The sequence below is a fragment of the Arthrobacter terricola genome (assembly GCF_004354015.1).
GTDB lineage: Bacteria > Actinomycetota > Actinomycetes > Actinomycetales > Micrococcaceae > Arthrobacter > Arthrobacter terricola.
The window spans coordinates 57,672-114,463 of sequence record NZ_SMRU01000020.1 but is presented as its reverse complement, the minus strand read 5'-3'; the positions used below and the strand labels follow the sequence as shown (position 1 = coordinate 114,463).

Sequence of the window (56,792 nt, the reverse complement as noted above, 5' to 3'; positions counted from 1 at the left end):
CACCCCTCCGGGTTCGATGAGCTCATGCCCAAAACCATCGCCACCGCGACCGTGGACCGGCTTCTCCACCACGCCCACCTCTGCCAAACCAGCGGCGAGTCCGTCAGGCTCATGCAAGCCCAAAACGGAAAAGGAACCCGCCCCATGAACTAACCCAAAAACTGGTCAGGCGCCCTGAAACCCGGCACGCCCGGGGCGCCTGACCCTGTCCAAAAATACTTGCCGCGACTGGTCAATCACCTGCCGCCATCGGGCAAACCAACCTGCCGCCACCGGTCACTTCTAAGCTGCCGTTGACACCCCCACCCGATCCAGGGTCACAGGGCCGGAGTGGATCCACCCGTCCGGGAGGCAAAGGCAATGACGCGTTTGTCGAACAGAAGGACGATCGCAGCGAGGGCCGGCAACACCATGGCGAGGCCAGCCAGGGTCAGTCCGCCGGTGAGGGTCGGAAATCCAATCGTCAGGACGAACAACTGGGCAACCAAGGCAGCTGCACGCGTCCAGCGATAGCCTCGGAACAGGAAATGTCCTACGGCGAACAGCCATGCCGAGAAGAGTAGAAGGAGTCCAAGGGTGAACACCGCCCCCCAGAACGAGGACACCGGTGCTCCCGTTACCAGCTGATAACCATACAGACCTGCGGCAATCAGAAGCGCGAGGGCTTCCAGCACCACCACGAGGGAAATGACCACAATTCCCTTTGGCCGCGGGGTAGGCCCGGGCGCCGTGGAGTCATCGCGGCGGCTGTTTCCTTCACCATCGTCGCCGGAGGCGGAGGAGTCGTGGGCGGGGTTCAGAGGGGGTCTTGACACACTGGCACACTACCCGACATAGTCAAATACCTGTGAGTAGGGCGCCAGCCGGTGTGATGCATCGCTCACGGTTTCAAACGCTTGAACCCCTTGTTTACATGGCGTTAACATGACACGCTTGACTCAGACGACCAAGGGGGCCCAATGGGTCCCCTTTCCTTTGGAGCCTCTCGTGAATATTTTCACAAAAGGTTCAACGAGTACTCACGAATGGAGTGACTGATCAGCATGGATTGGCGTAACCGCGCAGCCTGCCTTGACAAGGACCCTGAGCTTTTCTTCCCAGTAGGCAACACCGGCCCAGCGCTTCTCCAGATCGAAGAAGCCAAGAGCGTCTGCCGTCGTTGTCCTGTGGTGGACACCTGCCTGCAATGGGCTCTCGAATCCGGTCAGGACGCCGGAGTCTGGGGCGGCATGAGCGAAGACGAACGCCGCGCACTCAAGCGTCGCGCCGCCCGTGCTCGCCGCGCTTCCTGACCTGAAGCACCGCAAGCCAATAAAGCGAAGAGGGATGGACGGGACCGACAGGTCCCGTCCATCCCTCTTTCGTTCAGCCTCGGCACGACCCGGGAGGAATTCCCCTGCCGTCAGTTGCGGACGAGGTTGAGCACAATCTTCACTGCAGTTCCGCCTCCATCGCGAGGCATCCACTGGATACTTCCACCCAGTTCGCTGGTCACCAGGGTCCGCACGATTTGCAGTCCAAGCCCTTCCACGTAGGACCCTTCCGGCAGGCCGACGCCGTCGTCAGCGATGGTTACCGTCAGTTGCTCATCGCCGCGCTCCCCCGTGGAACGGTCGGCCATCAACCAGACTGTTCCGGCACGTCCTTCGAGGCCGTGCTCAACCGCATTCGTGACGAGCTCGTTGATGACAAGGGCCAGCGGTGTTGCAAAGTCGCTTGGCAATTCACCAAAAAGCCCGGACCGTTCGGTACGGACCTGCTGGGAAGGGGAAGCGACTTCGGCGGAGAGACGGAATTGCCGGCCGATCAACTCATCGAAATCAACGCTCTGGGTAAGGCCCTGCGAAAGCGTCTCATGGACAAGGGCAATCGTCGCCACGCGCCGCATTGCCTGCTCAAGGCCCTGCTTCGCCTCATCACTTACCATGCGCCGCGACTGCATGCGCAGCAGCGCCGCCACGGTTTGCAGGTTGTTCTTTACGCGGTGGTGTATTTCACGGATGGTCGCGTCCTTGGTCACCAGCTCCAGCTCACGGCGCCTGAGCTCGGACACGTCGCGGCACAAGACAAGTGCGCCGAAACGGTTCTTTTCGTCCCTCAGCGGGATCGCCCGCAAGGACAAGCTCACCCCACGGGACTCGATCTCGCTACGCCACGGCATCCGGCCCGTGACCACCAGCGGCAATGTTTCATCCACCATGCGTCGGTCTTTGAGGAGACCCGCTGTGACTTCCGCAAGCGACCGCCCTTCCAAGGTCTCCACTTCGCCGAGACGACGGAACGCCGAGACACCGTTCGGGCTTGCGTACTGAACGATGCCGTCGGCGTCGAGCCGGATCAGGCCGTCGCCCACGCGCGGCGCTCCGCGGCGCGATCCCGTCGGAGAAGCAAAATCCGGCCACAATCCAAGCGTGCCCATGCGAAGCAAATCGTATGCGCACTGCCGGTAGGTCAACTCCAAGCGGGACGGCATCCGCGAACTGGACAAGTCCATGTGCGAGGTGACTACCGCGAGGGTCCTTCCATTCCTGACCATCGGCACAGCTTCGACCCGAAGGGCCATCTCGCTGCTCCAGTTTGTTTCACTGGAGCGCTCGATTGACCGGCTGGACCATGCCTTGTCCACGATCGGTCGCAAGTCCGAACGGATGCCTTCCCCAACGAAGTCCGCGTGGAAGACCGTATGACTTGTCGACGGCCTCACGTGGGCAAGGGCGATGTACCCGTATTCCGGATGCGGAAACCAAAGTGCCAGGTCCGCGAACGCAAGGTCGGCGACCATCTGCCAGTCGCCGACCAGGAGGTGCAGCCATTCGGCATCTCCCGGCCCGAAATCAGCGTGCTCCCTGATGGGGTCCGTAAAGATTGCCACTGCACCTCCAAATTGCGCACGGGGTGGTCCCCTAGCGTCGAACGATAGACCTCAAGAGCCTCAATGCTACCGACAGAGAAGCCATGTCGTCGGCTTCGAGCGCGTTCACCTCGTCAAACATGCTCTTCGCGCGTCCCAGTTGCTCGGCGTTAACGCCTTCCCACGTCCGCAAGCGGTCCTCGGCGTCGGGTCCGGCGTCAGTGGAGTCAAGCACCGACGTCGTCATGTCCGCGATCGTCGAGTAGAGGTCGTCGCGAAGCGCCGCACGGGCAAGTGCCTGCCACCGGTCATCGCGAGGCAGCGCCGTGATCCGCTCAAGGAGCGAGTCAACGTGGAAGCGATCGAACACCGTGTAGTAAACGTTGCTGACTTCTTCCACCCGGGTGTCGCGGCTTTGGGCGATCTTGGCGATGTCTAAAAGCACGAAGCTCTCGAAGAGTTCGGCCCAGCGGTGGGCAAGCGTGTCCGGCAGGCCCCATGCCCGGGCCTTCCCAAGCCAACCGGTCACACGCGCCTTGTCGCCGCCGCGCAAGTAGTCGAGCACCTTCGCCCGCATCGGATCCATCATCGGCTTGAATTCAGCGACGATGTCCGAGATCGGTTTGGACGCGTTGCCTTGGCCCAGGAGCCAACGAACGGCGCGGTCCAAGAGCCTGCGGATATCGAGGTGGACCGTGCTCCAATGCTCCGTGGGGAACGAAGCCGGAAGCGCGTTGAGCTCCTGCACCATGGCGTCGAGCTCATAGATCTCCCGCAGGGCGATAAACGCCTTCGCCACCGCAACCTCGGTCGCCGAGGTCTCTTCCATGGTCCGGAAAGCGAAAGTAATACCGCCCATGTTGATCATGTCGTTGGCTACGACGGTCGCGATGATTTCGCGGCGCAGGGGGTGGGTGTCCAATTCGGCGTCGAACCGCTCACGGAGCTGCTTCGGGAAGTAGGAGCGGATGGTCTTCCGGAACCATGGATCATCAGCGAGGTCGCTGTCCCGCAGCGCCGATCCCAATTCGATCTTGGCGTACGCGGCGAGGACGGAGAGCTCGGGAGAGGTCAACCCCTGGCCCTGTTGCAGCCGCTCGCGAAGAGTATCGGTGGTCGGCAGCGCTTCCAGGTCCCGCTTGAGGTCGGCGGACTTTTCCAGCCAGTCCATCAAGCGCTCGTAGCTTGGGCTCCACTCGGCCACACGCGTCCGGTCGTTGAGCAACAGGATGTTCTGGTCGATGTTGTCTTCCAGTACGAGGCGACCGACTTCGTCGGTCATGTCCGCGAGGAACGACGTCCGCTCCGAGGCGTCGAGCTTCCCGGCGGCAACCATGCGGTCAACGAAGATCTTGATGTTCACTTCATGGTCCGAGCAGTCCACACCAGCCGAGTTGTCGATCGCGTCGGTGTTAAGGATGACCCCTTGAAGGGCAGCTTCAATCCTGCCGCGCTGCGTGAGGCCGAGGTTGCCGCCCTCACCAACGACCTTGACGCGAAGTTCGCGTCCGTTCACCCGGATACCGTCGTTCGCTTTGTCGCCCACTTCCGCGTGCGACTCGGTGCTTGCCTTGATGTACGTCCCGATTCCGCCGTTGTACAGGAGGTCGGCCGGCGCCAGCAGAATGGCCCGCAACAGTTCCGGAGGGCTCATCTGGACCGTGCCCTCCGCAATTCCGAGCGCGCTGCGGATCTCGGGCGAGATAGGTATGACCTTGGACTGGCGCGGGAAGACGCCTCCGCCCGCGCTGATGAGCGAACGGTCGTAGTCGTCCCATGAGGAGCGGGGCAGGTCGAAGAGCCTCTGCCGCTCCTGGAACGAAGATGCGGCGTCCGGCGTCGGATCCAGGAAGATGTGCCGGTGGTCAAAGGCAGCCAGCAGACGGATGTGCTTGGACAGCAGCATTCCGTTGCCGAACACGTCTCCGGACATGTCGCCAACACCGACCACGGTGAATTCTTCGGTCTGGGTGTCGAGGTCCAGCTCGCTGAAGTGGCGCTTGACCGACTCCCAGGCGCCGCGGGCCGTGATGCCCATTGCTTTGTGGTCGTAACCCACGGAGCCGCCTGAAGCGAAGGCATCTCCCAGCCAGAAGCCGTACTCGGCGGCAAGGCTGTTGGCGGTGTCGGAGAACGTAGCGGTGCCCTTGTCCGCGGCCACGACGAGATAGGAATCGTCGTCATCCTGGCGAACAACGTTCGACGGCGGCACGATCTTTTCGCCGTCGGCAGTAGTGACGAGGTTGTCGGTGAGATCGAGCAATCCCCGGATGAAAGTCTTGTAGCTCTCGATGCCCTCGGCCATCCATGCGGCCCGGTCAATTGACGGATCCGGAAGCTGCTTGGCGAAGAAGCCGCCCTTCGCGCCGGTGGGAACAATAACGGCGTTCTTCACAGTCTGCGCCTTGACCAGGCCAAGGATCTCGGTGCGGAAGTCTTCGCGGCGGTCAGACCACCTGAGGCCGCCACGGGCTACCTTGCCGAAACGCAGGTGCACGCCTTCCACGCGGGGCGAGTACACCCAGATTTCGTACTTCGGCCTCGGGAACGGCAGGCCATCGATCTTGGTCGGGTCGAGCTTGAAGCTGACGTACGACTTGGCCTGGAAGTAGTTTGTCCGCAGGGTCGACTCGATCAGGTTGACGAAAGTCCGCAAGACGCGGTCGGCGTCGAGCGTTGCCACCTGGTCGATAGCCTCCGCCAAGGTGGCGCGGGCAGATCCCTGGCGCGAAGCCCGCGAAGCCTCCGGCGACGACGGATCGAAACGGGCGCCAAAGAGTTCAATCAGTCCCCGCGCGACCTCCGGGTTCGCGAGCAGGGTGTCCGCAATGAACTCGAAGGAATTGGTATTGCCCATCTGGCGCATGTACTTCGCATACGCACGGAGCATGACGACCTGGCGCCAGTGGATTCCTTCGCGAAGTACCAGCCGGTCGAAACTGTCAGATTCCACGGCGCCGGTCACGGCGGCACTGAAGGAGTCAGCGAGGAGCTGGCCGGTGGCAACCGGATCCACGCCGGCGGGATACTTCAGGCCGAGGTCATACAGGAAGAAGTCCCGGTGGTCGGCGGTCTCGATCTCGAAGGGCCGCTCATCAAGCACTTCGAGTCCAAGATTGTGGAAATAGGGCAGGATCTGGCTCAAGCTCTTTGGTTCCATCAGGTAGAGCTTGACGCGGGCATCTTCTTCGAGGAGTTCGCCGGCACCGCTGGGCAGGTACACGTGGACCCCCGGTTCGGCCTGGACTGCAGCGGCGTCCCGGTCAACGGTAGCCCCGTAGGTCTCGAAGCGCTCAATGTCCTGGAGGGCGTCTTCAACCTCGTAGTCCACGCGGTAGCTTGCGGGGAACGCATCCGCCCAGAGGGCAGACAGTTCATCCTGGTCCAAGCCGCTCGTGTTCTCACGCAGTACTTCCGCGACCCCCTCCGCCCACGAGCGCGAAGCCCGGACGAGGCGTGCTTCGAGCGCTTCGGAGTCGACGTCGCGAAGTTCGGCATCGCGCGGAAGCCGGATGCGGAAGAAGACCCTCGCGAGCGCGGACTCCGTGATCCGTGCCTCGTAGTCGATGCTCTCCGCTTCGAAAGTCTCGCGAAGTTCCTGCTCGATGCGCTGGCGGACGTTCGTGGTGTAACGGTCACGCGGCAGGAACACCAAGGCGGACATGAAGCGACCGTAGATATCCGGGCGCAGGAAGAGCTTTGTATGGCGCCGCTCCTGCAGCCGCTGGATGCCCAGTGCGGTGGCCGCGAGGTCGTCTGTTTCGACCTGGAAAAGCTCGTCGCGGGGGTAGGTTTCCAAAATACCCACAAGGTCCTTGCCCGAATGCGAGTCCTGCGGGAATCCGGCTGAACGGAGGACGGCTTCGACCTTCTCCCGGACAATCGGGATGTTCCGGACGGATCCCGTGTACGCGCTCGTGGCGAAGAGGCCGATGAAGCGGCGCTCGCCGTTGACATTTCCCAGGGCATCGAAGCTCTTCACGCCGATGTAGTCCAAGTAGGCGGGGCGATGCACTGTGGAGCGGGAGTTGGCTTTCGTGATGACGAGGGCGCGCTTCTCGCGGGCTTTCCGGCGTCCGGCATCGGTGAGGTGTTGGATTTGGTGCGGATGGTCACCGGCCCTCAACAGTCCAAGGCCGCTCTCTTCCCGGAGCTCAAGGACGTCCTCGCCGTTTTCGGTGATGAGGTCGTATTCCCGGTAACCGAGGAAGGTGAAGTTGCCGTTATCCAGCCAGCGCAAGAGATCCTGCGCTTGGCGAAGTTCGGCGACGTCTTCGGGGTGTGCCACCTTGTCCAGCGATCCGGCCACCTCCAGCGCTTTGCTGCGCATCTTGGGCCAGTCCTCGACGGCGGCGCGGACATCGTTGAGTACGCGGTGGATTCCGTCGATGAGTTCGCTTTGGAAGGTGTCGGCCACCCGGTCGACCTCGACGGCGATCCAAGACTCCATGTGCGAGACGTTGTCTCCCCGCGCGATGAGATGGGAGATGTTCGGCATGGCGGCGGTGTCGCCGCTTGAGATGCCGATGCTGGCTGGAACGCGGGCGATGCCGACGAGGTCGCCTGTGTTTTGCTCGCGAGAAACGACAAACAGCGGGTGCATGACAAACCGGATCGCGCAGTTCTGGCGAACGAGCTCGGCATTGACCGAGTCAACGAGGAAGGGCATGTCATCCGTGACGATGTACAGGATGCTGCGATCGGCCTCATTGAAAACCTTGACGTTCGCGACGCCCGGCTTGCGGCTCTTGGCCACTTCCCTATGGGTTTCCGCTCTCGAAGTCAGTTTCTCGGCAGCATATCCGCGTGCGTCCTCCTCTGCGAGGTGCTCGTAGTAGTCTCCGAAGAACCCTTCCCGGACTACTGCAGGTTTTGAACGATCCTCCACGCTGGATCCTGACGACATCGACAAACGCCTCCATCACATCTTGATTGCTGCGTCTTTGCAGCCCACATGGCGAGCCTAACGCTTTGGCCGATGCCTTGCTCTGGAATAGACGACAGAGGATTTGGCATTTTGCTGGACTGATGCACAAACCAAAGTGGCGATAGCGAACCTCAGGGGCGATTCCGGTGCCGTTTCGAGGAGGACCTCGCCTGCCAGCAGCGCAGAATCGCATGCTTCCGGGTCCGAAGGCAGGAACGCCTCCACGTCCCGGCCGGGCCCGTAGCGCTCCCAGGCTTCGTTCAGTTGCCGCTCAGGCGAGCGCCCGACGGCTGCGGGCCGCACCTTGTTCAAGACGACCCGGGGATTCGCCTGCGGGACTGCGCGTTCTAGGTCAGCGAGACCCCGGACGAGCCTGGGTACGCCGATCGCGTCCGCCGCGCCGATCGCATACACCGTGTCCGCCATTTCGATGCTCCGCAAGGTGGCCGCATTGCGGCGCGGAGCCATGCTGTCAAAACTGAGCTCTTCGTCGGCCTCAAGGCAAAAGCCGGCATCCACCACCACGACGTCGGCGACCTGTTGGGCGACTTCGAGCACAGTGGAGAGGGCGGCTGCGCGAAGTTCGGTCCAGCGGTCAGCGCGGGTTATGCCGGTGAGGACACTGAAGTTGCCTTTGGCCAAGAAGACGGGAGCCGCGACCCTCTTGAGGGCACCGACATCCAGCATCCCCTGGTCCGCCAGCCTGCATGCCTGCGCGACTCCGGCGGATTCGTCAAGCAGCCCCAGCGATGCGGCCACGCTTGCGCCGTAGCTGTCCGCATCAACGAGGAGGACGGCTTTTCCTTCTACGGCTAGTTCTGCGGCGATGTTGACAGCGAGCAAAGTCCGGCCGGGTGCTCCCGCCGGGCCCCAGACGGCGATGATCCTGCCGGCGCCACGAGGGCCGGAGCCAGGTTCCTCGAGCACGGGGGCCGGACGAAGATCGGCAGAGGTGTCAGCATAGCCGGCATCAACCGGTTCCGTCCGGCGTCGGGCCGCCGTAAAAGCCTGCCCCACCGACTCGGAAATCGTGGACGCGAGCGTCACGGAATCGACGCTCATCGGCGTCGTTGCCACGCCGATACTGTGTAGTCGGCGCGCCTCCGCGGGATCGTCGGTAAGGGCAAGGACGGTCACGCCTACGGCCGCGAGGCGGTCAACCAGCGACGCCGTCAACTCATCGATGCCTTCGGCCACCACCGCCGCCCGTGCGAGTCCGCTTTGGCACGCAGCCAGCAACTCCGCGAGTTCGCCGCACCTTCGCACCACGGTGACAGGGCCGTGAAGCCGCTCAAGGCCGCCCACAAGGTCTTCGTGCGACTGGCCGACTGTGACAACCGGGATGCTCATTTCGCCGCACCCGGATTCCAAACAACGGCGACCTTCGCCTTGTTTGCTTGCGCTCCCAGAAGCTTCGGCATCTGCTCATCCGTAACAAGGACCAGCACCACCTTTTCCTTGGACGCACCCAAGGTGGAATTACCCTCGCTGACCTGCGCGACTTCCGCATTGGGCAGGAGCAGTTGGGGTGTGCCGAATCCGCCGCGCGGATCCGGAAGTGCAACCCAAACGTCCACGCGCGAACCGGCCACCACTTGCGACGGCAACGATTCCTGAAGCGGGACCGCCACCGGTTTGCGGTCCAGGGCGTCCGCCGTTCCGAGGCTCTCCTGCGGAACGAGCTGGTGGCCGGCGATTCTCTGCACGGCGACTTTCCCTTCGGGCACACCGCCCGCGACCGTCAGGTAGCTCCGTTCGACGTCGTCCAAACGGACATTGACGACGGCGAGTTGTTCTTTGGATATCTTCTGGCCGACGGCGATCGGCTCGCGTGCCGAATAAACCTGGATGGTGCGGTCGGCAGCCCCGACGAGCGCGATGACGCCCGCCAGCGACGCGAAGACGAGAAGAACTCCCACCAGTAAGCGCGGGTCCCGCCACGACGGCTTCTTCAGCCGCGCTGCGCCCGCAGCACTTCCACTCATTTCGCTCCCCCAATTGAGTCGGTCGACTGCCAAGACAGCCAGTGGCCTCATTCTGGTCCGGCGCGGGTCGCCAAAGAAAGCCAAGTGCCACAAATCACTTCAAGCTGTGGATAACTCCGACAAAGAATGCCGAAGAATGGCAAAATGGTGTCATGCCCCGATTCCTCACCTTGGCTGACGTCGCCGAACAACTCCAGATCAACTCACCGCAGGCTTATGCGTTGGTGCGGAGCGGTCAACTCAAAGCAATCCAAGTGGGTGGCCGCGGCCAATGGCGGGTTGAAGAGAAGATGCTCGAACAGTACATCGAAGAGCGCTACGCCGAAGCCAGCAGGATGATTGAAGAGGCCAAGTCCAAATCCTCCTAGCGAGCACCGATGCGGGAGCGTCCGGTCTGGCCTGAGGACTCCGAAGCGCTTCCTGCGCGCTATAGCTCGCGTCCTCGCAGTGAGCGCAATGCGGCCAGCGAGCCAAACGGAACCGTGACCACAGACACGACGTTTCCCGACCGCCGTACTTCACCGGGCATCAAGACCGCTAGATCGAAATGGTCTTTCCCGACTCGATCGATGACGCCGAAGATGGCAGCCTCCCCAGGGTTCGCAGCCAACAGGTGGACCGCCAATTCGGCCCTGTCGCGGGCCAACACGCGCAAAGCGCTGGCGATGCCAAGCCGGCGGGAAACAGTGGACTGAGCGGCCCTCGCTTGCCTACCCAATCCCCGGTACGTCATTACTGCCGCCAGTGGGACAAGCCATTGATGGCTGCATTCGTTCAGGACGAGCCATTCGCTCCCGACGTGGCTCACGCCGCCTGACACGACCGTACCCGATCTGAGAACGACGTCGAGCGCTTGTCCCAGCGCCCCGCGCAGCCTGTCCGAGACTTCAATTCCGGCGACTTCGACCCGCGCGCGCTCCGAGACTTCCGATTCAAGGCCCAGGAGATGCTCTGCGGCAAGTTGTGCCTCCATGTCTTCAAACAGAGCATCCCATCGCATGGCGCCAGCGTAAGCGGCCCTTCCTGCCGGGTCAAAATCCCGGTCACCCACCAGCAAATCTGGACAAATCGCCATTTGTATGATCAAAATGATTCAAAATTCATCAAACTATATCAAATGACATTATCCGGGTAAGGGGAACCCATGGAACAATCGACCAGATCCGTCCGCAATGACGCCGCAATGGCAGCAACCATCCTTCTGCTAGGTGTCTTGCTCGCCGCTACCGGCATGATCATAGTTTCCCGCTGGCAGGAATCGGCGAGTCGCAGGCAAACACCCATGTTCGACGACATCCTGGGCCTTTGCGCGACAGTCTGCGGGTTGGTGACCGTGGCGTGGTGGGTCGCGGGACTCCTTTTCGCGGTCGCCACCGTATTGCTCCAGCGCTCAGGCCGAATTCGGGGTGCGCAGGCCACTGCCCGTCTCAGCCCCGCATTCATGCGAAGACTGGCCTTGGCGATACTGGGTCTGAATCTCGTCGGAATTCCCCTGGCAAACGCAGCTCCTGACCCTGTGGAGCCGGCATGGAGTCCGACTGACCAAAGCGTATCCACCGCGCCGGCCTGGGCACCGACACCCGCAGCCCCAGAGGAAACGCCCGACGCTTCGGCCGGGCATCCGGAATCAGTACCCCTGACGGCCGGGCATCCCACCATGGTCGCTGAGAGGCTGGATACCTCGTCGGTCGGCTCTGCCCCGGCACCCATAGAGCCAGGTTGGCAGCCCCGCCAGCCGGTCACGGAGCCCGGACTGCTCGGTTCAGGCCAGCAGCGCAGCGCCGAACAATCCGACGCGAACAGGCAGGGTTCCGTGGTGGTACAACGCGGCGATTCGTTATGGTCGATTGCCGCCCGGGAGCTCGGCCCACTTGCCAGCGACGTAGAGGTCGCCATCCATTGGCCGAAGTGGTATGAGGCAAACCGCCAGATGATCGGAGACGATCCGGGGCACCTTGTCCCCGGCCAAATCCTCAACCCGCCTCCCCGGAGCTGACCATGACCAGTGCTTTGAGCGGACCTCCCATACCTTCGTCACCGGGGAACATCTTGACTACATCAGCCCTGCTCCCCCTGCCCGATTCCGGACGAAAGGCAGCGGTGCCTGTACTTGTCCCTTCTGCAGCCCCGGCTTCTCCACTGCGTGCTTCCCTCGCCAAGAATAGAAGCGGCGAACCATCGGACGTTCGTCCGTCCTCCGCGCCTGCCGTGCCGAAAGTGCTGAGCCTCGACAGGGAGATTCGCACCTTGGCCAGGAGCATCGCGCAAGCAGTTGTCGAAGTCCTCGCAGGAACCCGGCCCGCCCAGCAGCTCTCGCGCTCCTTGGAACCGTCGTGCTATGCGTCGTTGCAACACCGCGCCGCACTGACGAGGGCATACACTGCACGCATCAAGCCTGGGCAGTCGCGTCTCCACCGCAGCCCCGTGGTCCGTTCGGTCCGCATATGCGCGGTCAAGGACGGCGTCTACGAGGCGAGCTCCGTTGTAGCCGAAGAACTTCGCTCACGGGCAGTCGCCATGCGGCTCGAACGTGGAAAAGACGCCTGGAAAGTAACGGCCCTCGAAATCGGCTAAAGCGGGGCCGGGGCCGACCTAAGGCACCGACCAGCCGCGATACGCCCTCGGCCGCGAGCCGCGCAGTGATACACCCGCGCAGCGATAGACGAAAGGGGATGGTCCGGAACATGAGTTCCGGCCCATCCCCTTTGGCGTATCCGACTGGTGGTTTCGGCACCGGCGCAGTCTTTGCGGTTCGTCCCGCCTGGGGTTTCACTGACCAGGCAGGACAGCCTCCACGCTTAGCGGCGCTTCTTCTTGCTGTTGGAACGAGGCCTTTCCTCAGCGGCTTTCGCGGGGTTGCCGGACCGTCCCGTGGAACGCCCTTCAATCCGCGTCTGGGTGGACCCGTCTTCTCCGGGGGCCGTGAACTGCAGTTGGACCGGCTTCTCCGGAGCATCCAGTCCCGCCGCGTGGATCTGTGCATCGTGATGCTCGGTGTGTCCGCCTTCGGGGCTGCCGTCCAGGACCACAACGTCTTCTGCCGGGGTGACTTCGACCTCGAGGTTGTAGAGGAAACCGACGCTTTCCTCACGGATTGCTTCCATCATGCTTTGGAACATCGTGAAGCCTTCACGCTGGTATTCGACCAGGGGATCCCTCTGGGCCATGGCACGCAGGCCGATGCCCTCCTTCAGGTAATCCATCTCGTAGAGGTGTTCCTGCCACTTGCGTCCCAAGACTGACAGGACAACCCTGCGCTCGAGCTCGCGCATGTTCTCCGCCCCGATGGCTTCTTCGCGTTCCTTGTAGACGAGCTGTGCATCCGAAAGGATCTCGTTCTTCAGGAATTCGACGGAAACCCGGGGCTTTCCACCGGCTTCATCGATGATCTCTTGGGAGGTTACCGTTACCGGGTACAGCGTCTTGAGGTTGGTCCACAACTGGCTGTAGTCCCAGTCATCTCCCGTGCCTTCCGCTGTCGCGGCGTCGATCATGGCATTGATGGTGTCTTCGAGGAAGAACTGGACTTTCTCGTGGAGGTCGTCGCCTTCGAGGATCCGACGGCGATCGCCGTAGATCGCTTCGCGCTGGCGGTTCAGGACGTCGTCGTACTTGAGGACGTTCTTCCGCTGCTCGGCGTTCCGGCCTTCAACCTGGCCCTGGGCGGAAGCGATTGCGCGGGAGACGAGCTTGGATTCGAGCGCGACGTCGTCCGGAACGGAGCTGTTCATGAGCCGTTCGGCTGCCCCCGAGTTGAAGAGCCTCATGAGGTCGTCGGTCAGGGAGAGGTAGAAACGGGACTCCCCTGGGTCACCTTGGCGGCCCGAACGGCCGCGAAGCTGGTTGTCGATGCGGCGGGACTCGTGGCGTTCCGTGCCGAGGACATACAAGCCGCCCGATTCGAGGACTTCCTGGTGTTCATCCTTGACGGCCTGTTTGGCGGCTTCGAGTGCCTCTGGCCACGCGGCCTCGTATTCTTCGGAGTTGTCCTCCGGGTCAAGTCCGCGCGAAGCCAATTGGGCGATGGCCGTAAACTCGGCGTTGCCGCCCAGCATAATGTCCGTACCACGGCCGGCCATATTGGTGGCCACAGTGACCGCTCCCTTGCGTCCGGCCTGTGCCACGATGGCGGCCTCGCGCGCGTGGTTCTTTGCGTTCAGGACCTCGTGCCGGATGCCTTCCTTGGCCAGCAGTCCGGACAGGTACTCGCTCTTTTCGACGCTGGTGGTACCAACGAGCACCGGCTGGCCTGCTTCATGCCGCTCGGCGATGTCCCGAACCACTGCCTCGAACTTCACGATTTCGTTCTTGTACACCAGGTCCGACTGGTCGATGCGCTGCATGTCCCGGTTGGTGGGAATCGGCACGACTCCCAGTTTGTAGGTGCTCATGAACTCAGCGGCTTCAGTTTCGGCGGTACCTGTCATGCCCGAGAGCTTCGAGTACATGCGGAAGTAGTTCTGCAGGGTCACCGTGGCGAGGGTCTGGTTTTCGGCCTTGATCTCGACGTTTTCCTTCGCCTCGATGGCCTGGTGCATGCCTTCGTTGTAGCGGCGTCCTGCAAGGATGCGTCCGGTGTGCTCGTCGACGATGAGGACCTCACCGTCGAGGATCACGTAGTCCTTGTCGCGCTTGAAAAGTTCCTTGGCCTTGATGGCGTTGTTCAGGAAACCGATGAGGGGCGTGTTGGCGGATTCATACAGGTTCTGGATTCCGAGGTAGTCCTCGACTTTCTCGATACCGGCTTCGAGGACACCGACGGTGCGCTTCTTCTCATCCACTTCATAGTCGGTTTCAGGCTGGAGGCGCAGGACGACCTTGGCGAACTCGCTGTACCAGCGGTTGGTGTCGCCTTGGGCGGGACCGGAGATGATGAGCGGAGTACGTGCCTCGTCGATGAGGATGGAGTCCACTTCGTCAACGATGGCGAAGTGGTGGCCGCGCTGTACGAGCTCGGACTGGTCCCACGCCATGTTGTCGCGCAGGTAGTCGAAACCGAATTCGTTGTTCGTGCCGTAGGTGATGTCCGCGGCGTACATCTCCCTGCGCACCGACGGATCCTGGTTGGCGAGGATGCACCCGCTGCTCAGCCCGAGGAAGCGGTAGACGCGGCCCATGAGCTCGGACTGGTATTCAGCCAAGTAGTCGTTGACTGTGACAACGTGGACACCCTTGCCGGTGAGGGCATTGAGGTAGGCAGGAGCTGTGGCCACGAGGGTCTTGCCTTCACCGGTCTTCATTTCGGCGATATTGCCGAGGTGCAGGGCCGCCCCACCCATCATCTGGACATCAAAGTGGCGCATGCCGAGGGTACGTGAGGCAGCTTCGCGCACGGCTGCAAAAGCCTCCGGCAGGAGGTCGTCGAGGCTTTCGCCGTCCTGGTGGCGGTCACGGAGCCTGTCCGTTTCTTCACGCAATTCGGCGTCTGAGAAGGTCTTGAAGGAGTCTTCAAGGGCGTTAATGGAATCGGCATAGTTCCGCAGTTGCCTCAGGGTTTTCTTGTCACCCGTGCGGAGAATTTTTTCGATAAGTGATGCCACGTAAAGTTGCTCCCAGTCTCAAGCTGCCGAATTCTGGCGTTTTCAGTCTACGGGAGAGACAAAGAGCCCGGTTACGTTTCCCTGAGAGCGGAGAACCCTTGGGCCGCGCTCGGAAACGCTGCAACTCAATTGCCGGCAGTTGCGGAGGCCAGCGCTGACGAAAGATTGCCGTTCGGCGCTACCACGACGTCGTCGAGCCCGAGCCACTCCGCCATGAGGCGAAGTTCAGCGGAAAGTTCGACTGCGGTGTCCGGCGGGGCGTCCGGCTCACCATGGGCTGCGCGCACCAGCAACCGTTTCGCTTCGCGGTCGGCCTTCAGGTCGACGCGGGCGACGACGGAATCGCGCAGGAGGAAGGGCAGGACGTAGTAGCCGTATTTCCGCTTCTCCGCGGGAGTGTAGATCTCGATCCTGTAGTGGAAGCCAAACAACTCCTCGAGCCTCCTGCGTTCGAAGACCAACGAGTCAAAGGGACTGAGGAGGGCCCGGCCTTGGGCAGTGCGCGAGAGCTTGGCCTCAACATGCCTGTAGAGCGGCCGGTTCCAGCCACGCACAGTGACTGGTTCCAGCCGTCCTGCAGCAACAAGCCGGATGACCGACTCGGAGCTTGCCTTCACCGGGGTCCGGAAGTAGTCGGCGAAGCAACGAACCGTACCGATTCCGTGGGCCTGCGCCGCTGCGTCCAGCAATCGGTCCATGGACGCGGCGCGGTCGGCGCCGGAGTCGTGGGTGCCGTCGCCTGGTCCATTGTTGGCGAAGATCCTCGCGGTCAGGGTATATCTGCGTTCGAATTGTTCCGTCCGTGAGGCAGCCGTCACCAGCCCTTCCTCGAACAGGTGCTCCAGGACACGCTTGACCAGGTTCCAGTTCCATCCCCAGTTGTCGTGCTGCCGCTCTTCTTCGTGCCCCAGATGCGCAGTCAACTGTGCTGCCGTCATGGGACGGCCACCGGCGAGCGCCTCCAGGATCCGGCGTGCCATGCCTTCCCTTACTCCCGGCTCCAAGTGGGAGGCTCCAACCCATTTCCGCTTTTGCCACAGAAGGAGGTCCGGGAAGTGCTCGGGCCTGATGAAGCTGGCCTCGTGTGCCCAGTACTCCATCATCCGCCTCGGGCTTCTACCGGCCATCGCCCGCAGGATCTCCCGGTCATAGTTGCCAAGCCGCGAGAAGAACGGCAGGAAGTGGCTCCGGGACAGAACGTTGACTGAGTCGATCTGGACTACCTGGAGCCGGGCAAAAGTACGGCCCACCGCCCGTGAAGATACGGGGCCGGTGGGCCGTACTTTGTCCAAACCCTGGGCTGCCAATGCGATCCGCCGTGCCTGCGACAGGCTCAGCGAAGCGGTCATTCCAGTCCTTTCATTGGGGTCGCTGCAGTTGGCCTAGGCTCGTGCGGCCTGGTCCGTCGAGCGGTACGCGTGGATCTTTTCTTCCACGGGCTGGTCCCCTGGTTCGCATGTGGAGTCGAGGGTGATGACCCCATATGTCCATCCACGGCGGCGGTAGACAACCGACGGCGTATTCGTTTCCTTGTCCACGAACAAGTAGAAATTGTGGCCCACCAATTCCATGTTGTCCACCGCGTCATCAAGGGTGAGCGAAGCGGCAGGGAAGACCTTGCGGCGAATGAGGACCGGGGAATCGCCGGCAGGGATGTCGTTTTCGACATCGTAGGGGGAAGTTTCCGCCGGCGCCGTCTCTGGCTCCAGGTGGTTGCTGGCCCCTGCGTAAATGGGTTCGCTCGCGCTGGCGGGCTCAAGCGCCGCAGTCGCCTCACGGACGGCCTTGGGCGTGTGGCGGCCGTGGTGGACCTTCTTCCGGTCCTTTGCGCGGCGGAGCCTTTCCAGCAGCTTGCTGTATGCGAGGTCAAAGGCGGCAAACTTGTCAGCGGCACTCGCCTCAGCCCGGATCACGGGGCCCCGTCCCAGGACAGTTACTTCCACAGTGAGTTGGCCGGGTGTCTGGCGCGGGTTGGTTTCCTTGGAAACCTTGGCGTCAACACGTTGGACCTTGTCCCCAAGCGATTCGATCTTAGAAATCTTTTCGCCGGCATACTCGCGGAAGCGATCCGAAACGGTCAGATTACGGCCGCTGATCATAAACTCCATGGTGCCCTCCAAACAACTCAGGTGACACGATAAGGGCGCTTCCGGGGGCTGATCTGACAGACAGTCGAGCCCCTTTCCGAGCCGCTATCGACAGGTACATCTGTTCTTGGTACCCATAACCGACGTTAGTTCATCGCCACGGGTAATTCATCCTTTCGTCACTTATTTTTTGGTTTGAGTCGCCTGAGGATATGCCTACCGGCTGGTTTGGGGGGGTCGCTCCCCGTGGGCGGCCTGGTCGCGGCAAGGACGACCGCACCGCACACGGTTCCACCCGCCGTCGATACCGCCCGTGCCGCCTCGGCGAGTGTGGCTCCCGTGGTGAGGACGTCGTCGACAATGACGCAGGGAACGCCGTCCAGCGGCCCTGCCCGAAACACGGCGCGAACCCGCATGGAGCCGCGCACGCGGCGCGCGCGCTCTCCGCGGCCGAGCCCCTTCTGTCCGCCGGCGGCGCCTGTGGTCCATCGATCCGCGATCCGGAGGACTCCGGCCATTCCGATGAGTCCGGCGAGTCCAGGCCCGGTCTTCTTCAAGACGTCCTTTACTTCGACGCCCGGCAGCGCCTTCCGTCGCCGCAAATGCGAGAGCAGGAGATGAACCGGGCTAAAACCCCGGCGCCGGAACGCGGCGTTACTGCTCGGGACCGGGACGAGGCAGATGTTGGAGGCGTCTCCGACTGCCGCCCGGATGGCCTTTCCCAGTGCGGGCGCCAGCGTCGCGGCGAGCCGTCCCTGCCCAAGGTGTTTGAAGGAAAGCAGTGCTTGAGCCAACTCGTCCCGGTAGTGTCCGGCTGCCACGACCGGGACCAGCACCGACCCGTCGACAGTAAGCAGTGCCGGGGCCTGTGCCTCGGCCCGGAAGGGGCGGGCGCACAGGAGGCGCAAGCGGCGCGCGCATGCGCCACACAGTGCCGAATCCTCCGCGCCGCAACACACGCATTCTTCGGGAGCCAGCACGGACAGTATCTCGGTGAAGGCGTCGGCAAGGCCTTGGGCGATCGTCGCTATGACCGCTCCGTGCCTCCCGCGATGCCGCGCGGCGTCGGTGCGGGTGCCTGCGAGATCGGGATCCCTCGCGCGGAAACGCGCTTTGCCATGTGCCATGAACCCAGCATGGAACCTGGTGCCAATCGGGAGAAGGAGGGAATGCGGCTATGTGGACAAACCGCGGGAACCAGCTAACCCGGGAACGCCGGATCCACAGGACCCTTGAGTTGGAGTTCCCAGCCGTTTCCTACCCGCTGGAACACCCCGGCCGACGACTGGCCGTAGACCTCGTCCGGACCATTGCCGGCGCTGATAGTTGTCAGCCCTGCCCAGGCAGGAAGGAGCTGGGGCTCGCTCGACGTGAGCGACAACAGCTCGGGGACAACGTTTTGCGTGGCCGAACCCTTCATCACTGCCACGGTGGTGGAATTGACCCAGACGCCTTGGTCGACCGGCGCCGACGTGAGCAGCGTTATGGGCGCCGTGAGGTCCTTGGGGGTGCCATCGGGGTTGCGTAGGATTCCGGTCACTTGGACGGTTGACTTGCCGTTCTGCTCCGACACGACCAGCGCGCGGGTGCCCTCGCGGGAAATGCGGAAGTCGCGCACGATGCGTCCGGCGAGCCAGGGCGGAGCCATGGTCACCGACGGGATCGGCTGGCCTTCCGGAACGTTTGACGGTTTGAACGCGACTACTTCCGTGGCCCCGTTCGCGCCCGGACCTGATGTCCATACCCAGTCCTGCGGACTGAAGGAGGGATCGGCCAGAGTACTTCTGGTGGTCAATTGACGGGCAGGCTGGCCCGGAATCATGGAATAGAGGACGGTCCCCGAGCCGTTGAGGAAAGCCACAGCCTGGGACGTCGGGGACTCGGCCGGCGCTTGCGGATTCAGCCCCGCGACCGGCTGCATGTCCGGAAGGGGGGAAATCCTGTTGTTCTCATAGCGCACGAGCTCGTTGTTGCTGACGGCGATTTGGCGGGCCGGGGCGTTCTTCTCAAGGACCGGCGGCAGGACGGAGCCGCTGTCCTCGACACGGACCAGGTCCTGGTCGGCCCGAAGTTGCACGTTCACCACGTCCGGCTGGCTCCGGAAGGTGAGCGTGAGTTGGTTCTGCATGCGCTGCCGGTCTTCGGCGGAGGCGTCAACGAGTTCCTTAGCGGAAAGATCCACCTGCGCCGCGCCGGAGACAACGGGCACCGATTCCCTGGCCAGCGTCATTCCGGCGGGAAACGCGCTGACCACCGCGCCACGGAGATAGGGTGCGGGACCTGCGAGCAACGCACTCGTCATTGCCTTGACCGTGTTCTTCTTGATGAACCACCGGATGTCCGGTACCGCATACGTAAAGGTGGGATCGTAGAAATAGATCGGCTGGGCGGCGTAGATGACCTTGAATGTCTCTTCGGGGATCGCCGTGCCGTCGGGCACGGCGGAGATCCGCCATTCGCCGTCCACCTGGTCCAAGGTCACCGGGATGGATTCCGTGGTTCCTTCGGGGAACTGGGTCGCGACGCCGTCGGCATCCACTGAGTAGGCGAGGTCGAGCTGATACTTGAACTGATTCTCCACGCCGGTCTTGACCACCGTGGCCTTGCGGAAGACGAGCGTCCGTTGGTCCGACTTCCAACTGACCGACAATGACTGCGTCAGGTACTGCCGGGCCACCGCGTAGTCGCCTTCGTACCCGCTGCCGGCACCGTAGAAGTCCTCGATGATCGACTCCGGGGTGGCGCCCGGGTGGGGAGGCGGCGGGAAGAAAACGGGGGCGTTGGGATTGCCCGCGCTTTCGTCTTTGCTCTTTCCCACTGGACCTGACCGCGGGATTTGCGCGCAGGAACTGAGGACCACCATGAGGACCGCCAAAACGGCGATGGTTGCCTTGAGCACGGACGAGCGGTGTGAACTCACGGCGTCGCACCTCCCCTGGTACCGGCGTCGTCGTCTTCCGCCAGGTTCCGCGCCGGCGAGGTTGTGCCTTCCGACGGTGCCGGCATTACTGAATCCTGAGTCGCCGAATCCTGTTCCGGAGCGCCTTCGCCGGCATCCAGGACGAGCATCTGCCGCTCGGGAGCCGCGCCGGGAAGGCGGATATCCGCAGGCTCCAGCTGGAGGGGCGACTTCCCGATGGTGCCTCCCTTCTTGAGGGGCAAAGTCAATCGGAAGTTCGAACCGGACCCTTTGTGGCCCCATGCCTGCAACCAGCCGTTATGGAGTTTGGTGTCTTCCGCCGCGATGGACAACCCCAGCCCGCTGCCGCCCGTCGTACGGGCGCGCGCGGGATCAGCACGCCAGAACCGGTCGAAGACCCGCGCGGCTTCCGCGGCGGTCATTCCGATGCCGAAGTCGCGCACGGAAACGGCGACTGCATCGTGGTTGGCGGCGACGGAGACGTGGACAGGCTTGCCTTCACCGTGCTCGACGGCGTTGAGCAGCAAGTTGCGCAGGATCCGGTCGATTCTGCGCGCATCCATCTCGACGATGATCCGCTTGTGCCGTGAAGTGAGGCGCACCTCCGAGCCGTATTCCGCGGCGACAGGCGAAGCGCCGTCGATGACATGGGACACGACCTGGAAGATATCGGTGGGTTCCGCGTCCAACACGGCAGCGCCGGCGTCGAAGCGGGAAATCTCCAACAGGTCCGAAAGCAAGGACTGGAACCGCTCCACCTGGTTGTAGAGGAGTTCCGCGGATCTCTTGTTGATCGGATCGAAGTCGTCGCGCGCATCGTACAAGACTTCGGCCGCCATCCGGACGGTGGTGAGCGGGGTCCGTAGCTCATGTGAGACATCGGAAACGAACCGTTGCTGCATCTGGGACAGGGTTGCCAACTGGGTGATTTGTTCCTGGAGGCTTGCGGCCATGTGGTTGAACGAAGCCCCGAGCCTAGCGACTTCGTCCTCTCCCTTGACAACCATCCGTTCCTGCAATTGGCCGGCCGCGAGCTTTTCGGAAACGACGGCGGCGTGGCTCACCGGGCTGACGACGTTCCGGGTCACGTACCACGCGATGCCGCCGATCATCAGCACAAGGGCCGCACCACCGGCCCACAGCACGTTCTGTATCTCGTCGAGCGTCTGTTGGGCGGTGTCGAGGTCATACAGGAGATAGAGCTCGTAGACCGTGCCGTTGAAGGTGACCTTATTCCCGACGGCGATGCCCGGGTGGTCCTGGTCGCCCACCGGGAACTCCGTCGAAGCCCAGTACTGGTCCTTGCCGGACTCCTGGACGGCCTTACGCAGGGCCGGGGGGATGACGCGGACCGTCAATTGGTCCGAAGCGCGCGACTCCACCCAGCGGTTCCGCGGCTTGGTTTGCTCCGGCATGGCTTCGAAGACATAGCGCCGCTGGATGACAGAGCCGTTTCCCTCCACCGCTTTGAGGGTGTCATACACCAGCGTGATCACGCTTGATTGGTCGTTGGCCTGTGAGCCGTCGAAAGTGTCCTGGACCTGCTTGACGTAGTACCGGCTCTCCGATTCCGCTTGTTTCAATCGCTCTTGGAAAAGGTTGTTCGCGATTTGGTTGGAAAGATAGGCGCCAACCACGGCAAAGGAGGCAATGGACAGCAGGAGAGTCATCGAGACTGTCCTGAATTCCAGCGAGCGGCGCCAGCGCCGTAAAAGGGCACGCCACAAATACCGGATCCCGGGACGGAAATGACGGAGCCCGGTCACGACGAGCCGCGACACGCGCAAGGCCAAGATCAGCGCGCGGCGCGTCCAGATGCGGGTCCGCTCAATGAGCCACGGGAGGTTCAGGGCGTGGGCGTCCGTGTGTTCGGGAACCGGGTGCCCCGCCCCGGTGTGTCTGGCGTCGCTTGTTGCTGCCGGGTTGTCTGTGCCGGACTCGCCGGCGGGCGACTCAGGAGCCTGCTTTATATCCGACACCACGAACCGTCAATACAACTTCGGGAGCTTCCGGGTCACGCTCGATCTTGGACCGCAACCTCTGGACGTGGACGTTGACCAGGCGGGTGTCCGCGGCGTGGCGGTAGCCCCATACCTGTTCGAGCAGCAATTCCCGCGTGAAAACTTGCCACGGCTTGCGTGCCAAGGCAACCAGGAGGTCGAACTCCAAGGGCGTCAACGAAATACGTTCACCGCCCCGGGTGACCATATGGCCGGCGACGTCGATGGTCACGTCCGCGATCCTCAGGGTTTCCGGGGCTTTCTGGTCCCCTGGACGCAAACGCGCGCGGACCCGGGCCACGAGTTCGGCGGGCTTGAACGGCTTCGGCACGTAGTCGTCAGCACCGGATTCCAGTCCGCGGACGACGTCGGAAGTATCCGATTTGGCGGTCAACATGACGATCGGCACGTCCGACTCCCCGCGGATCTGCCGACACACTTCGATGCCGTCGGAACCCGGCAGCATCAGGTCAAGCAGCACGAGGTCCGGCTTGGCGGAACGAAAAACGTCGAGGGCTTGTCCTCCGTCTGCGCAAAAGACCGGATCGAAGCCGTCGTTCCGGAGCACGATGCCGATCATTTCGGCCAGTGCTTCGTCGTCGTCCACTACCAGGATGCGTGCCTTCATAGTTATATATTCCCTTATCACTAGTGCTTTGTCCTGTTGAGCCTGGTCACGGCATGGCGGCTGGCAACCGCCAAACGCGTTGGACTATGTAGCTCGGCGACTGAACTATAGGCTGGAGCCCACGGTCCCCAACCGGGTCCGTGGATTGCTGCGGACTGCGTCTTTTGGGGAGGAAAACGTGTCACAGCCAGAGCCTGGCAACCAACCGCAATGGGGCGGCCAACCGCAGTGGGGGAACCAGCCGCCGTCGGGCAACCAACCGCAATGGGGCGGCCAACCGCAATGGGGGAACCAGCCGCCGTCGGGCAACCAGCCACAATGGGGCGGCCAGCCTCAGTGGGGGAACCCGCCCTACCCCGGACAATCGTGGGGCGCCCCCGTTGATCCCCGCTGGCAGGCGGCGGGCCTGCCCCCATATGGACAGCCACGCTACATCGCTCCGCCGAAACCGGGAATCGTTCCGCTGCGCCCGCTTCTGTTCGGTGAAATCATGGACGGCGCCTTCCAGACCATCCGCCGGAACGCCAAAACCATGTTCAGTTCGGCGCTCATTGTCCAAATCATCTCGACTGGCCTGAGCGGAGTGGCCTCCATCGGGTTCCTTACCATGGCCAAAGTTCCGGCAGGCGGGTTCACGAGCCAGGCCGAAGCGATGAGCTTTTTCGGTCCGGTCATCGGAATGATGGCCGGTGTCATGGCGATTTCCCTGCTCTCGGCCGTGCTGTCCGCGATACTCCAAGGGGTCCTTGCCATTCCGGTCATGAGATCGGCCCTCAACCGGCGGACTGGATTCAAGCAAATGTGGTCCCTCGCCCGTTCACGCATTTTGCCCTTGGTGGGATACGGATTGCTGCTGCTGGCTGGATATTTGGCGATCGTCGTGATCATCGTCCTGCTGGGAGCGATAATCGTGGCCTCGCTTGGGCCGGTCGGCCTCGTCCTGGCAATTCCCCTTGGACTCGTAGCAGTGGCGGCGTGCGTCTGGATCTACACCAAGCTGATGGTGGCGCCGGCCGCGATCACAGTCGAAGAGCTCGGGGTATTCGCCGGAATCCAGCGTTCATGGGGGCTGACTACCGGAAGTTGGTGGCGGATCTTTGGAATCGTCCTCCTGGTGACGTTCATGGTGGGAGTGATCGGGAGCGTAGTGCAAATGCCGATCAGCATGGCCACCGGAGGAATCACCGCCGTCGTGTCCCCGCATGCCAGCACGCAACAGTTGACTACCACAACAATCGTCCTGACTGTGGTTTCGCTGATCGTCTCCGCCTTGGTGGGAGCAGTGGGCTTCGCTTTCCAGACTTCCGTTGCCGCCTTGATCTACATGGACCTGCGCATGCGGCGGGACGGGCTGGACCTGGAGTTGCTCCGGCTCCTGGAAACCGGCGAAGATCCTGACGGCATTCCAGGCCGCCACGCGGTCCGCCAAGCGAACTTCCGGCCTTGGCCACCGGCGAGCGGTCAGGGCTACCCCCACGGATGATCCCAGCAGCCGCGGCCTCAATCCTTCTTGCCGCCTCCGAACCTCCGGTGGACCCGGACCGCGATGAAGCCCGACGGTGGGCCACTGAGGAGCTGTCCAAACAGCAGTATGTTTCCGCCCAGCCCAATTGGTTCGAAGAGCTGTGGAACCACTTCATCGATTGGCTTCGCTCCCTCAACGGGAACTCGATTGAGGGACCCGGTTTCGGGCTTCCCCTGATCGGAGCGTTGGTGGTGGTCCTGATCGTGGTCGCCGTCATCGTCGTCAGGCCGCGGCTCAACGCCCGCAGGAAGTCGTCGGCGGAAGTGTTCGACGACGACGCCCCCGCACATGCGGACGTATTCCGCGCCCGCGCTGCCGCCGCCGCGAGCCGGGAAGACTGGGCGACAGCCGTCGTCGAGCAGTTCCGGGTAGTGGTCCGCGCCGCCGAAGAGCGGGCGGTCATCGATGTGCAGGCGGGCCGGACGGCCGATGAGGCGGCTGCCCAACTGGGCCGCGCGTTCGCGGCGGCCGGCACACGGCTGGAGCAGGCGGCCCGGCTCTTCGACGGGGTGAAATACGGCAAGGGAGCCGCTTCGGCTGCCGATTACGCGGACGTCCTTGCGCTGGATTCGGAGTTGGCGGCAACGAAACCGGACTATTCCGGAGCCGCAAGCATCGGCTTGGCGGTGCCGCGATGACGATGGCCCCGGTCAGCGCCGGCAATCGCAAGACCGGCCGCGACACTCCCCCGCCAACGGAACCACGAGGTCCGGGCCGGAAACTCCGCGAGTGGGCGCGTCGCCGTTCGTCGTGGCTACTCATCGGAGCGCTCATTGTTGTTCTGGCCGTCGTCACGGTGGCTGAAAACTCCGGCGGCTCGGATACGGCTCCGTTGTCCGCCCGCAATCCGGCTCCGAACGGTGCCATGGCCGTAGCCGAAATCCTGCGGCAGCACGGAGTCACGGTCACCCAATCCGATTCATTCGCGAACACCACTGCGCTTTTGAGCGGAAAGCCGCAAGCCACCGTTTTGCTGTACGACCCGAACGGCTTCCTGGGCGCCTCCCAACTCCACCGGCTGGAAGGGACGGCGGGGCGCCTTGTTGTGGTGGCTCCCGGCTTCCGGACCCTCAGCGGGTTGGGCGCCGGAATCCGGAATGCGGGTGTGGTTCCCACGAGCACCACAACCGTGGAACCGGGATGCCGCCAGGCCAACGCCGTCGCCGCTGGGACTGTCTCCGGAACGGGTGGGTTCCTTTACGCCGGAGCCGAAACCACGTGCTACCGGCCGGGCAACGGCGACGGCGGGATGTACGCCGCCAGCGCGGACGGCCGACTAGTAGTGTTCGGCAGCACGGAGCTGCTCAGCAACCAGCTCCTGCAAAACGAAGGAAACGCGGCTCTGGGCCTGCGGACCCTCGGACCGGCCCCTGAGCTGATCTGGTACCTCCCGGGCATCGGAGACGTTCCCAAGGACGGACGGGCGCCGACCCTGAACGACCTCGCGCCGCCGTGGGTTGGATTCCTCGGGCTGTGGCTCGCGATTGTCGCAGTCCTCGCCGTGCTCTGGCGGGGGCGGCGGCTCGGCCCGTTGGTATTCGAACCCCTGCCCGTGGTGGTCAAAGCCGCTGAAACGGCTGAAGGCCGGGCCCGGCTGTACCAGGACTCCCGGGCTGTCGCGCGGGCGGCGGATAACCTGAGGGCAGGCACCCTGGCCAGGCTTGCCAAGCATTTCCGGCTCGGTCCGGAAGCCAGCGCGGAGGCCGTCCTTGACGCAATGGCAAGGCGGCTGGACCGTGCACCCCAGGAGTTGCGCCCTGTCGTGTTGGATCACAAGCCGCACAGCGAGTCCGAGCTGGTGCGTTGGGCACAAAGCATCGAAAGAATCGAGCAGGAGGCAATAGCCCGATGAGCAATCAAGCAAGCAGCTTCACCGACGGGAGCCACGGTTACCAGGGCGGACATGTGCGGGAGGACGCCGGACGCCACGAGCCAAGCCCCTCCGTTGAACCCGATCCCGCCCGCAAAGCGCTGCTGGACGTCCGCCACGAAGTCGGCAAGGCCGTCGTCGGGCAGGACTCAACCGTGACTGGCCTGCTGATCGCCCTCTTGTGCGGCGGCCATGTATTGCTCGAAGGCGTTCCGGGTGTAGCCAAGACCCTGCTGGTCCGGGCACTGTCCACGGCCCTGAGCCTCGACACCAAACGAGTGCAGTTCACCCCGGACCTCATGCCCGGCGATGTCACGGGATCCCTCGTCTACGACTCGCATACTTCCGAATTCACGTTCCGCGAAGGACCCGTCTTCACCAACATCATGCTGGCCGACGAAATCAACCGGACACCGCCCAAGACGCAGGCATCGCTGTTGGAGGCGATGGAAGAACGGCAAGTGTCCGTCGACGGCGTCTCACGCGCATTGCCGTCGCCATTCATCGTCGCTGCCACCCAAAACCCCGTGGAGTACGAGGGCACCTATCCCCTGCCCGAAGCCCAGTTGGACCGCTTCCTCCTCAAATTGTCCATGCCCTTGCCTGGCCGCGCAGAGGAAATCGAGGTGGTCCGCAGGCATTCGGAGGGCTTCGATCCGCGAAACCTGAAGGCCGCGGGCGTCCGGCCCGTCGCCGGCGTGGTGGAACTCGAAGAAGCCCGCAGGTCGGTGGCCCAGGTGACGGTCGCCCCGGAAGTCCTCGGCTACATTGTGGACGTCGTCCGGGCAACGCGGGCGGCGCCGTCGTTCCAATTGGGCGTTTCTCCCCGCGGGGCGACGGCGTTGCTGAACACGTCCCGGGCGTGGGCGTGGCTCTCCGGCCGCAATTTCGTCACCCCGGACGACGTCAAAGCCTTGTCCTTGCCATGTTTGCGCCACCGCGTCGGGTTGCGGCCGGAAGCCCAGATGGACGGCGTCCACGTGGACGATGTGCTGGGTAGCATCCTGGCGTCCGTTCCCGTGCCGCGGTGATGGTTCCCTCTCCCATGACGACCGCTCCGGGGTGCTGAATGGCGATCACCGGCCGTTTCGTGCTGCTTGTTTTCGCCGCGTTGGCCCCTTTGGTGCTTTTTCCGTCGTGGGGCACGGTGCTGATCCTCCTTGCCGTGCTCCTCGCTTTGTTGTTGGCCGACCTGGTGCTCGCGGCATCGCCAACGGCCCTTTCCTTGGAGCGCAAGGATCCCGGCAACGTGACGCTCCATTCGGACGCGGAATCCGTGGTGCTTCTCGGCAATGGAGGCACACGCACCTTCCGCGGGCTCGTGCGCGACGGCTGGCAGCCCTCCGCCGGTAACGCCGCACCCATCCAGCGCGTCACTGTTCCGGCCGGTGAGCGACGCCGTGTGGCTGCACGCCTGCGGCCGACGCGGCGCGGGGACCTGACATCACCCCACGTGACATTGCGGTCCTTCGGCCCGCTGGGCCTCGCGGCCAGGCAACGAACGGTCCCCCTCCCGGGCCGCGTGCGCGTCCTGCCGCCGTTCAACTCGAAGCGGCACTTGCCCTCGAAGCTGCGGAAACTCCGGGAACTCGACGGCAAGGCGGCCGTGCAGATCCGCGGGGCGGGAACCGAATTCGATTCCCTTCGGGACTATGTCCGCGGCGATGATGTCCGTTCGATCGACTGGCGCGCGACCGCGCGACGCACCGCCGTCGTGGTCCGCACGTGGCGGCCGGAACGGGACCGCCGCGTCGTGATCATGCTGGATACTTCCCGTACGGCGGCCGCGCGCATCGAGGACGAGCCGAGGCTGGATACCGGCATGGAGGCTGCCCTGCTTCTGGCTGTCCTCGCTGAACGTGGCGGTGACCGGGTGGACTTTTTCGCTTTCGACCGCCGCGTTCGCGGACGCGTCGATTCGGCGGCGAAAGGCAATCTCCTTGGTTCGCTCGTGCAGGCCATGGCGCCGCTTGAGGCTGAGCTGATCGAGATGGACTGGGGGCAGGTTCCCGCCGAGGTGCGGGCCATTTCGGCGCACCGCTCCCTCGTTGTCCTGCTGACTTCGCTCGACGGCGGTGCCCCCGAAGAAGGCCTCATACCACTGGTGGCGCAACTACTGCGGCAGCACGTCGTCCTGGTTGCCTCAGTCCGGGACCCCTTGCTGGGCCGCATGAAGGAAGAGCGGACGACGGCGAGCCAGGTCTTCCGTGCCTCGGCCGCCGAACGGGCGCTGCTGGACCGCGAAGCCGTCAGCGCACATTTGCGGCAACTTGGCGCCGAGGTTGTGGATGCCGAACCGCTCGACCTGCCGCCCCGGCTGGCCGATGCGTATATCCGGCTCAAGGCTGCCGGCCGTTTGTAGTACCGTCACGCGCGAGCTTGGAATCCATCTACCCGGCGAGGAGCCACATGAGCACACCGATCTATGAACTGGCATTGGGCGCCAAGTTCCAGCAGCTGCAGGCCGAGCTCCAGGACTATTTCTCGCTCGCGCCGGGGTCCGGATCGTACGGAATCGGCGAGGGCATGTTCGACGTCGTCGGATGCCGGCAAGGCTGGCTGCGGCCGCTTGTGGCCACCGTCGCCGGGGAACAAGCATTCTTCCCCGAGTACGGCGAGCAGGTTCCGTTCCGGATCGAAAACCACGCCCACCTTGACCCATTCGGACGTTCAAGCCTCACTGCCCGGCGAGAAATCTTCTTCCCGGGCCGGACCAGGCTGTTCCACGACACCACCGTGGCCGAAGCCGGTAAGAACGGCACCCGGTTGGTGGATTACCTTGGCCGCTACCGCAGGCTCGCTACCGACTTGGACCTCGATGTCACGCCGGAGGGGCGCCTTCGAGGCATTTCGAGTGCCACCCGTTTGTTCCTGGGATCGCTCAGGCTATCCTTGCCGGCTTCCCTCGATGCGAAGGCGTATGCCGAACAGTGGTGGGATGCCGCGGAAGGGAAGCACCGGATCCAGGTGAAGGTACTGCAAAGGCACGTCGGACTTGTCCTCGTGTATGCGGGGTCCTTCGACTACCGTTTGGCCCCTTTGCTGCCCGCGAACGAATCCGCAGCCTCCGCGCAAACCGCGACTGCCGCCGTCGGACTCCCGCGCTACGCGGAACCGGAACGTTGGGAGCCGCGCGTTTAGGGGCGGCGTGAAAAGTCAGCCGAGCGCGAGCTGGTTCAGTCCGTCCGCCAGTTGCGTCAACCGCGTCAGTACTTCCTTGGCGCCTGACGGCGAATAGCCGGCAAGACCATCCGACGGCGTGACGCGCACTGCCCCAAGGCTCGACGGCGGCAGGCCAAGTTGGCGCCAAGGGCGCCAGACAGTGTCCACGACGTCGGAGGTGCGCGGCAGCCTCGCGGATGGGTCGTTCGTTGGGAGCGCACCGGCCCACAGCGTTTTTCCTGCCTCAACGGCCCCGGCGATCTGTTCCCACTGGCGCGTTGTCAACGCCTTGAGCGGAACAGCGATGCCGTCCGCTCCCGACGCGAGGATCCGTTGGATGGGGGCTTCGATCTCCGGAACGGACACCACGACCTCGGCTACCCCGGCGGCGCGCAGGCCATCGACCACCGTGTGCCACGCACTTGTAACCTCTTCACCGGGAATGGCGCGGAGCGTCCGGTATCCGCTGGCGGTGGGTATGGTGCCAGCCAGAATGGCGGAAATGTCCGGCTCGTCGAGTTGGACCACGACGGCGGCGCCCGGCACCGCGGCGCTGACCCGCGAAACGTGGTCGGCAACGCCGGCGGCCAAGGAGTCCACGATGTCCCGGCGCGCACCGAAATCGAGGAGGGCGCGCTCCCCGTTGTGCAAATACAGGCCCGCGGCGAGGCTCATAGGACCGCGCAACTGGATTTTCAGTGCCTCCGCAGAGACCTCTTCCGAACCGGCGACATCTGCCAGGACGTTGATGTCGCTGGCAAGCGCGGACGTTGCCCGCCGCTGGTCCTTCCCGGGACGATCAACCAGACGCCATCCATGTGGCTGCACATCGACGGCAAGTTCGACGAGGAGTGATGCCGTCCTGCCGAGGGGATCGGAGCCGACGCCGCGATCAGGCAGTTCCGGGAGGAAGGGAAGGTGCGGACTGCCGAGTTCGCCACGGATGATCCGCTGGGCTTCCAGGGCGTCCGTCCCCGGCCACGGTCCCGGAGCGGTCGCAGTGACCTGTTTTTGCACGGCTTCTACAGGCACGCGCTCAGGCCTGGGCGATAGTCGCCTGGTGGTCCTCGGCTATGGCTTCGTGATGCCTGATGACCTCGCTGATGATGAAATTCAGGAATTTCTCGGCAAACGCCGGATCGAGGTGTGCTTCCTCGGCAAGCCGCCGCAACCTGGCAATCTGGGCAGCTTCACGGCCGGGATCGCCCGCGGGCAGCTTGTAGGTCGCCTTGAGGACGCCCACTTTCTGGGTTGCCTTGAAGCGTTCCGCGAGAAGGTAGACGAGGGTGGCGTCGATGTTGTCGATGCTCGAGCGGATGGAGAGCAGTTCGTCCATGACTGCCTGGTCCACGTGGCCGGCAAGGGAGCTGGCGGAAGGATCGAAGGAATCGGCGTCAGCGAGGGCGTGGTTCTGCTCGGTCATTCCTCCAGTCTAGGTGTGCGGGCATCCCCTTGAGGGGCACAATGGGCATGTCCGCGCCAACGTTAAGGAGAGCACGCATGAAAATCGCAGTTCTTGGCACCGGAATGGTCGGTCATGCACTGGCCGGCAAGCTGGTGGCGCTCGGCCATGAAGTCATGATGGGTTCCCGCGAGGCCGGCAACCCCAAAGGCACCGAATGGGCGGCGCAGGCCGGCCCGCGAGCCAGCGCCGGCTCCTTCGCTGATGCCGTGGCCACGGCCGAGCTCGTGATCAACGCGACCCCCGGCATGGTCTCGCTCGCGGCGCTGGAAGAAGCCGGCGCGGAAAACCTTGCGGGCAAAGTCCTGCTGGATGTGTCCAACCCCTTGGATTTTTCCCATGGGTTTCCGCCGTCCCTGTCGGTCTGCAATACAGACAGCATTGCCGAGACCATCCAGCGTACATTTCCGGAAGCGCGAGTGGTCAAGGCACTTAACACCGTGATGGCTCCGCTCATGGTCGACCCGCTCCGGCTTGACGGCGGCGCCCATGACGTCTTCGTGGCCGGCAACGACGACGGCGCGAAGGCCGCCGTCGTCGGGATCCTGCGGGAGTTCGGCTGGCTGCCCGAACACATCCGCGACCTTGGCGGGCTTGAAGTCGCGCGCGGTACGGAGATGTGGATGCCGCTGTGGCTGCGGATCTTCATGCGCCAGCAGCAAGGGAAGCTGTTCAATATCGCCGTGGTGTCCGAATAGCGCGATATTCCGGTAGCCCAAAGGGACATGCCCGCCCCTCCGGGAGAGGGGTGGGCATGTCCCTTTTTTGCTACGGGTGCTGCGGCGCGGGCTAGATGCCCAACAGCGCCCGGTGCTCTTCCCGCCGCCGGGCTTGTTCGTCCGGATCCGGAACCGGGAGCGAGGCGATAAGCCGACGGGTGTAATCATGCTGCGGATTGCCCATGATCTGGCTGCCGATCCCTTGTTCCACCAGGTTGCCCTTGAACAACACGCCCACCCAATGGGAGAGCATGTCCACCACTGCGAGGTCGTGGCTGATGAACAGCACGGCGAAGCCGAACTCTTCCTGGATGTCCTTGAACAGCTCCAGGACTTTCGCTTGGACGGAGACGTCCAACGCGGACGTCGGCTCGTCGGCGATCAGGAGGCGCGGGTTGAGCGCGAGCGAACGCGCCAGTGACGCGCGCTGACGCTGGCCGCCGGAGAGTTCGTGCGGGAACCGTTCAGCGTACGACGCCGGCAACTGCACCGATTCGAGCAGCTGCGCCACGCGCAGGCGTGCTTGTGCCGGGCTCGGGTGGGTGTGGATCAGCAGCGGCTCCGCGACGCATTCACCGATGGTCAAATGGGGGTTGAACGACGCGGCGGGATCCTGGAAGACGAAGCCGATGTCCTTGCGCAAGGGCTTGAACGTGTGCTCCTTGAAGTCCAGCATTTCGTATCCGAGGACTTTGAGGCTGCCGCCGGTGGCCCGGTTCAGGCCCGCGATGGCCCTGCCGATGGTGGACTTTCCCGAACCGGACTCCCCCACCAGGCCGAAGACTTCATTCTCGGAAAGGGTGAAGCTGACGTTGTCCACGGCCTTGAACCCCGGCCTGCCGAGCCGGCCCGGGTACTCGATGGTGAGGTTCTTTGCCTCGACAAGGACCTTCCCGCCTTGGTGCAGCCGTTCTTTCGCGCCTTCGGACGCCGAGTTCCGGCCAAGGTGAGGAACCGCCGCCAACAGGTTCTTGGTGTAGTCCTGCTTGGGTTCGGCGAAAAGGGCTTTCGCCGGGGCCTCTTCCACCACGTCTCCTTGGTACATGACCACCACGCGGTCCGCGAGGTCCGCGACGACGCCCATGTTGTGCGTGATGAGCACAATAGAGGTCCCGTACTTGTCACGCAGGTCGCGCAGGAGCTGCAGGATTTCGGCCTGGACCGTGACGTCGAGTGCCGTCGTCGGTTCGTCGGCAACGATCAGTCCGGGATTCAACGCAAGGGCGGCCGCGATGACCACGCGCTGTTTCTGCCCGCCCGAGAGCTGGTGGGGATAGTAGTTGACCCGGACTTCCGGCTCCGGGATTCCCACCTTCCGCAATGCCTCGGTTGCCCTTTTCTTGGCTTCCCTGGCCGAGATCCGGTGCCCATCCGCAGCGTGGGCCCTAATGCCTTCTGCGATCTGCCAGCCCACGGTGAACACTGGATTCAGCGCCGTCGAGGGTTCCTGGAACACCATCGCGACGTCGCGGCCGCGGATTTTCCGCAGCTTGGACCGGCTGACGCTGATGACGTTGTTGCCTTTGATCAGGACCGCGCCGGAGCTGATGGCCGTTTCAGGAAGGAGCCCCAGGATGGTCTTGGCCGTGACCGTCTTGCCGGATCCGGATTCGCCGACGATCGCCAGGACTTCGCCGGCTTTGACCTCCAGGCTGACGTCCTTGACGGCGTAAACGTCGCCGCTGTCTGTCGCGAAGGTGACTTTGAGCCGCTCGATATCGAGGACGGGCTGGTCGGTGGGCAACGGCTGGTCCGAAATGTTGCCGATGTTGGTGGTCATGCGTTACCTGCTTCCCGAGTACCGTTTCCTGCTGCGGAACCGGTACCTGCTCCTGTGTTTCCGCCCTGTCCAACGGCTGCCGCGGATCGGGAGGGCTTGCCTCCGGCACGCTTCCGGCCGCGCAGGCGGGGATCGTTGAGGTCGTTGATGCTCTCGCCGACCAACGTGAGTCCAAGGACTGTGAGGACGATGGCAATGCCCGGGAAGACACCTGTCCACCAAATTCCGGAGGAAGCGTCCGCCATGGCCTTGTTGAGGTCGAATCCCCATTCCGCCGCGGAGGACGGCTCGATGCCGAATCCCAGGAAGCCGAGCCCCGCAAGGGTCAGGATCGACTCTGAGGCGTTGAGGGTGAACATCAGCGGAAGCGTCCGCGTGGCGTTCTTGAAAATGTGCCTGCCGATGATCCGCATGCTCGATGCGCCAAGCACCATGGCCGATTCAACGAACGGTTCGGCCTTGAGCCTGATGGTCTCTGCGCGGATCACCCGGAAATACTGCGGTACGAACACCACTGTGATCGAAAAGGCGCATGCGAGGATGCCGCCCCAGAAGCTCGACTGGCCGTGGCTGATGACGATCGACATGACGATCGCGAGGAGCAAGGACGGGAACGCGTAGATGGCATCCGCGATGACAACGAGGACCCGGTCCAGCCACCCGCCGTAGTATCCGCTGAGCAGGCCCAGCGCGACGCCAAGGAAAATGGACATGGCGACGGCCACCACAATCACGGTCACTGCGGTCTGCGAACCCCAGAGAACACGCGAGAGGACGTCGTATCCGCCCACTGTGGTTCCCAGGAGATGCTTGCTGCTGGGAGCCTGTTGCGCGGGGAACGAACCGCTTTGGTCGCTGAGCTGGGAGTAGCCGTACGGAGCAATGAATGGCGCCAGGATGGTGCACAGCAGGAAGAATCCGGTCAGGACCAGCCCGGTGATCAGCATGCCGCGCTGGAGACCGACGCTCTTGTTGAGGTGGGAAATAACGGGGAGCCCTGACAAGAATGACTTCTTCGGGCCGGAAAATGTGGCAGTACTCATCTCAGTACCTCACTCGCGGGTCGATCAGCGCGGCCACAACGTCCACGATGAAGTTGGTGATGGCGACGATGACGGCCAGGAGCATCACGATGCCCTGGACTGCCACGAAGTCCCTGGCATTCAGGTATTGCACCAACTGGTAGCCAAGTCCTTTCCACTCGAAGGTGGTCTCCGTCAGGACGGCACCTCCGAGCAGGAGGGCGATCTGCAGGCCCATGACCGTGATGATGGGGATCAGCGCCGGTTTGTAGGCGTGCTTGGTGACGAGCCGGAACTCGCTGACGCCGCGTGACCGTCCGGCCTCGACGTAGTCCTTGCCCAGCGTTCCGATGACATTGGTCCGGACGAGGCGCAGGAAGACGCCCGCAGTGAGGAATCCGAGCGCGATGGCGGGCAGGACAGCGTGCGAGACGACATCGCCGAATGCTGCGAAATTGCCGCTGCGGAGGGCGTCGAGCCAGTAGATGCCGCTGGGAGCCGCGAGGCTGCTCATGGCCAGTTCCGTGCGGGTCGAGGTGCGTCCCGCTACCGGAAGCCAACCAAGCCAGACCGAGAAGGTGAGCTTGAGCAGCAGGCCGGAGAAGAACACCGGGGTCGCGTAGCACAGGATGGCGAAGAAGCGGAGGAAGGCATCAGTCGCGCGGTCGCGGCGTTGTGCGGCGAGCAGCCCGAGGGGAATGCCGACGGCGAGCGCCACGATGAGCGCGTTGATGGACAGTTCCAGCGTGGCGGCGCCGAAGGTGGAGAGCATTTCGACGACGGGTCGGCGGTCCGTGATGGTGGTGCCGAAGTTGCCCGTGACAACCTGGCCCAGGTATTCGAAGTACTGGACGAAGATGGGCCGGTCGTACCCGGCGTCGTGGATTCGCTGGGCAAGGACGTCTGGCGGAAGCCGGCCGCCCTGCGCGGCGGTGATGGGGTCACCGATGACCCGCATGAGGAAGAACACGAGCGTGACCAGGATGAAGATCGTGGGAATGATCAGGAAGAACCTGACCACGATGTACCTGCCCAGGCCCCCGCCCTGCCCTGATTTGCGTTTCGGAGCGACGGCGACCGGCTCGACGTCGGGCACCTCAATAAGTGATGTCATTGCTACCTAAAGTTCATAGCCCGCGGATCGCGCGGGGTCTTGCTTTGATATGTGGCAATCAGCAGCAAAGGGGAGGCAAAGCGCCTGTTGGCACCCGCCTCCCCCTGACGGGCTGCTTACTTGGAAACAGTTCCCAAACGGAACTTGAAGGATGCGTCGAGCGTCTTGTCGACGCCGTTCACACCGTTTGCCGAGATGGCAACCTGGGCGCCCTGAAGCAACGGAAGCGTGGAAATGTCCTTCGCCAACGCGTTCTGGACTTGCTGGATTGTCGCCTCGCGGGCCGACTTGTCCGTGGTGGTCAGCTGCTTGTTGATCAGGTCGGTGACCGTCGGGTTGTTGTAGTGGTTCTTCAGGAAGCCGCCGTTCGGGAAGAACGGAGTGAGGTAGTTGTCGGAATCGCTGAAGTCGGGGAACCAGCCGAACTGGAACAGCGGGTATTCGTCAGCGCGGCTCGCCTTGCTGTACGTGACCCATTCAGTGGACTGCAGGTTGACCTTGAACAGGCCGGATTTCTCGAGCTGGTCCTTGATCATTGCGTATTCGTCGCCCGAGGAGCTGCCGTAGTGGTCCGGGTTGTACTGCAGGTTCAGCGTGACGGCGCTGCTAACGCCGGCATCGGAGAGGACCTTCTTGGCCTTGTCCAGGCTCGGCTTGCCGTTGCCGTCGCCGTAAGCGTCCTTGAACGACTGGTTCGCGCCCAGGAAACCGTTGGGTACGTTGGAGTACAGCGGCAGGTACGTGCCCTTGTAGACCTGGTCGGCGATGGCCTGGCGGTCTACGAGGTCGGCGATCGCCTGGCGCACGGCCAAGGCCTTCGCCGGGTTGGCGTCCGGAGTCTTCGCGCCGAACGGCATGGTGTCGAAGTTGAAGGTGATGTAGCGGATTTCGCCGCCGGGGCCGATGTTGACCTTGACCTTCGAGTCCTTCTTGAGGTCGTCGACGTCGGTGGCGCTGAGGCTGCGGTTGGCAACGTCGATGTTGCCCTGCTGGATATCCAGCTTCATGTTGGTCGGCTCGGCGTAGTACTTGATGGTCGCGGCGTCATTGGCCGGCTTGCCCAGTACACCCTGGTAGTCCGGGTAGGCCTTGAGGCTGATGAGTTCGTTCTTCTTGTAGCTGTCGATCGTGTACTGGCCGTAGAACGCCTTGGCCTTGACGATGTCGTCATCCGAAAGCAGCTTGTCCGCCGGGAAGACCTGGTGGTCTACGATCGGGGCCGCCGGGCTGCTCAGGATCTGCGGGAACGTCTGGTCGTTGGCGAGCTTGAGCTTGAAGACTGCGGTGTCGGCGTCCGGGGTGCTGACGCTTTCCAGGTTAGCGAGCAGCGACGCGGGACCGGCGGGGTCGTTGATCTTGAGCTGGCGGTCGAAGGAGAACTTGACGTCCGTGGAATCCAGCGTGTGGCCGTTGGCCCACTTCAATCCGGGCTTCAGCTTGACCGTGTACTCGGTGGGGGACGTGAACGACGCCGATTGCGCCAGGTCCGGCACGGGATCGGCGCTGCCCGGCTTCGAGTTGAGCAGGAAGGAATAGACCTGGTTCATGACCATGAAGGAACCGTTGTCGTACGAACCAGCGGGGTCGAGCGCGGTCACCTTGTCGGTGGTGCCGTAAGCGATCGGGCCGCTGGAAGCTGAAGAAGCCGAACCGCCTCCGCCAGACGGGCCCGTGCAGGCCGTCAAGGCGAAAGCGGAAATGCTTGCAAGCGCGATAACGCTTCGCAAAGCTTTCTTGTTCATTGCCATCTGTGAACTTTCTGTTCGATGGATACGGCATGCTGCCGTCGGTAATTTCTTCGGAGCGCACACTCCTGATTCCACGATTCAACCAGAAGCCCAATGAGGTGAAACGTTTTATCATGTGAGTTGAGACACAAACTTTATTTTTCATCAGCGCCCTTCTCACTCTCCTGCCCGGGGTGACCCGCTCGGAGGTCCGGACAGGAGTGGAACTCGGGGGCGCCCCGCGCTCAAGGCGCGCGGCAGCGTCGAGCACGCAGTCAAGGTGACGGGAACGACGTCGGCGCCGCGCCAATTCCGGACGCGGACCCCCATCAACCGCAGCGGAAACGCTGCTTAGCCCGGTATGGAGCCGGGGTTCACCCGAGGCAATAGCGCGTCAGGCTACAAGCGCAGCCGGCACAAGGCCGGCTGGCTACAAACGCGCAGGCTACAAAGCCGTGCGCTGAAGGGAGCGGGCGGCGTCGATGGTTGCCTGCCCGAGTACGCGCGTTCCCTGGTACAGCACGATGGTCTGTCCGGGAGCAACGCCGCGGAGGGAATCCATGAGTGTCACCACGAGGCTTTCGCGCTCGACGCCGGCCTCGTCGAGTTGCCGTTCAACGGAAGCCTTGGCTGGAACGGGGTCGCCGTGGGCGCGCACCTGCGCATGGCAATCGAATTCCTCGCCCGTGGCGACCTCCGCGATCGGCAGGCCGGCCCAGGACACCTTGATGCCACGGATCTCGTCGATGGCAAGCAGACCTTCGGGCCCGACCACCACTTTGTTTTCCTTGGGCCGGATCTCCAGGACGAACCGCGGCTTCCCGTCGGCCGCCGGGGTACCGAGTTTAAGGCCGCGGCGCTGGCCCACGGTGAAGGCGTTGGCACCAGGGTGCTCACCGACCTTGGCGCCGGTTTCATCCACGATGTCGCCCGAGGTCATCTCGATCTTCTCTGCAAGCCAACCCGCGGTATCGCCGTCAGGGATGAAGCAAATGTCGTGACTGTCCGGCTTGTTGGCAACGGACAAGCCGCGGCGCTCGGCCTCTGCCCGGACCTCAGCCTTCGAGGGTGTCTCGGCCAGGGGGAACATTGAGTGCTTGAGCTGCTCGTGGGTCAGGACGCCCAGTACGTAGCTTTGGTCCTTCGCCCAGTCGGCGGCCCGGTGAAGTTCGGGATTGCCTTCGGCGTCCGTGATGACCTTCGCATAGTGGCCCGTGCAGACGGCGTCGAATCCCAGGGCAATGGCCTTCTCCAGCAGGGCAGCGAACTTGATCCGCTCGTTGCAGCGCATGCAGGGGTTGGGGGTGCGGCCCGCGGCGTATTCGTCGATGAAGTCCTGGACGACGTCTTCCTTGAAGCGTTCGGAGAAATCCCAGACGTAGTAAGGGATACCGAGCACGTCGCAAGCCCGCCAGGCGTCCCGGGAATCCTCGATCGTGCAGCAGCCACGGCTGCCGGTCCGCAGGGTTCCGGGCATGCGGGACAGCGCCAGGTGGACGCCGACGACGTCGTGCCCGGCTTCGACGGCACGGGCGGCGGCAACGGCGGAGTCGACTCCGCCGCTCATTGCTGCAAGAACTCGCATGCTGGCTTTCTGTTGAAAATAGGGGAAGAATCGCGCCTCAAGGACCTCAAACAACGGGACGCGCCCGTCTATTCTAGCGCCCGCCCGATCCGGCCCGAAAATGCCTTGACCCCGGCAGCCGGGAAATCTAAAGTCAAAATTGTCAGTTTTAGATGCCGGTTCGCTCACTCCGTAGCGCTCCAGCCGGCTTCCGCGTCCAGAGCGAATCGAGTCATGATGGACACTGAACACATCGTCATCGCCGGCGGCGGTTTGGCCGGCGCCACAGCGGCCAAGACGCTCCGCGCAGAAGGATTCGAAGGGCGCATCACTGTATTGTGCGCCGAGAACGAGACGCCATACCTTCGGCCTCCGCTCTCCAAGGAATTCCTCCTCGGCAAGGCCGCCGAAGATGCCGTCCCGGTCGTGCCGCCAGGCTGGTACCAGGAGAACGACGTCGAACTCCTCCTTAAGGTGGCTGCCACGGCGATCGATCGGGGCGCCCACGCCGTACAACTGGATTCCGGCAGCGAGCTCCACTACGACCGGCTGCTGATTGCCACGGGAGCCCAGCCGCGGCGGATACCCGTGCCGGGCTCGGAGTTCGAGGGCGTCATGACTTTCCGGACGTTCAACGATTCCCGCCGGCTCAAGGAGAAGCTCTCCGGCGGCGGCAAGAAAGTTGTGATGATTGGCTCCGGGTGGATCGGGATGGAACTTGCGGCGGCTGCCACGGAATATGGCAACAGCGTGACCCTCATGGGACTTGAAGACGTGCCGCTCAGCATCGCGATCGGCCCTGAACTGGGGGCCTACTTCCGCGGCCTGCACGAAAAGCGCGGCGTGCAGTTCCGCCTGCCCGCGAGCGCCGCGGAAGTCAGGGGCGATGACGGCAAGGCCCAAGCAGTCGTTACCAATACGGGTGAAGTCCTTCCTGCGGACCTCGTGGTCATGGCCGTCGGCGTCGCGCCGGACACCGCCCTGGCCGAGGCCGCCGGGCTTGATATCAAGAACGGGATCCTGGTGGATTCCTCCCTCAGGAGCAGCGACCCGGACATCTTCGCTGCTGGCGACGTAGCAAACGCGCTCCACCCGTTCACGGGCGAGCACCACCGCAGCGAACACTGGCACAACGCGCTCAACGGCGGCAAGGTCGCGGCCAAGTCGATGCTTGGCCAAGACGCCGTCATGGACGTGGTGCCTTATTTCTACACGGACCAATACGACGCATCCATGGAGTACTCCGGCTACGCCACGCTCGCGGCGGGCACAGAGCCCCTGGTGCGTGGCTCGCTGGAGGAAGGCAGCTTCATCGCCTTCTGGCTCCGTGACAGCACAGTGGTGGCGGGCATGAGCGTCAACCAACAGCGGGTGCAGAAACCCATCAAGGCGCTTATTTCGGGCCGCGTTACGGTCGACTCTGAGCGCCTGGTTGACACGAGCGTGCCGCTTGACGATTTCTTGCCCAAGGACTGAGCCCGAGCCGGTTGAGCCTCGACCGGGGGTCCGCGCCTAACCGCTTTTAAGCGCCGGCCCCCCGGCCGCGGGCGACCGTCGCCGCGGTCTGGATGCTGGATTCGTGGCCGGCCATGCCGGCCTGCTTCGCCCGGGCGTAAGCTTCCGGGAGCGCTTTGAGCAGCGCGTCCACATCGGCGTCGTTCGACGCATGACCCAGGCTGAAGCGCTGCGCTCCCCGGGCGGTGTCCTCGTCCAGCCCCATGGCCAGCAGGACATGGGAGGGCCTGGGAACGCCCGCCGTGCACGCGGATCCGGTTGACGATTCGATCCCTGCGAGGTCCAGGAGGAAGAGCAGTGAATCGCCCTCGCAGCCGGGAAAGGTGAAGTGCGCGTTCCCGGGTAGCCGCGCGTCGCCCGGAGCTCCGCGCAACACGGCTTCCGGAATGGCAGCTGTGACGCCGTCGATGATCCGGCCCCTCAGTGCACTGATCCGATCACGTTCGGCGGCCAGGTTCTGTGCCGCCGATTCAGCCGCGGCGGCAAACGCTGAGATCGACGCCGTATCCAACGTTCCGGAGCGGACGTCGCGTTCCTGCCCGCCACCGTGCTGGGTGGGCGTGACCTTGACGGACCGCCCGAGGAAGAGCGCGCCAATTCCCACGGGACCGCCGATTTTGTGGCTCGAGACCGACATCGCAGCCAAACCGGATTCACGGAAGCTCAACGGAATGGAGCCAAAAGCCTGCACGGCGTCCGAATGCACCGGTATGCCATGGGCGGACGCGAGATCCACGATCTCCTTGATGGGCTGGATGCTGCCGACCTCATTGTTGGCCCACATTACGGTCACCAACGCTATCGACTCCGGGTCACGTTCGATTTCGGCGCGGACGGCGTCGAGCCGCACCACTCCTTGGGAATCGACAGGCAGCCAGACGACTTCTGCGCCCTCGTGCCGTTCGAGCCATTCAACCGTGTCCTGCACGGCGTGATGCTCGACGGCGGAGCACAGGATCCGCGTCCGACTGCCGTTTTCGTCGTGGCGGGCCCAATACAGGCCCTTGACCGCGAGATTGTCGGCCTCGGTGCCTCCCGAGGTGAAGATGAGCTCGGAAGGGTGCGCTCCCGCTGCCGCCGCGATGGATTCGCGGGCCTCCTCCACCGAGCGGCGGGCGCGCCGCCCCGAGGCGTGGAGCGATGAAGGATTGCCGGTCCGCGCCAACTCCCGCGTCATTGCCGCAAGGGCGACTTCGGAGATCGGGGTGGTGGCGGCATGGTCCAAGTAAACAGGCACTGCTTAAGTCTAACTAGCGCGATTCGCTTGTGGTCTACATGATGGCAGAACCCGGCAGGACCGGGCCGGGTCACTGTTCAGGCCGGATCACTGCTTAGGCCGGATCCGTGCGCAGCAGTACCCTTCGCGGTCGTCGCCCGCGACCCGGTCTTCCTCGACCCCGCAAGCGGCTGCGGCTCCGCTGAGGAAGGCTCCGTTCATGGCGCAGACAACATCGGTATGGCTCCCCGCCAGGCGGTGGAACGGGCAGTTCGCGAGCGAGTACCCGCCGTCGTCGTCGGCCTCCGGATGGTAGCCGTAGTTCTCCAGGACCTCCGTGAAGTCCGCTCCATCACCGCCAGCGGCGCGGCCGTGCGCATAAGCGGTTTCGAGGAGGGTTTCGCGCGGGGACCCGCCGTCGTCCATCATGCGGTGGAGCGCGGATGCCATTACGTCGCCGGCGAGGTCGTAGTTCCGTTCCGGAACAGACGCGCCGATCTCGTCAACGACGGACGTGTACAGCTTGGCGGGGCGCCCTGATCCCGGGCCGACCTTGCTGCCGAGCTTGCGGAATTCGACTTTCAGGAGCTCGTCGCGCACCAAGCGGTCGAGGTGGAAGGACGCCGTGCTTCGGGGAAGTCCAAGAGCCATGGCGGCGTCGTCGCGACTGACCGGGTGGTTCGCCCGGCAGACGTGTTCATACAGGCGACGGCGGTTGCGGTCGTCAAGGGACGCCACTGCCGACAGCCGGCGAAGCCAGGGAATTCCGCTCATGAACCAAGCTTATCTCTAAAAACAACATCCATTGCTTAATCCTCCGGAGCTTTCTAAAATCAAGATATCTACTTTTAGAAAGAAGGCATCATGGCAACTGCACCGACCCCTGCCCAGGCGAAATCCGGATCCTTGCTGGCCGCCGATCCGCAACGGCAGGCGTTCCTCCTGCTCCGGACGGTATTCACCATCGCGCCCATCATTTTCGGCCTGGACAAGTTCACCAACCTGCTGACCCACTGGACGATGTACCTCGCGCCGGTCGCCACAACCGTGGTGCCCATACCGGCTCAGACATTCATGTACATCGTGGGAGTCGTGGAGATCGTGGCCGGGATCGCAGTGGCGGTCCGCCCGCGCTTCGGCTCGCTCCTGGTAGCCGTGTGGCTCCTGGGAATCATCGTGAATCTGCTGGTTCTCGGCAACTTCTACGACGTCGCGCTCCGCGACTTCGGGCTCTTGGTGGCCGCCCTGGCCCTCAACCGCTTGTCCGTGTCCGCCCGCCGCTGACCCGCCGTCAACCTGCGTTCGGGTCCGCATCCCGCGAAGTGAAAGCCAGGACCTCCCACAGGGGGTCCTGGCTTATCGCTGTCCCGATCACCCCGGCCGGGGCCTCATCCCCCAGCCCCGCGGCCGCCGTCGAACCCTCGCGGCAGGCGGGTGAACCTGGGAACTAAAGGGCGGTCCGCCGTCGTTCTCATGAATGGCTGGCTAGACTTGCCAAGACCGCTGTTCCGTGCCGGGCGGCGAAACTGTCGAAGATCGCAAAGAAAGGCCGAGGTTGGCTGAGGGCAGCAGTTCCCACTATCAGGTCCTCCGGGTTTCCGTCACGGCCACGGACAAGGAAATCAAGGTGGCCTACCGCAAGGCTGCCAGGCTCGCCCATCCGGACCACGGCGGCGATCCCGCGGCCTTCCGGCAAATCACCCTCGCCTATGAAACACTGATCGATCCCAAGCGCCGCGCGGAGTACGACCGCCGCTACGCCAGCAGCACTTCAGGGAAGTTCAGCCCCCAACCCGAAAGGCCGGACTACAGCGGCGCCGCCGCTCCGCGGACCGAAGCCCGCCCGTCCGCGGGAGCCCATCGGCCCAACACGCCGCGCAACACCGCCGGCGACCCTCCCGTCTACGTGCCGTCATTCGACGACCCCCTCGAAGTGCCGCTCCTCTCGAAGGGCGAAGCAGCCTTGCAGGTCCACGGCATGCCAAGGAAACGCGGGATTTTCGGCGCCGAAGCACGCATCCAACGGGAAATGCGGACCGTGCAGCTGATCAGCCGGCAAATCCTGCCCGCCATTCCCTCGGCCCGGCTCATCAACGGACTGCTCTCGCCGTCGGACAACAGCCACATAGACCACGCCTTGCTCGCCGGATACCGGCTCGCGCTCATTGGCTCCATGCTTCTGCCCAAGGGCGCCTACGCCTGGGACGGGCTCGCACTCAGGCACGGCGGCCGCGCGGTTCCCCCACCGCAGCTCGATCTGATCGTCCGCCACATGCAGGAGATCTTCCCGGAGCTGAATGTCACGGGATGGGTGGTGGTGCACAGCACGGACGGCAACCCGCACGAACCGGTCATCGACCACTATCGGCGGACAGACGGGGAGTTCGGCTCGGTACAGATCGTCAACGCCGCCGGACTGGCCCGTGGCCTCAAGCAATTCCTGAGTTCCGGTCCGGTCCCGAACACGGTAGTTGTGCCCGTCCTCGCGCGCTTGCTGCGTGGCATGCACTGACCTGTCCGGCACCGCCAGCCACCCGACCATGCCGCTCCCCGCCCCTCGCTAGGATTGATACGTGTTCCGCATCCTCTTCCACACCCCTGAAATCCCGGGAAACACGGGAAACGCCATCCGACTCGCCGCCATCACGGGTGCCGAACTGCACCTCGTGGAGCCGCTCGGTTTCGACTTCTCCGACGCGAAGCTCCGCCGAGCGGGACTCGATTACCACGACCTCGCCGTCGTCACGGTGCATCCGGACATCGAGGCGGCGTGGGCAGCCTTGCAGCCTGAGCGCGTCTTCGCGTTCACGTCCGACGGCGATACCTCCTACACGGACATCGCTTACCAAAAAGGCGACGTACTGTTGTTCGGTCCGGAATCGGTGGGCCTTCCGGCTTGGCTGAAAGAGGATCCCCACGTCACAGCACGCGTGCGGCTCCCCATGTTGCCCTCCCTGCGCTCGCTGAACCTCGCCAACGCCGCCTCGATTGCTGTGTACGAGGCCTGGCGCCAACACGGCTTCGCCGGCGCCCAGGTTTAGCCGGCAATCCAAAGCCCTAACTGCGCCGAATACCCTGTGCAGGCATATTCAGCCTGGTAGCGAAAGGGGGCGCACGTGACTGCTCTTGCGACTCACAGGGCCCCTGGTTCTGCCCGGGTGCCCGACAACCTATGCTGGACGGTAATGGATACACCCAATGTGGGGGGCTCGGAAGCCCCGGAACTGCTTGCCGGCTCCAATGCCCAGCTCGCAGGCCTCCTCGGCCAGATCGCCGACGGTGACCAGGCGGCCTTCAAGGAGTTCTACCAGCTCACTTCGCGGCGCGTTTTCGGCATGGCCAGACGGGTCCTTATCGACGCCGGCCTGAGCGAGGACACCACGCAGGAAGTATTCATCCAGGTGTGGCAAAAAGCATCCACGTTCGATCCCGCCGCGGGCAGTCCCCTCGCCTGGCTCATGACCATCGCACACCGTCGCGCCATCGACCGCGTCCGCTCAGCACAGTCCGCCTCGGACCGCGAAGCAAGGTACGGCGCGGCGAGCCAGGACCCCGACCACGATTCGGTGGAAGAGGAAGCCGGCAGCAAGCTCGAAGCTGAAGCCGTCACCCGTTGCCTTGGAACCCTCACTCCCACCCAATTGGAATCCGTCCGGCTCGCCTACTATGGCGGGCTGACGTACCGGGAGGTCGCCGAACGCCTCGGTGCCGCGATTCCAACCATCAAGTCGCGGATCCGCGATGGGCTCCTCCGCCTCAAGTCCTGCATGGGGGTGGGCTGAGATGGCCGGGCTCGATGATGGACAAGGAAACGTCGGGAAGGATGGATACCCCCGCAGGATGTTTGCCAATGACATCGCCGCTGACCTCATGGAGGGCAGGCTCCTCGAACTTGCCGAGATCTACGCCCTCGACGCACTGACGGATACCGAGCGCGCGGAAATCGACCACTACCTTGAGACCGCACCGGAACGTTCCGCTTTCCTGGAGCGGGTGCGGCAGTCGCGTGAAATCCTCGCGACCGCCTTTACCGTCGAGGCCGAGCCTCCAGCAGGACTCCTCGACGATATTGTGCGGCGCCTTCCTCCGCATCCTGCTGTGGCGTCCAAGCCTTCCTTGGTTCCGGACGGGCACGCCGCAACGTCTGCGGCGGCTGGCTCAAACGTCGTTGATTTCGGCGCGGCGAAGGAAAAACGGGAACGACGGCGGCTCGGCGGCTTGCGCCTTTGGCTTGCCGCTGCGGCGGCTGCCGTGGTGTTGGCAGTCGGCGGCATCGGAGTAGGCGTGTACGTCGCGGAGCAGAACGATCCCGTGAACCAGGTCCTCCACGCCCAGGACGTGCGGCAAGCCACTGTCAACGTCGACGGCGGCGGCACCGCCACGGTGTCCATCTCGAGTTCGAAGAACGCCGTGGTGGTCCGGATGAACGGGGTCCCCGCTCCCCCGGCCGGCAAGGTGTACCAAATGTGGCTCATCCCCAAGGATGGCTCCGCGCCCGTGTCCCAAGGCCTCATGGATGCCGAAGCCTTGAGCCACCCGGCAGTCGTCAAGGGAATATCGAACGCTGCCGCGATTGGCATCACGGTGGAACCCGTCGGTGGCTCGAAGAAGCCGTCCCTTCCCACTGTTGCGGACGCGCCGTTGACGTAGAAGGCCGTTCCACAGGTCTTGACCTTGACGTAACGTCAACTTCTACGCTTGAAGCATGAAGCAGGACGAAGCAGCACGCTGGACGATCTCGGAGGTAGCCAAGGCAAGCAAGGTGTCATCACGGACCTTGCGCCACTACGACCAAATGGGATTGCTCGAACCAGCGCATACCGGACTGAACGGTTACCGGTTCTACGGCCAACAGGAATTGCTCCGCTTGCAGCGCATCCTCCTGCTTCGTGACCTTGGCCTTGGGCTCGAGACCATTGGCGAAGTTCTGGATGGCCAGGCCGATCCGGTGGAGGCGCTCGCCGTCCACAAGGAATGGCTCCTGGCCGAGCGCGACCGACTGGACCGGATGTCCCGAACGGTCGACGCCACCATTGCAGCACTACGTCAAGGAGAAAACATGACTGCAGAAAATATCTTCAAGGATTTCGACAACAACCCCTATGAGGCCGAAGCCCGCCAACGCTGGGGCGACCAGGCGGTCGACGCCAGCAATGCGCGCCACGCGGCGATGACGCTGGACCAGAAGCAAGCCTTCATGGAGGATTACGCCGCCGTGAACGAGGATCTAGCCCGCTGCCTCGACGCCGCCCTCCCGGCTGACGATCCGGCGGTGCAGGCCGCCGTCGAACGCCATTACGCCTGGATCTGCCTCAGTTGGACACCGAGCGCGGAATCGTACGTTGGCTTGGGCCAAATGTATGTGGACGACCCCCGCTTCACCGCCAACTACGACAAAGTGCGGCCCGGACTGGCGTCCTACCTGCTGGAAGGCATCAAGATCTACGCCGCGGAAAAGCTCAGCTGAGCGTTTCCGCGCGGAAAGAACGACGGCGGCCCCGCCTCCGGGATCAATACCGGTACCCGGGGCCGTCGTCGGGCTTTCCTGTTGTTGAAACTCCCAGTGCCGGAATCCCGGCTACAACACCAGCGACAAAAGCATGATGAAGCCAAAGCCGACCAGCGAGATCAGGGTTTCCATCACGGACCACGTCTTGAAGGTCTGTCCGACGGTGAGGCCGAAGAGTTCCTTCACGAGCCAGAAGCCGGCGTCGTTGACGTGGGACAAGAACAGCGAACCCGCTCCGATCGCGAGGGCGAGGAGCGCCGCGTGCGTCGGGCTCAGGGTGGTGGCCAGCGGAGCCACGATGCCGGCGGCCGTCACGGTGGCAACTGTCGCCGAACCCGTGGCGAGCCGCAGCGCGACCGCCACAATGAAGCCAAGGACCAGCACGGACATGTTGGCGCCCTCGGCCCATTTCTTCACGGCATCGCCCACGCCCGCGCCAATAAGGGTCTGCTTGAATCCACCGCCGGCGCCGACGATCAGCAGGATGGCCGCGATCGGGCCGAGGCTTGCGCTCAGCTTGGAAGTGATCTTGCTCCCGGTGAAGCCGACGGAGTAGCCAAACGTCACCATCGCAGCGAGCACGGCCAGTGTCATGGCAACAAGGGGCTGGCCGATGAAATCCAGGACGGTGCGGATCATGGGAGCGTGAGCGGCATCGGGCCACACAATGTCAGCGATTGCCTTCAGGAGCATGAGCACCACCGGGAAGATGATGGTGAGCAAGGTGACGAGGAAGCTCGGTTGGCGCTTGACGTCACTGAGGTCCACGGCATGCGTCGTGTCGATGCCGCCGGCTACCGCGGGGGCCTCCACGGGAACCCAACGGGCGGCCAAGCGCGAAAACAAGGGCCCGCAAATGATCACTGTGGGGACGGCGACCAGGAGGCCCAAAGCCAAAGTGGTGCCGAGCTCGGCCTTCACGGCGCTGATGGCAATGAGCGGGCCCGGGTGGGGTGGCACCAAGCCGTGGAGCACCGAGAGACCGGCAAGCGCAGGAATCGCGATGCGCATCAGCTTCATCTTGGAGCGCTGGGTCACCAGGACGATCACCGGCAGGAGGAGCACAAGGCCGATCTCGAAGAACATGGGCAAGCCGATGATGACCGCCACCAGGGTCATCATCCAGACGACCCTGTTTCCCTTGGCCTTTTCCAGCAGGGTGTCTACTACCTGGTTGGCACCACCGGAGTCCGCCAGGAGCTTGCCCAGCATGGCGCCAAGCGCAATCAGGAGGCCGACCTCCTTCAGGACGCCGCCCACTCCGTCTTCGAAGTTGCTGACCACCTTGTCGAGCCCGACGCCGGACGCGAGGCCGACAAATGCCGAGCCGAGGACGAGCGACAGGAACGGATGGACTTTGAACTTTGCGATCAACAGGACAATCAGCGCGATGCCGATTGCCGCGACTACGAGGAGTTGGGTGTCATGCCCGGTCCAGTTCAAGCTACCCCGCCCACCGCGTGGTTCGGCAATGCTTCAAGGCCGAGCCGCTCGATGATTTCCTCGGCTTCTTCTGCCGGTGACGCCGAGACGCACAGCGAGACGTGGTTTTCGTCTTCGGTGGGCTCTTCGAGGGCCTCGAACTGGGATTCCAGCAAGGAGGCCGGCATGAAGTGCCCGTGGCGGGACGCGAGGCGGTCGGAAATCTTGTCCTTGCTTCCTTGGAGGAAGACGAAGACGACGCCCTCGCCACGCAGGACATCCCGGTAACGCTTTTTCAGGGCCGAGCACGTGATGATGCCGGGCCTGCCTTCCGAGGTGCGTTCCTTGATCCAGCCGGCAATGATGTCCAGCCAGGGCCAACGGTCCTCATCCGTGAGCGGCTGGCCCGCGTGCATCTTGGCCACATTCGTTTCCGGATGCAGGTCATCGCCTTCTGCAAGGTCCCAGCCAAGCCGTCCTGCGAGCACGCCCGCGACCGTCGATTTCCCGGAACCGGAGACGCCCATGATGACCAGTACGGGTTGTTGTGCAGTCTTCGTCATCAAAGTCTGCCTTCCTCAAATAAATATGATTTAAACGAGAATAAGCATATGACACGGGTTACACATCGGCAATGTCAGAAGCCTGCGATCGTCGCCGAACCGTTGATTTCCACCACATGGAACGCCTCAGCGCTGCGGCCTTCCGGCATGCCTGCCCGCGAAGCGTTATGCCGGAGCATGCCGCGGACAGTGCGATCCATGCCGTCGAGGTCTGGATGCTGGCTCGCGTGGATCCGGATCGCCGCGAGCTTGGCGTCCACGTGGTCCGTGACGTCCACGAAATAGTTCTCACGGGCCTCCGGACCGGCGAACAGCCAGAGCCACGGCAATTTGAAGGCTTCCAGCCCCGCCTCCGCGAGTTCCGGGTAGGCATAAGGGTTCTCCAATGCCGGGTACACGGCCCGCGTCACGATCTCGCCCACGGCCAGGTGGTCCGGATGGCTCTTCTGCATCCTTTCCCAGTTCCGTTCCGGATGCATGGCGAGGACGATGTCCGGCCGGATTTCACGGATCAACTTCACCACTTGCTTGATGACGCCATGTGTCGGCTCAAGGTAGCCGTCGCGTTCGTGAAGGTAATGCACGTCCGTCACACCAACAAGGGCAGCAGCTTTCCTCTGCTCTTCGGCGCGCATCGCGATGATTTCGTCCCGGTGCGCGGGGTCGAAGCCTCCCGCATCGCCGTCGGTCATGACGCAATAACTGACTTCGACCCCGGCGGAAGTCCAAGCTGCTATTGCCCCGGCCGCGCCGAAATCGATGTCGTCAGGGTGGGCAGTAAAACAAAGCACCCGCTCAACGCGCTCCGTGGAGGCATTGAACGGGCTCTTTGCTGACAATGAGTCAGGAGACAAGGGGTCAGCCTTTCCGCTTCTTGATTTCTTCCGTGGCTTGCGGAACCACCTTGAAAAGGTCACCGACGATGCCGAAGTCGGCAATCTCGAAAACCGGCGATTCCGCGTCCTTGTTGATCGCAACGATCACCTTGGACGTTTGCATGCCTGCCTTTTGCTGGATGGCTCCGGAGATACCCGCGGAAATGTAGAGCTGCGGAGAAACGGTCTTTCCCGTCTGGCCCACTTGGTAGTCGTGTCCGATCCATCCGGCGTCGGTGGCTGCACGCGACGCGCCGACGGCACCGCCGAGGGCATCCGCCAGCTCTTCCAAAGGACCGAAGTCACCGTCCACGCCGCGGCCGCCGGCCACCACGATCCTGGCTTCCGTGAGCTCGGGACGGCCGCTCGCGGGCTTCTCGGTGCGGCCGGTAATGCGTGCCGCGTTCGCCGCGGCGTCGGCGGGAACCTCAACCGTGATGGTTTCCGGTGCACCGGCGCCCACTGGGGCGTCGACGTCGACGCTGTTCGGCTTGACCGCGAGGATAGCGACGGCGGTACGCGCCTTCGCCGTGGTGGTGTAAGACCCGGCCAGGACCGACTTATGGGAGGTGCCGTCGGCGTCCACGCCAACCACGTCGGTGATGACGCCGGCGTTGAGCTTCACGCCGAGGCGGGCCGCGATTTCCTTGCCGTCGGCAGTGTTCTCCACCAGGACGGTGTCCGCACCGGACGCCGCAACGGCGGCCGCGAGGTACGCCGCCTTCGGTGACACCAGGTAGTTGTCCAGGTCCGTGGCCGAGGGGCGGTAGACGGCGGTGGCGCCGTGCGCGCCCAAGGCGGCTGCGACGTCGTCGTTCAACTCGCCGTTGAACGCAACGGCGGCTTCGCCGAGCGAGCGGGCGATCGTCAGGAGCTCAAGGCTGCTCTTCTTGAGCGCGGCTCCCGGGTTGTCAATGAATACAAGTGCTTTTGCCATGTTTCGGAATCCCTCTTAGAGCAGCTTCTGGGCGGCGAGGAAGTCAACCAGCTTGATGCCGGCGTCGCCTTCGTCAGTGATGATGGTGCCTGCCGTGCGCGGCGGACGGGCTTCCGCGGTCTCGACGGCGGTCCAGGAACCGGCCGCGCCGACCTGGGACGCATCGACGCCGATGTCGGCCAGGCTCAGGGAAGCGATCTTCTTCTTCTTGGCGGCGAGGATTCCCTTGAAGTTGGGGTACCGCGGCTCATTGATCTGGTCCGTCACCGAGACCAGTGCCGGCAGCGTCGCCTCGATGGTTTCAGCGTGGGCGTCGCCGTCTCGGCGTGCCACGACGCGATCGCCATCAACGTCGAGGGAGGAAGCGAAAGTTACCTGCGGGAGGCCGAGGCGCTCGGCGAGCTGCGCCGGCACCAAGGACGTTTCGCCGTCGGTCGAAGCCATGCCGGTCAGGACCAGGTCCACCGGCGAGTCGGCGCCGAGGTGCCGGATCGCCGCGGCAAGGGCGAGGGATGTGGCTGCGGCATCGGAACCGGCCAGGGCGTCGTCGCTCAAGTGCGCACCCGAGGAAGCGCCGATCTGCAAGGACTTCTTGACAGCGTTCACCGCGCCGGCGGGACCCATGCTCAAGGCGATGACTTCGTTGCCGGCCTTGGCTCCTCCGCGGGCCTCGCTGATCTGCAGGGCGGCTTCAAGGGCGTACTCGTCCAGCTCGGAGAGGATGCTCTCGTCGCGGTCCGTCGTGTTGCCTGGGCCGGTGAGGTGTCGGTCGAACTGCGCGTCCGGGACGTGCTTGACCAGAACAACAATCTTCAATGTATCTCCCACTGTGTTCGAGGCGGCCTTACATACTCGGGGATGGCCAGCAGCTGGCGGCGTGGCCAAGAGTGCCCAGAGTATCGGCTCGTCCTAGCTAAGCATATTGCGCCACAAGTCGAACAACGGCGCCTTCCCGCATTAACTCCTGTTTCACGGAACCGCCGCTTCCAGCTCCTTCGCGCACAACGTGCAACGCACGACGACGGCGGGCCGCACTGTGCCGCCCGCCGTCGTCCTGCTTTCAATCCGGTTATCCGAGCCCGTCAGCTGGCAGGCGCTGCGTCCAAGGTGACGTCGAGCTCCTGCGACTGGCCTCCGCGCTGGACGGTCACCTTGACCGTGGCGCCCGCCGGCTGTTCGCGGACCGCTGCGGTCAGCTGCTCAGGATCGGTGATGGCCATGCCGGCGAACTGGGTGACGACGTCGCCCACCTTGACGCCGGCCTTGTCGGCTGCGGAGCCCGCGGTCACGCTGGCTACCTGCGCACCCACCGAGAAGCCCGAGGTGCTGCTTCCGGTTGCGGACTTGGCCTGCACGCTGACCCCGAACTGTCCGTGGGTTGCCTTGCCGTTCTTGATCAGTTCATCAGCCACGCGCTTGGCGTTGTTGATGGGGATGCTGAAGCCCACGCCGATGTTCCCGCTGGACGAGGACGAGGCGCTGCTGCTTCCGGCCGATGCAATCGCCACGTTGACGCCGATGATCTCGCCCTTGGTGTTGACCAGCGCGCCGCCGGAGTTGCCCGGGTTGATGGCCGCATCGGTCTGGATCACGTTGAGCGATACCGTACCCTGGGCAGTGCTGCGCTGGCTCTGGCTCTGGCCGCCGTTCGGCGGGGCGAATTCGAAGCCGCCCTGGCCGCCGCCCTGCGAGTTGTCCGAGCCGCCGTTCGGAACGGCTGAGGAGGCCACGCTGATGGTGCGGTTGAGCGTAGAGATGATACCGTCCGTCACCGTGCCCGGGAGGCCAAGCGGGGCGCCGATTGCCACGGCGTTGTCCCCCACGTTGATCTTGCTCGAGTCGCCGAGGGTTGCCGGCACGAGGCCCGAGGCATTATCCACCTTGATGACCGCGAGGTCGGACAACGGATCGGTTCCCACGACTGTCGCCGTCAGGACGCGTCCGTCGCTGGTCCGGACTTCGAGGGCTGCGTTGGCGCTGGCGCCGTCAAGGGTGACAACGTGCGTGTTGGTCAGGATGTGGCCTTGGTCGTCGAGGATGATGCCCGAGCCCGTACCGGCCTCGCTTCCGCTGGTCGCGGAGATCGTCACGACGCTGGGCGAAGCCTTCGCGGCCGCTGCAGTGACGGCATTGACGCTATCCGTGTTGTTCACGATCACGGTGCCGGCCTGGTTGCTGCTGGCTGCCACGGGAGTCCGGTTGTTGAACAACTGGTCGCCCGCCGCCACAACGCCGCCACCGACGAGTCCGGCCGCGAGGATGCTCGCCACCAGGGTCCCGACGCCGAAGACCGGCTTGCGCTTGGGGGTCGCCGCCGGGCCGCCTGGGTTGCCGTACTGCTGGCCGCCATAGTGCTGCGAGGGGTTCTGCGCGCCGTAGAACGGCTGGTGCTGCGGGTACGGGTGGCCCTGGCCCGCGGGATAATCGGGACGCTGCGGTTCCGCGTGATGGCCGGTCCCCGCAGGGTGCCGCACGCCGTATTGCGGAGCAACTTGGTGCGAGCCGCCTTGTTGTGGGCCGCTTTGCTGGGAACCGTTGTCCTGGGTGTAGATCTGCTCCGTGGCATTCCCGCCCGTCGCATTGCCCCAGGGAGCCGGCTCGGATTGCGGGGCGAAGTCCTGACCCGGCTGGTAGGCCGGCAGCGGGGCCGTAGGCTGGGAGTTGGCCTGCTTGCCCGCCTCCCCGGCACCGGCGTTCTCCGGACCATAGTTGTGGGGGCCGTTGTTCTCCGGTGCGGCGCCCTGTGCTGGGTTCTCCGTCATGGGACTTCCTTTCATCCTCGTCCCTTTAACTATGGCCACTCTTGCTGGATCAAAAGTCGACGTTCGCTGGGAGCTTGCTGAACGCCGTCGTCGAGACTGTCGCGGCGCCTCGAACGGACCGGCTAGCCCCCTCAACGCTTGGGAACGGTGGTTCTCTCCCCGTTTCGCTGGCGGCATATTTGCTGCTGTGGACGAGCCAAAAGGTGCACCATAGTATCAAGTGGAATTGCCACAGCGACCTGCGGCTTGAAAACCATGCGTGGGGGCGCTGATGCATTCTGTTTCGATTGCTCCGGCCTGGACCAATCGCAGACGTGCTGAAGGGTTGCACATGCGGTCAATGTTGAAACGTGTATTCGCCGTCATCGGCTTGGCTGCTGTGCTGGCGTTCCCCGCCGCATCAGCATGGGCAACAGATCCGGTGACCATTCCATCCGGCCAGAACATCACTGACGACGCCGGCGTCCTGCAGGACAAGGGCGCGGTCCAAAACGCCATCTCGTCCCTGTATAGCCAACACCAGTTCAACCTGTACGTCGTGACGGTCCCGTCCTTCACCAACCCGAGCACGCCCACCGATTGGGGCAACGCCGTGGCTAAGAAGAAGTCCTTCGGATCCAACGACGTCCTGCTGGCCATCGCCACGAACGATGGCAAAGTGAACATCACCCGGGGGCCGGGCAGCAAGATCAGCGATTCCCAGCGAAACGACATCCTTAACAAGGCTGTCCTCGCGAACCTGGTACAAGGCAAGAAGAACTACGACCAAGCGGTCATCGACGCAGCAAAGGCCATAGGCGACACCCAGGGTTCCGGTGCGGGCGTTGCAGTGCTCGTTGGCGCCGCGGTTGTGGCGGCCGGCGGCGTCGGCACCTACCTCTACTTCCGCAACCGCCGAAAGAGCGTCACTGCGGGCGCAGGCGGAAGCCGGCAGGCCGAACAAGCCGATCCCCTGGCCGGACTGAGCACCGAAGAACTTCGCCGCAAAGCCGGCACCCTGCTGATCGAGGCCGACGATTCCATCAAGTCCAGCGAGCAGGAACTCGGCTTCGCCCAGGCGCAGTACGGCGATGCCGCGGTCGGAAACTTCACCAAAGCCTTGGCGGAAGCCAAGAACCACATGACCGAGTCCTTCAAGCTGCAGCAGCAGCTTGATGACCACATTCCGGATACCGAACAGCAGCAACGCAGTTGGCTCGGCGAAATCATCCGCCGCTCGAACGCTGCCCTCGAATCCCTGCGGGAGCAAAAAGCCGACTTCGACTCTTTGCGCGAGCTCGAGAAGAATGCGCCGCAAGCACTGGCTGCCGTTGCGGCCGGAGCTACCGAAGCCGGAGCCAAGATCAGCAACGCCGAGCAATCCCTCAATGACCTCCGCGCGAAATACGCGGACAGCGCGCTCGGCCATGTCAGCGACAACATCACGCAGGCCAAGGACCGGCTGGCGTTCGTCCAGAACGCAGCAAGCACGGCACAGGAAAAGCTCGGCAACGGCGAGAACAGCTTGGCTGCGGTGGCAGTCCGCGCCGCCGAAGAAGGACTGCACCAGACGAACGTGCTGCTCGATGCCATCTCAAAGGTGGCGTCCAGCCTTGACGACGCCCGGACTTCGCTGGAGAACGCCGTCGTGGAAACCAGCCAGGACCTCGCACAGGCCAAGGCGATGATCCAGTCCGGCGGGCATCCGGAACTCGCCGGACCGGTAGCCGGCGTCGAAACCGCGTTGGCCCAGGTCAAGGCCGAGATGCAAAGCGGGAAGATCGATCCCATCTCCACCCTGGATCGGGTGGAAAAAGCCCACCAGGCCTTGGACCAGTCCCTCACGGGCATTCGCGACCAGCAAGAACAGGCCCGGCGCGCACAGGCCTCCCTGCAGCAAGCCATCATGGCTGCGCAGTCCCAGATCAGTGCCACATCGGACTACATCGCGGCACGGCGCGGCGGCGTGGGACCGGAGGCGCGCACACGCCTCGCCGAAGCCCAACGCAATCTCGACTACGCGCTCTCGATCTCCCGCAATGATCCTGTCACTGCCTTGACCTACGCCCAGCAGGCCCAAGCACTCGCGTCGCAGGCCGTGCAACTGGCACAGTCCGACGTCGACCAGTTCGGCGGCTTCGCCAACCAAGGCTACGGCCGCGGCGGAATGTTCGGGGGCGGCGGAAACGGCGGGGGCCTCGGCGGCGCGATCCTCGGCGGCATCCTCATCAACTCGATCCTTCACGGCGGCGGTGGCGGCTGGGGCGGCGGAAACAACGACGGCGGCGGAGGAGGGTTCTTCGGTGGCGACGGCGGTGGAGGCGGAGGCTTCTTCGGCGGCGACGGCGGCGGAGGCTGGGGCGGCGACTCCGGCGGAGACGGGAGCTTCTAGCTCGAAGCAACACTCCGCCGGGATCTGTCCCGACGGAGAAGCGGTACAAGAACTGATCACTGGATTCAGTGGGCACCACTGAGCAGGACGAAAGGCAACACCATGGTTAAGCAGTCCATTTTCGGGCGGATCGCCCAGCTCGCCAAGGCGAACATCAATGCCTTGCTCGACCAAGCAGAAGACCCGCAGAAAATGCTGGACCAGATGGTCCGCGACTACTCGAACAACATTGCCGAGGCCGAATCCGCCGTGGCGCAGACCATCGGCAACCTCCGGATGCTCCAAGCCGACTACAACGAAGACCTCAAGAACGCCCAGGACTGGGGCAACAAGGCCCTCGCAGCCTCGCGCAAAGCTGATGAGTACCGTGCTTCCGGTAACGCGGCGGACGCCACGAAGTTCGACAACCTTGCCAAGGTGGCCATCCAGCGGCAGATGTCGGCCGAGAATGAAGCCAAAGCCGCCGAACCGAACATCGCATCGCAGAGCGAAGTGGTCGAGAAGCTCAAGGGCGGCCTCGACCAAATGAAGGGCAAGCTCAACGAGCTCACCAGCAAGCGCAACGAGTTGGTGGCCCGTTCGAAGACCGTTGCCGCCCAGACGCAGGTGCATGACGCCCTCAAGAGCATCGACATCATGGATCCCACCAGCGAGGTTGGCCGCTTCGAAGAGAAGATCCGGCGTGAGGAGGCCAAGGTGCTGGGCCAGCAGGAGCTCGCCGCCTCCAGCTTGGACGCCC

The 56,792-nt window shown here is 63.8% G+C and carries 49 protein-coding genes (1 of these 49 only partly in view); 21 read left to right on the top strand and 28 right to left on the bottom strand.

Features of this window, described 5'->3' with window-relative positions; genetic code table 11:
• Positions 1-24 precede the first annotated feature (24 nt).
• Positions 25-153: an ATP-binding protein gene (locus tag E1809_RS27445; RefSeq protein WP_328591591.1), complete on the top strand. Its 129-nt coding sequence runs from the start codon at positions 25-27 to the stop codon at positions 151-153.
• A 164-nt stretch (positions 154-317) separates the two neighbouring features.
• Here E1809_RS27445 and E1809_RS16900 read toward each other — a convergent pair whose 3' ends face one another.
• Entirely contained in the window at positions 318-815 is a 498-nt protein-coding gene (locus tag E1809_RS16900) for a hypothetical protein (RefSeq protein WP_133205400.1), read from the bottom strand.
• A 228-nt stretch (positions 816-1,043) separates the two neighbouring features.
• Between E1809_RS16900 and E1809_RS16895 the strand changes: the two genes are divergently transcribed.
• On the top strand, positions 1,044-1,292 hold the full coding sequence (locus E1809_RS16895; protein WP_003804966.1) for a WhiB family transcriptional regulator: 249 nt from the start codon (positions 1,044-1,046) through the stop codon (positions 1,290-1,292).
• A 110-nt stretch (positions 1,293-1,402) separates the two neighbouring features.
• Here the strand turns inward: E1809_RS16895 and E1809_RS16890 are convergent, their stop codons facing one another.
• Genes E1809_RS16890 through E1809_RS16875 form a run of 4 tightly spaced genes read right to left on the bottom strand, consistent with a single transcriptional unit; the run spans position 1,403 to position 9,763 of the window.
• Complete coding sequence (locus tag E1809_RS16890) at positions 1,403-2,872, bottom strand: sensor histidine kinase (RefSeq protein WP_133205399.1); 1,470 nt, start codon at positions 2,870-2,872, stop codon at positions 1,403-1,405.
• 31 nt (positions 2,873-2,903) lie between these two features.
• Complete coding sequence (locus E1809_RS16885) at positions 2,904-7,757, bottom strand: NAD-glutamate dehydrogenase (RefSeq protein ID WP_133205398.1); 4,854 nt, start codon at positions 7,755-7,757, stop codon at positions 2,904-2,906.
• A 57-nt stretch (positions 7,758-7,814) separates the two neighbouring features.
• Entirely contained in the window at positions 7,815-9,128 is a 1,314-nt protein-coding gene (locus E1809_RS16880; RefSeq protein ID WP_133205397.1) for an AAA family ATPase, read from the bottom strand.
• Positions 9,125-9,763: an SAF domain-containing protein gene (locus E1809_RS16875; RefSeq protein WP_133205396.1), complete on the bottom strand. Its 639-nt coding sequence runs from the start codon at positions 9,761-9,763 to the stop codon at positions 9,125-9,127. The genes E1809_RS16880 and E1809_RS16875 overlap by 4 nt, the downstream gene beginning before the upstream one ends.
• A gap of 152 nt (positions 9,764-9,915) precedes the next feature.
• On the opposite strand from E1809_RS16875, the gene E1809_RS16870 reads away from it, so the two are divergent.
• Positions 9,916-10,131 (top strand): helix-turn-helix domain-containing protein, encoded by a 216-nt coding sequence (locus tag E1809_RS16870; protein WP_133205395.1) that lies wholly within the window; start codon positions 9,916-9,918, stop codon positions 10,129-10,131.
• 59 nt (positions 10,132-10,190) lie between these two features.
• On the opposite strand, the gene E1809_RS16865 is transcribed toward E1809_RS16870, so the two are convergent.
• Positions 10,191-10,763, bottom strand: coding sequence for a hypothetical protein (locus E1809_RS16865; protein WP_133205394.1), 573 nt, complete (start codon positions 10,761-10,763; stop codon positions 10,191-10,193).
• A gap of 144 nt (positions 10,764-10,907) precedes the next feature.
• Here E1809_RS16865 and E1809_RS16860 point away from each other — a divergent pair, with 144 nt between their 5' ends.
• Together E1809_RS16860 and E1809_RS16855 are read left to right on the top strand one after the other, a co-directional pair.
• Positions 10,908-11,759, top strand: coding sequence for a LysM peptidoglycan-binding domain-containing protein (locus E1809_RS16860; RefSeq protein ID WP_133205393.1), 852 nt, complete (start codon positions 10,908-10,910; stop codon positions 11,757-11,759).
• 53 nt (positions 11,760-11,812) lie between these two features.
• Positions 11,813-12,337, top strand: a complete 525-nt coding sequence (locus E1809_RS16855; protein WP_235835649.1) for an Rv3235 family protein — start codon at positions 11,813-11,815, stop codon at positions 12,335-12,337.
• A 224-nt stretch (positions 12,338-12,561) separates the two neighbouring features.
• Here the strand turns inward: E1809_RS16855 and secA are convergent, their stop codons facing one another.
• The 7 genes from secA to mtrA all read right to left on the bottom strand — a co-directional run bounded on the left by secA (position 12,562) and on the right by mtrA (position 22,938).
• Positions 12,562-15,303, bottom strand: coding sequence for a preprotein translocase subunit SecA (gene secA, locus E1809_RS16850; protein ID WP_133205392.1), 2,742 nt, complete (start codon positions 15,301-15,303; stop codon positions 12,562-12,564).
• A gap of 125 nt (positions 15,304-15,428) precedes the next feature.
• On the bottom strand, positions 15,429-16,652 hold the full coding sequence (locus E1809_RS16845; RefSeq protein ID WP_133205391.1) for a winged helix-turn-helix domain-containing protein: 1,224 nt from the start codon (positions 16,650-16,652) through the stop codon (positions 15,429-15,431).
• A 33-nt stretch (positions 16,653-16,685) separates the two neighbouring features.
• Entirely contained in the window at positions 16,686-17,411 is a 726-nt protein-coding gene (gene hpf / locus E1809_RS16840) for a ribosome hibernation-promoting factor, HPF/YfiA family (RefSeq protein WP_133205390.1), read from the bottom strand.
• Positions 17,412-17,569: 158 nt separating this feature from the next.
• The gene (locus E1809_RS16835; protein ID WP_133205389.1) at positions 17,570-18,517 is read right to left on the bottom strand and encodes a ComF family protein; all 948 of its coding nucleotides are present in this window, start codon (positions 18,515-18,517) and stop codon (positions 17,570-17,572) included.
• A 74-nt stretch (positions 18,518-18,591) separates the two neighbouring features.
• A complete protein-coding gene (locus E1809_RS16830) occupies positions 18,592-20,289 on the bottom strand; it encodes an LpqB family beta-propeller domain-containing protein (RefSeq protein ID WP_374102708.1) in 1,698 nt (565 codons plus the stop codon).
• Positions 20,290-20,306: 17 nt separating this feature from the next.
• Entirely contained in the window at positions 20,307-22,292 is a 1,986-nt protein-coding gene (gene mtrB, locus E1809_RS16825; RefSeq protein WP_133205388.1) for an MtrAB system histidine kinase MtrB, read from the bottom strand.
• Complete coding sequence (mtrA, locus tag E1809_RS16820) at positions 22,264-22,938, bottom strand: MtrAB system response regulator MtrA (protein ID WP_133205387.1); 675 nt, start codon at positions 22,936-22,938, stop codon at positions 22,264-22,266. The genes mtrB and mtrA overlap by 29 nt, the downstream gene beginning before the upstream one ends.
• A 178-nt stretch (positions 22,939-23,116) precedes the next feature.
• On the opposite strand from mtrA, the gene E1809_RS16815 reads away from it, so the two are divergent.
• From E1809_RS16815 to E1809_RS16790, 6 genes are read left to right on the top strand one after another with little or no spacing between them, the layout of a single operon-like run.
• Positions 23,117-24,421, top strand: a complete 1,305-nt coding sequence (locus tag E1809_RS16815) for a hypothetical protein (RefSeq protein WP_205754223.1) — start codon at positions 23,117-23,119, stop codon at positions 24,419-24,421.
• Positions 24,418-25,101 (top strand): DUF4129 domain-containing protein, encoded by a 684-nt coding sequence (locus E1809_RS16810; RefSeq protein WP_133205386.1) that lies wholly within the window; start codon positions 24,418-24,420, stop codon positions 25,099-25,101. The genes E1809_RS16815 and E1809_RS16810 overlap by 4 nt, the downstream gene beginning before the upstream one ends.
• Entirely contained in the window at positions 25,098-26,315 is a 1,218-nt protein-coding gene (locus tag E1809_RS16805) for a DUF4350 domain-containing protein (protein ID WP_235835648.1), read from the top strand. Before E1809_RS16810 ends, E1809_RS16805 begins: the two co-directional genes overlap by 4 nt.
• Complete coding sequence (locus tag E1809_RS16800; protein WP_133205385.1) at positions 26,312-27,364, top strand: AAA family ATPase; 1,053 nt, start codon at positions 26,312-26,314, stop codon at positions 27,362-27,364. Before E1809_RS16805 ends, E1809_RS16800 begins: the two co-directional genes overlap by 4 nt.
• Before the next feature lie 38 nt (positions 27,365-27,402).
• On the top strand, positions 27,403-28,695 hold the full coding sequence (locus E1809_RS16795) for a DUF58 domain-containing protein (RefSeq protein ID WP_133205384.1): 1,293 nt from the start codon (positions 27,403-27,405) through the stop codon (positions 28,693-28,695).
• Between the two features lie 47 nt (positions 28,696-28,742).
• Positions 28,743-29,474: a DUF4166 domain-containing protein gene (locus E1809_RS16790; RefSeq protein WP_133205383.1), complete on the top strand. Its 732-nt coding sequence runs from the start codon at positions 28,743-28,745 to the stop codon at positions 29,472-29,474.
• A gap of 15 nt (positions 29,475-29,489) precedes the next feature.
• On the opposite strand, the gene E1809_RS16785 is transcribed toward E1809_RS16790, so the two are convergent.
• Both E1809_RS16785 and E1809_RS16780 read right to left on the bottom strand, forming a co-directional pair.
• Complete coding sequence (locus E1809_RS16785) at positions 29,490-30,527, bottom strand: uroporphyrinogen decarboxylase/cobalamine-independent methonine synthase family protein (RefSeq protein ID WP_235835647.1); 1,038 nt, start codon at positions 30,525-30,527, stop codon at positions 29,490-29,492.
• Positions 30,528-30,531: 4 nt separating this feature from the next.
• Positions 30,532-30,918 (bottom strand): chorismate mutase, encoded by a 387-nt coding sequence (locus E1809_RS16780; RefSeq protein ID WP_133205382.1) that lies wholly within the window; start codon positions 30,916-30,918, stop codon positions 30,532-30,534.
• Positions 30,919-30,995: 77 nt separating this feature from the next.
• Here E1809_RS16780 and E1809_RS16775 point away from each other — a divergent pair, with 77 nt between their 5' ends.
• On the top strand, positions 30,996-31,655 hold the full coding sequence (locus E1809_RS16775; RefSeq protein ID WP_235835646.1) for an NADPH-dependent F420 reductase: 660 nt from the start codon (positions 30,996-30,998) through the stop codon (positions 31,653-31,655).
• 91 nt (positions 31,656-31,746) lie between these two features.
• Here the strand turns inward: E1809_RS16775 and E1809_RS16770 are convergent, their stop codons facing one another.
• The 5 genes from E1809_RS16770 to mnmA form a co-directional block, all read right to left on the bottom strand.
• A complete protein-coding gene (locus E1809_RS16770) occupies positions 31,747-33,456 on the bottom strand; it encodes a dipeptide ABC transporter ATP-binding protein (RefSeq protein WP_133205380.1) in 1,710 nt (569 codons plus the stop codon).
• Complete coding sequence (locus E1809_RS16765) at positions 33,453-34,403, bottom strand: ABC transporter permease (RefSeq protein ID WP_374102707.1); 951 nt, start codon at positions 34,401-34,403, stop codon at positions 33,453-33,455. The genes E1809_RS16770 and E1809_RS16765 overlap by 4 nt, the downstream gene beginning before the upstream one ends.
• 97 nt (positions 34,404-34,500) lie before the next feature.
• On the bottom strand, positions 34,501-35,592 hold the full coding sequence (locus E1809_RS16760) for an ABC transporter permease (protein WP_133205378.1): 1,092 nt from the start codon (positions 35,590-35,592) through the stop codon (positions 34,501-34,503).
• A 116-nt stretch (positions 35,593-35,708) separates the two neighbouring features.
• Positions 35,709-37,340, bottom strand: a complete 1,632-nt coding sequence (locus tag E1809_RS16755) for an ABC transporter substrate-binding protein (RefSeq protein ID WP_133205377.1) — start codon at positions 37,338-37,340, stop codon at positions 35,709-35,711.
• Positions 37,341-37,764: 424 nt separating this feature from the next.
• Complete coding sequence (gene mnmA, locus E1809_RS16750; protein WP_235835652.1) at positions 37,765-38,886, bottom strand: tRNA 2-thiouridine(34) synthase MnmA; 1,122 nt, start codon at positions 38,884-38,886, stop codon at positions 37,765-37,767.
• Positions 38,887-39,117: 231 nt separating this feature from the next.
• Between mnmA and E1809_RS16745 the strand changes: the two genes are divergently transcribed.
• The gene (locus tag E1809_RS16745; RefSeq protein ID WP_374102706.1) at positions 39,118-40,359 is read left to right on the top strand and encodes an NAD(P)/FAD-dependent oxidoreductase; all 1,242 of its coding nucleotides are present in this window, start codon (positions 39,118-39,120) and stop codon (positions 40,357-40,359) included.
• A gap of 46 nt (positions 40,360-40,405) precedes the next feature.
• Here the strand turns inward: E1809_RS16745 and E1809_RS16740 are convergent, their stop codons facing one another.
• Positions 40,406-41,635, bottom strand: coding sequence for a cysteine desulfurase family protein (locus tag E1809_RS16740; RefSeq protein ID WP_133205375.1), 1,230 nt, complete (start codon positions 41,633-41,635; stop codon positions 40,406-40,408).
• 87 nt (positions 41,636-41,722) lie between these two features.
• Positions 41,723-42,388, bottom strand: a complete 666-nt coding sequence (locus E1809_RS16735) for a helix-turn-helix transcriptional regulator (RefSeq protein WP_133205374.1) — start codon at positions 42,386-42,388, stop codon at positions 41,723-41,725.
• Between the two features lie 90 nt (positions 42,389-42,478).
• On the opposite strand from E1809_RS16735, the gene E1809_RS16730 reads away from it, so the two are divergent.
• From E1809_RS16730 to E1809_RS16705, 6 genes are all read left to right on the top strand, one after another.
• A complete protein-coding gene (locus E1809_RS16730) occupies positions 42,479-42,898 on the top strand; it encodes a hypothetical protein (protein WP_133205373.1) in 420 nt (139 codons plus the stop codon).
• 271 nt (positions 42,899-43,169) lie between these two features.
• A complete protein-coding gene (locus E1809_RS16725; RefSeq protein WP_133205372.1) occupies positions 43,170-44,126 on the top strand; it encodes a J domain-containing protein in 957 nt (318 codons plus the stop codon).
• A gap of 61 nt (positions 44,127-44,187) precedes the next feature.
• Entirely contained in the window at positions 44,188-44,655 is a 468-nt protein-coding gene (locus E1809_RS16720; protein WP_133205371.1) for a tRNA (cytidine(34)-2'-O)-methyltransferase, read from the top strand.
• Between the two features lie 144 nt (positions 44,656-44,799).
• A complete protein-coding gene (sigK, locus tag E1809_RS16715; protein ID WP_133205370.1) occupies positions 44,800-45,396 on the top strand; it encodes an ECF RNA polymerase sigma factor SigK in 597 nt (198 codons plus the stop codon).
• A gap of 58 nt (positions 45,397-45,454) precedes the next feature.
• Positions 45,455-46,264, top strand: coding sequence for an anti-sigma factor (locus E1809_RS16710; protein ID WP_133205369.1), 810 nt, complete (start codon positions 45,455-45,457; stop codon positions 46,262-46,264).
• Positions 46,265-46,319: 55 nt separating this feature from the next.
• Positions 46,320-47,081 carry a MerR family transcriptional regulator gene (locus E1809_RS16705; protein WP_133205368.1) on the top strand — a complete coding sequence of 254 codons (762 nt, stop codon included), beginning with the start codon at positions 46,320-46,322 and terminating at the stop codon, positions 47,079-47,081.
• A gap of 111 nt (positions 47,082-47,192) precedes the next feature.
• Here E1809_RS16705 and E1809_RS16700 read toward each other — a convergent pair whose 3' ends face one another.
• From E1809_RS16700 to E1809_RS16675, 6 genes are all read right to left on the bottom strand, one after another.
• Positions 47,193-48,566 (bottom strand): GntT/GntP/DsdX family permease, encoded by a 1,374-nt coding sequence (locus E1809_RS16700; RefSeq protein WP_235835645.1) that lies wholly within the window; start codon positions 48,564-48,566, stop codon positions 47,193-47,195.
• Positions 48,563-49,108, bottom strand: coding sequence for a gluconokinase (locus E1809_RS16695; RefSeq protein WP_133205366.1), 546 nt, complete (start codon positions 49,106-49,108; stop codon positions 48,563-48,565). The genes E1809_RS16700 and E1809_RS16695 overlap by 4 nt, the downstream gene beginning before the upstream one ends.
• 74 nt (positions 49,109-49,182) lie before the next feature.
• Positions 49,183-49,962, bottom strand: a complete 780-nt coding sequence (locus E1809_RS16690) for a PIG-L deacetylase family protein (protein ID WP_133205365.1) — start codon at positions 49,960-49,962, stop codon at positions 49,183-49,185.
• A gap of 4 nt (positions 49,963-49,966) precedes the next feature.
• Entirely contained in the window at positions 49,967-50,920 is a 954-nt protein-coding gene (locus E1809_RS16685; protein ID WP_133205364.1) for an electron transfer flavoprotein subunit alpha/FixB family protein, read from the bottom strand.
• A gap of 15 nt (positions 50,921-50,935) precedes the next feature.
• Positions 50,936-51,736: an electron transfer flavoprotein subunit beta/FixA family protein gene (locus E1809_RS16680; RefSeq protein WP_133205363.1), complete on the bottom strand. Its 801-nt coding sequence runs from the start codon at positions 51,734-51,736 to the stop codon at positions 50,936-50,938.
• A gap of 266 nt (positions 51,737-52,002) precedes the next feature.
• Complete coding sequence (locus tag E1809_RS16675) at positions 52,003-53,682, bottom strand: S1C family serine protease (RefSeq protein WP_133205362.1); 1,680 nt, start codon at positions 53,680-53,682, stop codon at positions 52,003-52,005.
• A gap of 331 nt (positions 53,683-54,013) precedes the next feature.
• Here E1809_RS16675 and E1809_RS16670 point away from each other — a divergent pair, with 331 nt between their 5' ends.
• Complete coding sequence (locus E1809_RS16670; RefSeq protein WP_133205361.1) at positions 54,014-56,053, top strand: TPM domain-containing protein; 2,040 nt, start codon at positions 54,014-54,016, stop codon at positions 56,051-56,053.
• A 102-nt stretch (positions 56,054-56,155) separates the two neighbouring features.
• Positions 56,156-56,792, top strand: partial view of a PspA/IM30 family protein gene (locus tag E1809_RS16665; RefSeq protein ID WP_133205360.1) — the 5' portion only. It continues 152 nt past the right edge of the window; 637 of the gene's 789 nt are visible here — the first part of the coding sequence; the start codon lies at positions 56,156-56,158; the stop codon falls past the right edge of the window.

Coding starts and splice junctions, on each gene's coding strand:
- E1809_RS16670 (WP_133205361.1), top strand. CDS start 54,014: ATGCGGTCAATGTTGAAACGTGTATTCGCCGTCATCGGCTTGGCTGCT.
- E1809_RS16755 (WP_133205377.1), bottom strand. CDS start 37,340: ATGGCAATGAACAAGAAAGCTTTGCGAAGCGTTATCGCGCTTGCAAGC.
- E1809_RS16675 (WP_133205362.1), bottom strand. CDS start 53,682: ATGACGGAGAACCCAGCACAGGGCGCCGCACCGGAGAACAACGGCCCC.
- E1809_RS16705 (WP_133205368.1), top strand. CDS start 46,320: ATGAAGCAGGACGAAGCAGCACGCTGGACGATCTCGGAGGTAGCCAAG.
- mnmA (WP_235835652.1), bottom strand. CDS start 38,886: ATGAGCGGCGGAGTCGACTCCGCCGTTGCCGCCGCCCGTGCCGTCGAA.
- E1809_RS16795 (WP_133205384.1), top strand. CDS start 27,403: ATGGCGATCACCGGCCGTTTCGTGCTGCTTGTTTTCGCCGCGTTGGCC.
- E1809_RS16860 (WP_133205393.1), top strand. CDS start 10,908: ATGGAACAATCGACCAGATCCGTCCGCAATGACGCCGCAATGGCAGCA.
- E1809_RS16800 (WP_133205385.1), top strand. CDS start 26,312: ATGAGCAATCAAGCAAGCAGCTTCACCGACGGGAGCCACGGTTACCAG.
- E1809_RS27445 (WP_328591591.1), top strand. CDS start 25: ATGCCCAAAACCATCGCCACCGCGACCGTGGACCGGCTTCTCCACCAC.
- sigK (WP_133205370.1), top strand. CDS start 44,800: ATGGATACACCCAATGTGGGGGGCTCGGAAGCCCCGGAACTGCTTGCC.
- E1809_RS16710 (WP_133205369.1), top strand. CDS start 45,455: ATGTTTGCCAATGACATCGCCGCTGACCTCATGGAGGGCAGGCTCCTC.
- E1809_RS16695 (WP_133205366.1), bottom strand. CDS start 49,108: ATGACGAAGACTGCACAACAACCCGTACTGGTCATCATGGGCGTCTCC.
- E1809_RS16780 (WP_133205382.1), bottom strand. CDS start 30,918: ATGACCGAGCAGAACCACGCCCTCGCTGACGCCGATTCCTTCGATCCT.
- E1809_RS16875 (WP_133205396.1), bottom strand. CDS start 9,763: ATGAGTGGAAGTGCTGCGGGCGCAGCGCGGCTGAAGAAGCCGTCGTGG.
- hpf (WP_133205390.1), bottom strand. CDS start 17,411: ATGGAGTTTATGATCAGCGGCCGTAATCTGACCGTTTCGGATCGCTTC.
- E1809_RS16760 (WP_133205378.1), bottom strand. CDS start 35,592: ATGACATCACTTATTGAGGTGCCCGACGTCGAGCCGGTCGCCGTCGCT.
- E1809_RS16895 (WP_003804966.1), top strand. CDS start 1,044: ATGGATTGGCGTAACCGCGCAGCCTGCCTTGACAAGGACCCTGAGCTT.
- E1809_RS16810 (WP_133205386.1), top strand. CDS start 24,418: ATGATCCCAGCAGCCGCGGCCTCAATCCTTCTTGCCGCCTCCGAACCT.
- E1809_RS16865 (WP_133205394.1), bottom strand. CDS start 10,763: ATGCGATGGGATGCTCTGTTTGAAGACATGGAGGCACAACTTGCCGCA.
- E1809_RS16805 (WP_235835648.1), top strand. CDS start 25,098: ATGACGATGGCCCCGGTCAGCGCCGGCAATCGCAAGACCGGCCGCGAC.
- E1809_RS16845 (WP_133205391.1), bottom strand. CDS start 16,652: ATGACCGCTTCGCTGAGCCTGTCGCAGGCACGGCGGATCGCATTGGCA.
- E1809_RS16730 (WP_133205373.1), top strand. CDS start 42,479: ATGGCAACTGCACCGACCCCTGCCCAGGCGAAATCCGGATCCTTGCTG.
- E1809_RS16775 (WP_235835646.1), top strand. CDS start 30,996: ATGAAAATCGCAGTTCTTGGCACCGGAATGGTCGGTCATGCACTGGCC.
- E1809_RS16835 (WP_133205389.1), bottom strand. CDS start 18,517: ATGGCACATGGCAAAGCGCGTTTCCGCGCGAGGGATCCCGATCTCGCA.
- E1809_RS16685 (WP_133205364.1), bottom strand. CDS start 50,920: ATGGCAAAAGCACTTGTATTCATTGACAACCCGGGAGCCGCGCTCAAG.
- E1809_RS16870 (WP_133205395.1), top strand. CDS start 9,916: ATGCCCCGATTCCTCACCTTGGCTGACGTCGCCGAACAACTCCAGATC.
- mtrA (WP_133205387.1), bottom strand. CDS start 22,938: ATGAAGGCACGCATCCTGGTAGTGGACGACGACGAAGCACTGGCCGAA.
- E1809_RS16880 (WP_133205397.1), bottom strand. CDS start 9,128: ATGAGCATCCCGGTTGTCACAGTCGGCCAGTCGCACGAAGACCTTGTG.
- E1809_RS16735 (WP_133205374.1), bottom strand. CDS start 42,388: ATGAGCGGAATTCCCTGGCTTCGCCGGCTGTCGGCAGTGGCGTCCCTT.
- E1809_RS16765 (WP_374102707.1), bottom strand. CDS start 34,403: ATGCTGATCACCGGGCTGGTCCTGACCGGATTCTTCCTGCTGTGCACC.
- E1809_RS16745 (WP_374102706.1), top strand. CDS start 39,118: ATGATGGACACTGAACACATCGTCATCGCCGGCGGCGGTTTGGCCGGC.
- E1809_RS16790 (WP_133205383.1), top strand. CDS start 28,743: ATGAGCACACCGATCTATGAACTGGCATTGGGCGCCAAGTTCCAGCAG.
- E1809_RS16770 (WP_133205380.1), bottom strand. CDS start 33,456: ATGACCACCAACATCGGCAACATTTCGGACCAGCCGTTGCCCACCGAC.
- E1809_RS16885 (WP_133205398.1), bottom strand. CDS start 7,757: ATGTCGTCAGGATCCAGCGTGGAGGATCGTTCAAAACCTGCAGTAGTC.